This window comes from Polaromonas sp. AER18D-145, assembly GCF_002379095.1.
In the GTDB taxonomy this organism is placed as follows: Bacteria; Pseudomonadota; Gammaproteobacteria; order Burkholderiales; family Burkholderiaceae_C; genus Polaromonas.
The window spans coordinates 109147-166817 of record NZ_NBZV01000002.1 but is presented as its reverse complement, the minus strand read 5'-3'; the positions used below and the strand labels follow the sequence as shown (position 1 = coordinate 166817).

The following is a 57671-nucleotide window of genomic DNA, read 5'->3' as shown; positions in this document are numbered from 1 at the left end:
GTTGCCTTCAATCGCCCCCTTGGGCCGGTTGGCGTTGGACGCCTGCAGGGCGGCGCGCACGTCTTCCATGCTGACGCCGTAGCGGTTCAGCGCAAACGGCAGCAGGTCCACCCGCACGGCCGGCAGCGAGCCGCCGCCGAGCTCGACGTCGCCGACGCCCGGAACCTGGGCGATTTTCTGCTGCACCAGGTTGGAAACTTCGTCGTAGATCTGGCCCGGCGACCGGGTTTTGGAGGTCAGCGCCAGGATGATGACCGGCGCCGCGGCCGGGTTCGCCTTGCGGTAGGTCGGGTTGCTGCGCAGCGTGGCGGGCAGGTCCACGCGCGAGGCGTTGATGGCGGCCTGCACTTCGCGCGCCGCGGCGTCGATCTTGCGGTTCAGGTCGAACTGCAGGCTGATGCGGGTCGAGCCCGTGCCGCTGCTGGACGTCATTTCGTTGACACCCGCAATTGTGCCCAGCCGCCGCTCCAGAGGCGTCGCCACACTGCTGGCCATGGTCGAGGGGCTGGCACCCGGCAGCGACGCGCTGACCGAAATCGTCGGGAAGTCCACCTGCGGCAGTGGCGACACCGGCAGCACGAAGAACGCACCTATGCCGGCCAGGGCCAGGCCTATCGTCAGTAGCACCGTGGCTACCGGGCGGCGGACGAAGGGTTCGGAGAGGTTCACTTGCCGGCTCCCCGTGTTGCCGGCAGGGCGCTTGCGCGTTGAAGCAGTTTTGGTAGTGATGGCAATGTTTGATGGCCGAGGGTTGCCCTTTCAACCGTTCGGGCTGAGCCTGTCGAAGCCGTCTCTTGATTCCACGGGCGGTGGTTCGCCAGCAAGCCGGGGGTTGCCCGGCGGCAAGTAACTTTCTTTTGCGTCGCCAAAAGTAAGTCACCAAAGAAAAGGCGACCCGACAGTCTGGGTCCCTGCGCTTCGCTGCGGGCAACCTGCGGTGCTCGGCAAAAGCGGGGTCTCGCTCGAACTCGCCTTCGGCTCAGACAATCGCGAGCCCTGATCCGCTTTTGCCTGCGCTCCTCGGTCCAGCCTAACGGGTGGGGGAATAAATTCGGGTTCGGGTTCGGGTGCTGGTGCGGGGAGGCGAGGACGCGCTTTGCGCGTCCTCGCCGGAGCCCGATTCCGGTCCCGAATCCGGCTCCGCTTCCGATCCTGTCCCCACGCCCCTTCTGGCTGCGCCGAGGAGCGGAGGTCCAGACGGATAAGGACGGGCGATTGTCTGAGCGAAGCGAGTTCGAGCCCGGCCCCGGCTGGACCGAGCACCGCAGGTTGCCCCGGAGCGTAGCGCAGGGGTCGCAGACAGTAGGGTCGCCTTTTCTTTTGCTTACTTTTCTTTTGGCGGCGCAAAAGAAAAGTGAGTTGCCGCCGGGCAACCCCCGGCTTGCAGGCAAACCACGAACCGCCGAAGCACAGAAGGCTTCAACAAGTCCGGCCCGAACGCAGGAGGGTTTCACACCGAAGCCCTCCGCCCAAACCTCTGCCCCATCCTGTCAAACGCCAGATAAATAACCGGCGTCGTGAACAGCGTGAGCACCTGGCTGACGATGAGCCCGCCGAAGATGGCCAGGCCCAGCGGCCGTCGCAACTCGGCCCCTTCGCCCCAGCCCAGCATCAGCGGTACCGCGGCAAACAGGGCGGCCAGGGTGGTCATGAGAATCGGCCGGAAGCGCAGCAGTGCTGCCTGGTGAATCGCTTCCTGCGGCGACTTGCCTTCGCTGCGCTCGGCGTCGATGGCGAAGTCGATCATCATGATCGCGTTCTTTTTCACGATGCCGATCAGGAGGATGATGCCGATGATGCCGATCACCCCGAGGTCGGAGCCGCTGATCATCAGCATCAGCAGCGCGCCGACGCCGGCCGAAGGCAGGGTCGAGAGAATCGTCAGCGGGTGGATATAACTTTCATACAGCACGCCGAGCACGATGTAGACGCAGATCAGCGCCGCCAGGATCAGCCACAACTGGCTGGACAGCGAGGTCTGGTAGGCACCCGCCGCGCCCAGGAAGGTCAGGGTCACGCTGGCGGGCAGGGCGATGTCCTGCGCTGCCTGTTTGACCTCGCCCACCGCCTTGCCGAGGGACACACCCGGTGCCGTGTCGAAGCCCAGCGTGGTGGCCGGGTACTGGGCCACGCGGGTGATCTGCAGCGGTGCCGGCTGCTCGGTGATGGTGGCGATGCTGGCCAGCGGGGTGGTGACGCCCGAGCCGGTCTTGAGCGGCAGGTTGCCCAGCGAGGCCGCGGTCATCAGGGGGTCGGGCAGGGCCTCGAGGATCACGCGGTACTGGTTGGTCTCGGTGAAAATCGTCGAGACGATACGCTGGCCAAAAGCGCTGTACAACGCGTCGTCGATCGCCGAGGTCGTCACGCCGACGCGCGAGGCGGTGTCGCGGTCCACCGAGATGTAGGCCGAGGTGCCGGTGGCGCCGGCGTCCGAGGCGATGTTGCGCAGCGCCGGCAACGCCTGCATTTGCTGCGCCAGCTTGTTGGCCCACAGCGCCACCGTGGCCGTGTCCGAACCCTCCAGCGAGACGCGGAATTGCGTCGGGCCGGTTTCGGCGTCGATGGTCAGGTCCTGCGTGGGCTGCAGGTACATGGTGACGCCGGCCACCGCGCCGGCCCGGCGTTGCAGCCGGTCCATGGTTTCCTGCTGGCTGGTGCTGCGCGTGCGCTTGAGGTTGATCAGCATGCGGCCGGTGTGCAGCATGGTGTTGTTGGCCGCGTCCACGCCGATGAAGGAACTCAGGGTGTCCACATCGGGGTCTTCCAGGATGGCTTTGGCCGCGGCCTGCTGCAACTCGGCCATGCGCGCATACGAGACGGACTGGGAGGTCTCGATGCGGGCCTGCAACTGGCCCGTGTCCTGCGTCGGGAACAGGCCCTTGGGAATCAACACATACAGCAACACGGTGAGCACCAGAGTGGCCAGTGCCACCAGCAGGGTGGCGCCCTGGTGCCGCAGCACCCAGCTGAGCCAGCCGTCGTAACGCGTGATCACGCCGTCAAAAAATTGCTGCAGTTTCGCGCCGGTCGGGCTGCCGCCGGTGTCCGGTTCATGCTTGAGCCATCTGGCCGACATCATGGGCACCAGCGTTAGCGACACCACCGCCGAGATCAGGATGGTGATGGCCAGCGTGACCGCGAACTCGCGAAACAGCCGGCCGACCACGTCGCCCATGAAGAGCAGCGGGATCAGCACGGCGATCAGCGAAACCGTCAGCGAGATGATGGTGAAGCCGATCTGCTGCGCGCCCTTGAGCGCGGCGGCCATCGGGGCCTCGCCTTTTTCGATGTAGCGCGAGATGTTTTCTATCATGACGATGGCGTCGTCCACCACAAAACCGGTGGCAATGGTGAGTGCCATCAGGCTCAGGTTGTTCAGGCTGTAGCCCAGCAAATACATGGCGCCGCAGGTGCCGATCAGTGAAATCGGCACCGCCAGGCTGGCAATCACGGTGGCGCGGAGGTTGCGCAGAAACGCAAAAATCACCAGCACCACCATGACCACGGCCAGCAGCAGCTCGATCTCGACATGCAGCACCGAGGCGCGTATGCCGGTGGTGCGGTCGCTCAGCACATCGACCTTCATGGCTGTCGGCAGGCCGGCCTGCAGCTCGGGCAGGCGTGCCTTGATGGCGTCCACGGTGGCAATCACGTTGGCGCCGGGTTGGCGCTGCACGTTCAGGATGATGGCCGGTTTCAGGCCCGACCAGGCGCCGAGCTTGACGTTTTCAGCGCTGTCAACCACCTGCGCCACATCGGCAACACGCACCGCCGCGCCGTTGCGAAAGGCGATGACCAGGTTTTTGTACTCGCTTGCTGCCAGCAGCTGGTCGTTGGAGTTGATGGAATACGAACGTGTCGGCCCGTCGATGCTGCCCTTGGCGCCGTTGGCATTGGCCGCCGCAATCGCCGTGCGCAACGAATCGAGCCCGAGACCGTAGGAGGCCAGCGCGCGCGTGTCCGCCTGGATGCGCACGGCGGGCCGCTGGCCGCCGCTGAGCGAGACCAGACCCACGCCGCTGACCTGGCTGATCTTGAGCGCGAGGCGGGTGTTGACGATGTTCTGCACTTCCGTGAGCGGCAGGCTGTCGGAGGTGATCGCCAGCGTGAGCACTGGCGCGTCGGCGGGGTTGACCTTGGCATACACCGGCGGCGCCGGCAGGTCGGCCGGCAGCAGCGAGCCGCCGGCATTGATGGCCGCCTGCACCTGCTGCTCGGCCACGTCCAGGCCCAAGCCCAGACCGAACTGCAAGGTGACGATGGAGACGCCGGCTGCGCTGGTCGAACTCAGGCGCTGCAGCCCGGCCATCTGGCCGAACTGGCGCTCCAGCGGCGCCGTCACGGTCTGCGCCATGACCTCTGGGCTGGCGCCGGGGTACAGCGTCTGGACCTGGATGGTCGGGTAGTCCACCTGCGGCAGGGCCGATAGCGGCAAAAACTTGAAACCGACCAGGCCGGCCAGAACGATGGCCACCATCAGCAGCGCGGTGGCGACCGGCCGCTGGATGAAAGGACTCGACGGGCTCATGCGGGCAGTCGCCTGGGGGCTGTCATTGCGCCGGCGCCTGGGCGCCCTGGCGCCGACGTTCCATGATCTGCTGCCAGCGTGCCAGTGCGGCCGGGTCGCCGCGGTCGATTTGCGCAAGCAGGGCCTGGCGACGGGCCAGCGCCTCCGGGTCGTCCTTCACCTGGTCGAGAAAACGCTGGCGCTGCTGCGCGGAAGGCGGGGTGCCCGCAGCGGCCGCTGCGGCCGGCGTTTGCGCTGCCACAGCGGGAGTGCCTGCCGGTGCAGAGGCGCTGGCTTGCGGCATGGCCGCGCCGGCGGGCGCACTGGCGTCGCCGCGCGGGGCCGACGCCGCGCCCTGGGGCCGGCGCGCACCCGCGGCACGCCCGCCGCCGCCCGGGGCATCGCCCGGCAGCACCACGCGCGCGCCGTCCTTGAGCCGGTCGGCGCCCTCGGTGATGACGCGTTCGCCCACCTGCAGGCCGGAGGCGATCACGATTTTGTCCACCGTGGCCGGTCCGCGTTTGACCGGTCGCAGGCTCACGGTGCGCTCGGCCGCATTGAGCACATACACATAGTCGCCCCTGCTGCCCAGGCGCACGGCGGTGACCGGCACCACCACCGCGTTGTCGATGGTGCGGACCAGCAGCTGCACATTGACGAACTGGCTGGGAAACAGCGTGAGCTGGCTGTTGGCAAAACGCGCCTTGGCCTTGACCGTGCCGGTGGTGGTGTCGATCTGGTTGTCGAGCGAGGCAAACACGCCGGTGTCCAGCGTGCCCGAGCGGGTGCGGTCGAGCGCGGTGACCTTCATTGCGGTGCCGGCGCTGACGGCCTGCTGCAATTCGCCGACCTGGTCCTGCGGAATGGAAAACACCACGTCAATCGGGGTGACCTGGGTGATCAGGGCAATGCCATTGGCATCGCTGGGACTCACCACATTGCCGACGTCCACGGCGCGCAGGCCGACGCGGCCGCTGACCGGCGCGACCACCCGGGTGTAGCTCAGGTTCAGGCGGGCCGCGCCTTCGTTGGCCTTGTCGATCACGACCGTGCCCTCGAGCTGCTTGACCAGCGCGGCCTGGGAGTCAACCTCCTGGCGGGCGATCGAGTCCTGCGCCAGCAGGGTCCTGAAACGCTGCAGCGTGACACGTGCGCTGTCAAGCTGGGCCTCGTCGCGCTGGCGCTGGCCGCTGGCCTGCTGCAGGGCGAGTTCAAACTGGCGCGGGTCGATGGTGGCCATGAGTTCGCCGGCGCGCAGCATCTGGCCTTCCTTGAACAGCACTTTCTGCAGCACGCCGGAGACCTGCGGGCGCACCTTGACCGTGGCTTGCGGTGTGACCGTGCCCAGGGCGTCCAGAAGGATGGGAATGCTGGCCCGTTCGGCGGTGGCGACGCCGACCGTGGTGGGCGGCGGGCCGCGGCGGGCGCCGCCGCCGGGGGCGGTGCTGCTGCTGTCTGCGGCGGGATGGGTCAGGTGCCAGGCGAGCCAGCCGGTGCCGGCCAGCGCGATCACCGCGATGGCGCTGCCAATCAGGATGGCGCGGCGGCTCAGGCGTTTGCGGGGGAGGGTCTCGGGGCCGGCGGTCGGCGCCTCAGATTTCGGGTCCATCAGCTGTCCTTGTTGCCCACCGCACCAGCGGTCTGGCGCGGCACTTTTTTGTGTTTGATGGGTGTTGTCACCAGCGGCGCCCTGGCGCTGCCAGCGTGTATTTTTTCAGCTCGCCAAAGAATTATCACTGCAAGGCTTCGCAGGCAGGTGTAGCGCCGGAAAGGGCTGCGTAAATGTCCGGTAAAGAGCGGCGGCCCGGCGTCCGCCACGGCGCAAAGTCTCGGCGGCGACTGTCTGTCAGCGCACATTGCTCTGTTTTTGATAGCTGTTGGCGATTTGCCTGTCTGGGCTGGAGGCCGTTTTGCTGTGTAACTTCGGAGAGGGCGTTGCGGTCGGGGCGCGGGCCCGCTGCTTAGAATCACCGCATCCACTTTTCCACAGGGCACGTCCCCATGACCAATATCGCCGCTTCCGGCCTGCGCATCAGCCGCGCTGACTACCGCGACCCCGCACATGCCGACGCGCTGGTTTTCCTGCTTGACGCCTACGCGCGGGACCCGGCCGGCGGCGGCCAGCCCCTGAGCGAGTTCGCCAGAACCCACCTGGTGGCGGAACTGGCCGCGCGGCCCCAGGCTTTCAGCGTGCTGGCCTTCGACGGTACCCAGCCGGTCGGGTTGGTCAACTGCATCGAGGGTTTTTCAACCTTCGCCTGCCGCCCGCTGGTCAATGTGCACGACGTGGTGGTGCTGGCCAGCCACCGCGGCCGGCGTGTCGGCGAGTTGATGCTGGCCGAGGTCGAGGCCATCGCGCGTGAACGTGGTGCCTGCAAGCTGACGCTGGAAGTGCTGCAGGGCAATGCGCCCGCCATCCGGCTGTACGAGCGTGTGGGTTTTGCCGGCTACCAACTCGACCCGGCCATGGGTCAGGCGCAGTTTCTGCAGAAGTGGCTGGCCTGAGGGCGCGCTGAATCAGGCGGGCCGGACCTGTGTCCCGCGCGGGCCTTGCAGCAGCATCAGGGCCGCCAGGCCCAGACCGCCCAGCGCGGCGGAGAACCACAGCGCGCCCGCGCCAAAGCGGTCAATCGCCAGGCCAAACAGCCAGGGCGACAGGGCCTGCGCAAAGCGCGCCGGCACCATCAGCAGGCCCTGGCGCGCGCCATAGTCCTTCGCGCCGAACAGCACCAGCGGCAGCGTGCCCTTGGCAATCGTCAGCACACCGTTGCCGGCACCGTGCAGCACGGTGAACACGGCCCCGGCCGGCACACCGACAAACAGGAACACCAGGGCACCCAGCGTGTGCATGGCCCCGGCGACGCGTGCCGAAACCAGCGGGTGGATGTTGCGCAGCAGTCCGTACTCCAGCAGCCGACCGGCCACCTGCGCCGGGCCGACCAGCCCGGCAAACACCAGCGCGGTGGCCAGCGGCACGCCGTGGACCTGCAGCAGGCGCGGCAGGTGTGCAGCCATGGCGGTGCTGATGAACCAGGTCACGGCAAACACAAAGGCCAGCAGCGCCGCCGTGTATGCCGAGCTCTGCGCAGGTTCTCGTTCAGGCGCGGGCGCGGTGGCTGTCGTTGCCCGCACCATCGGCACGGCGTGCGCGGCCGGCGATACCGGCGATAGGGGTGAGGCAGGCGATGCAGGCGTCGAAGGCAACATCCAGTTCAGCGGCAGCGCCACCAGCAGGTGCAGGCCGGCCCACACCCCGCAGGCGACGCGCCAGCCCCATTCGAGTTCCAGCCAGGCCGACAGCGGCCAGCCCACGGTGCTGGCAAAACCGGCCAGCAGCGTGATGCCGGTGATGGCACCGCGCGCGTCCTTGCCGTACAGGTGGACCAGTGTGGCAAAGGCGGCTTCGTACAGGCCGGCGGCCATGGCCACGCCTAGGATGGCCCAAGCCACAAACAGACCGACCGGCCCCTGCGCGAAGGCCAGGGCTGCCAGCCCGGCCGCAAAGATGAAACTCGTGGCGGCCAGCACCGGCCGGCCGCCATACCGGTCAATCGCCTTGCCGGCGAAGGGGCCGAGCAGGGCAGACACCACCAGTGCCAGCGAAAACCCGAGAAACACCGTCGGCGTGCCGACGCCGAGGTCGCGCGCCATCGAGTTCGCCAGCATGGCCGGCAGGTAGTAGCTGGACGCCCAGGCCAGTGTCTGGGCAACGCCCAGGCTGGCGACGGTGAGGGTACGAGAGGGGCGCATCAGCCGCCGGCAGCAGATGCCGAGGGATGCGCCGGGTGTGAAACGGTCATGCGCTCAAACCCAGGCGAAGGGCCAGCGCGGCCAGCGTGAGCAGCAGCACCGGCACGGTCAGCACGATGCCGACCCTGAAGTAGTAGCCCCAGGTGATTTTCATGCCCTTGCGTTCCAGCACATGCAGCCACAGCAGGGTTGCCAATGAGCCGATGGGCGTGATTTTAGGACCGAGGTCGCTGCCGATCACATTGGCATAAATCATCGCGTCCCTGACAACGCCGGTTGCGTGGGTGGCATCGATGGAGAGCGCGCCGACCAGCACCGTCGGCATGTTGTTCATCACCGAGGACAGCAGCGCGGTCAGCAGGCCGGTGCCCAGCGCCGCGCCCCAGATGCCGCCTTCGGCAAAATAATCGAGCAGGCGGGTGATGGAAGCGGTCAGGCCCTGGTTGCGCAAACCGTACACCACCAGGTACATGCCCAGCGAGAACACCACAATCTGCCAGGGCGCCTCGCGCAGCACCTTGCGTGTGCTGATGATGTGGCCGCGCGCCGCCACGCCCAGCAGCAGCAGCGCCCCGGCGGCGGCCGTCGCGCTGACCGGCACGCCCAGCGGCTCCAGGCCGAAGAAGCCGACCAGCAGCAGCGCCAGCACCACCCAGCCCATGCGGAAGGTGGCAGCATCCCGAATCGCCGCATTCGGCTGTTGGAGCTGGGTTGCGTCATAGTGCGCAGGAATGCTCTTGCCAAAGTAAAGCAGCAGCATGGCCAGCGCGGACGCCACCGCGACAACATTTACTGGAATCATCACGGCGGCATAGTCGTTGAAGCCGATGTTGAAGAAGTCGGCCGACACGATGTTGACCAGGTTGGAGACCACCAGCGGCAAGCTGGCCACGTCGGCAATAAAACCGGCCGCCATCACAAAGGCGAGTGTGGCCGCCGGCGTGAAGCCCAGCGCCACCAGCATGGCCATGACGATGGGCGTAAGGATCAGCGCCGCACCGTCGTTGGCAAACAGCGCCGCGACCGCGGCGCCCAGCAGGATGATCAATGCGAACAGCCTCTTGCCGCGGCCGCCGCCCCAGCGCGCCACATGCAGCGCCGCCCATTCAAAAAAACCGGCTTCGTCGAGCAGCAGGCTGATGATGATCACGGCGATGAAGGTGGCGGTCGCGTTCCAGACGATGTGCCAGACCGTCGCGATGTCGGCGAGTTGCACCACACCCGCCAGCAGCGCCGCCACGGCGCCCAGCGAGGCGCTCCAGCCGATGCCGAGGCCGCGCGGCTGCCAGATCACAAGAACAAGGGTGGCGGCAAAGATCAGCAGGGCGACTAGCATGTTGTTTCGCTTTTTTTGTGTGGGGGCTGGGAGGCTTCAGGCAAAGGACTTCAGGAGCGGGACAGGTCCCGCGCTGTTTGCTGCACCATGGCCCGTTCCAGTTTTTCGGGCGGCAGGTTGATCAGCAGATCGATGCGGCGGCGTATGGCCAGCAGGGTCTGGCGGAAGGCCTCGCTTTTTTTGGCCTCATCACCCTCGACCTCCGACGGATCGGCGTAACCCCAGTGCGCGGTGGCCGGCTGGCCGGGCCAGTAGGGGCAGACCTCGCCGGCGGCGTTGTCGCAGACGGTGATCACCAGATCCATGTGCGGTGCATCAGCCGCGGCAAACTCGTCCCAGCTCTTGCTGCGCAGGCCTTCGGTTGAAATGCCTGCGTTCTTGAGCGCCTGCAGGCCCAGCGGGTTGGGCTGCTGGTTGTCGCGTGGGCTGCTGCCTGCCGAGAAAGCCTTGAAGCGCCCCTTGCCGATGTGGTTGAGCGTGGCCTCGGCCAGGATGCTGCGGGCCGAATTGTGGGTGCATAAAAACAGGACGTTGACGGGTCGCTCAGACATGAAGGTTCTCCGGGGCGATGGTGTGGGTTTGGATTTTTGATGAAACGGACCAAAGGGCCAGGCTGCTCAGGTAGGCGCTACAAGTCCGTTCGGGCTGAGCTTGGCCTGTCCTGAGCTTGTCGAAGGGGCGAAGCCTCTTGGCTTTGAGACGCCCCTTCGACAAGCTCAGGGCGAACGGTCAGGCGAACAGTGTTGGGCTCAAGAGGCAGCACCACCACCGGCGAAAAGCCGCCCCCGGCGGTGCGGAAGTTAGTGGTCTGGCCGGTGTAGGTGCGCGCCGCCAGCAGCTGCACCTGGCCGCGGTAGGTGTAGGCGCGTATGTCCAGCTTCAGCCGGGTGGGCACGCCATCGACATCGACCAGGCGTTCACTGGGCGGCACCAGCGACTGGGCGATAAAGCCACCGGCCAGGATGTTGCTCCACACACCACGTGTGAGTTTGTCGCCGCGGTAGGCGGCCTTGGCGCCGTAACCCGCCACCGGTTTGAAGAAGAGCTGGCGGCGGCGCGCCCAGAGGTCGTCGGCATGGTCGGCGCTGACCAGCTCCGTGTGCGGAACCACAGCCTGTAGTAGGCGCCGGTCTTCAGCCGACACGCCCCAGGAGGCCAGCAGCGCATCGTTGCCCAGCGTGATGAGGTTGCGTTTGTCGGCAAACAGTGCGTGCGCGCGCGGGTGCGGCGTCACCACGGCCGCGCCAGCCACATAGGCGCTGCGCAGGGCGGCGTGGCTGGGTTCGGCCAGGCTGAAATCGGTCAGGCGGTTGTAGACCAGGTCCACCGCCAAGCCCGCAGGCAGGGCGGGGTGCCACAGCGCGCCGTCTCTCCATTGCAACTCACGCGCGTCGCCCACGGCGGCCGTGATGCCGTGCGCGAGGAACAACTGCCGTGCAAGCGTGAATTCAGGCGCGAGGTATTGCGCCTCCGGCGCATCGTCGGTGATCAGCACGCTGCGCAGCGGCTGCGCGCCGCGCTGGGCCTGCCACTCGGCGCGGAACATGGCGACAAAGGTTTCATCCAGCCGCGTCAGGTCGCTGGCCGCATCCATCAGTCCCTGCATGGGTTCGCAGCAGTCGCGGTGCGCACGTGCCAGCGCGGCGTTGAGCAGCGCGCCACCGGCGTTGGTGTTGATTTCGATCAGGCGCGGGCCATCGGCGCCCAGGTGAAAGTCATAGGCCATGAACACGCCGGCGGGGCCGAAATCATGGCGGGCAATGTCGGGCGCCTGGGCCAGCGCCGCTTGCTGGTAGGCGGGCAGGGCGATCACGCCTTCGATGGCGGCAATCGCCTGGCCCAGCGTCGCGCGGATGGCCGGGTCCAGAAACACCGCCGTCTCGGAGAACAGGTGCGGGTGGGTGGTGGCTAGAGCGGCCAGCATGCCTTGCAGGCTGGGGTCGGTTTCCAACTGCTGGCGCAGGCGCTCGGGGTTCAGGGTGCGGCACAGGCAACCCAGATTGAGGGTCTCGGCAAGGTTCATGGTCAGCAGTTCACGCCGCAGCTTTCGCCCTGGCAACAGTGTTCGGTCAGGTAGCCCAGCAGGGCTGTCATCTGCTCGAAGTTGGCGCGGTAAATCAGGTTGCGGCCACGCGGCTCGCTGCTGACCAGGCCGGAATGCGCGAGTTCTTTCAGGTGGAAAGACAAGGCGCTGGGTGCAACTTCCAGCAGTTCGGCGATGGCCCCCGGTGTCAGCCCGTCGGGGCCGGCCACCACCAGGGCGCGGAAGGTGCGCAGGCGCTGGGCCTGGGCCAGCGCGGCCAGCGCGCGAACCGCCGCAACTTCGTCAAAGGTTTTTATTTCCATAGTTCAAATATAATTGAACAATTGAATTGAGGCAATCATTGAAGCAATCAAACAAGGAAAAAGGATATGGCCGACATCACGATTTACCACAACCCCCAGTGCGGCACCTCGCGCAACACGCTGGCGCTGATCCGCAACAGCGGGGCCGAACCCGAAGTCATCGAGTACCTCCAGTACCCGCCCAGCCGCGAAACCCTGGTCGCGCTGGTGGCCCGGACCGGGCAGCCGGTGCGTGCGCTGATCCGCAGCAAGGAAAAGCACTACGCCGAACTTCAGCTCGACAACCCGGCGCTGACCGACGAGCAGCTGCTGGACGCCATGTTGGCCCACCCGATCCTGATCAACCGCCCCATCGTTGTGACGCCCCTGGGCACGCGCCTGTGCCGGCCGTCCGAAGCGGTGCTCGACATCCTGCCTGCGCCGCAGCGCGGCGCCTTCACCAAGGAAGACGGCGAACAGCTCATCAATGACAAAGGAGAACGTGTTGCCGGTGCTTGACGACCTGCCCAACCTCGATCCAACCCTGTTCGCGCTGCCCACGACAAGCGCACTGCAGGCGTTTCGGCCGTCCGCGCATGCGCCGCGCATCCTGCTGCTGTATGGCTCGGTGCGCGAGCGCTCCTACAGCCGCCTGCTCAGCGAAGAAGCCGCCTGTCTGCTGCAGGCCATGGGCGCCGAAACCAAAACCTTTGACCCGAGCGGTCTGCCGCTGCCCGACGACGCGCCCGACACTCACCCCAAGGTGCAAGAGCTGCGGCAACTCGCGCAGTGGGCCGAGGGCATGGTCTGGACATCGCCCGAACGGCACGGCGCCATGACCGGCATCATGAAGTCGCAGATCGACTGGATTCCGCTGGCCGACGGCGCGGTGCGGCCGACCCAGGGCAAAACCCTGGCCGTGATGCAGGTCAGCGGCGGCTCGCAGTCTTTCAACGCCGTGAACCAGCTGCGCGTGCTGGGGCGCTGGATGCGCATGCTGACGATTCCGAATCAGTCGTCGGTGGCCAAGGCGTTTCTGGAGTTCGACGAAGCCGGGCGCATGAAGCCCTCGGCGTTTTACGACCGGGTGGTTGATGTGATGGAGGAACTGGTGAAGTTCACCTTGCTGACGCGGGATGTGTCGCCTTATCTGGTGGACCGGTACAGCGAGCGCAAGGAGAGTGCGGAGGCGTTGTCCTTGCGGGTGAATCAGCGGGGCTTGTGAGTTTTACACGCAAGATTGGTTTCTGGCCCTTTGCGGGAGGGCTGCGAGCGCGACATCCCGCCGGCATGGCACGCAGGTCCCGGCATCCCTGGCCTTGCGCCAAGCGGCCGGCTCGGCGGCATTAAACTGAACTGACTGACCAGCCTGAGAGGCAGGCGACAGATCCAGATTTCCAGTCCCTAGGAGAATGCTTTGCGACAACCCACCCCCCGCGGCCTGCTTGCCGGCCTGTGCGCAACGGCAGCCCTGCTGTGCGGCTTGGCCAGCACGCCCGTCATGGCGCAGGCGAAATTCATACAGACGCCTTACCAGAACCCCAAGGCGCTCGTGGACATCTATCTCGACGATCCGGCCAAACTCGCGTCGGCGCTGTACTGGTTGCGCAGCTTGGTCAATCCGCTGACCGAAGCGCCCTACAGCATGTTTTCCGAAGACATGAGCATCATCGTCTTGCTGCACGGCACCGAGATCGTGACGCTGGCGCGAAAGAACGAAGCCAAGTACACCGAGGTGGTGCAACGCATGCGCTACTACGCCGAGATGGGCGTGAAGTTCAAGGTCTGCGGCCTGGCGCTGCAGGACTACCAGTACAGCGCCAGCGACATGCAGGATTTTGTGGAGGTAACGCCGTCGGCCATCACCGAGCTCATGCACTGGCAAAACCGCGGCTACGCCCTGATCACGCCGCAGGTGAACGAGAAAAAGTTTTCCATCGACAGCATTCGTTGAGCGGATGGAGATCTCCAGGCCCTGGACACGGGCATAGCGCCTGATCGGTGCGCGGGCAGGGCTTGCTGCTGCGCATGACGACTGCATGGGTGGTCGATGTGTTGGAAGAGCTGACTCGTGACGTTCACGCTGGTCACATGCGATGTGGCTCCCTACCTGGTGGACAGGTACAGCGAGCGCCGGGAGAGCGCCGAGGCGCTGTCAAAAAGGGTGAATCAGCGGAGCCTGTGAGTTATATGAATCAAATAGGCCTCTGGCCCATTGGGGATGGGCGCATGCTGCTATTGAACTGGTAGCGAATGGCCGCGCACTTTTCTCTGAAGTCTTTGGCTACAGCGACGAGCCGCGGCAATGAGAACTTGTCGATAGTTAGCTGCGATAGCTGCTTTCGGTCATGAACGGTCTTTCGCATGCCCACCTCAAAGCGGACGCTCTCGCGGCGACGCTTCTTGCACGGCGATACCTGGCGGCCAAGCGGTGCCATCGGCTCGGCTCTCGGTTAGTCATCTTCTTCCTCAAGAGCTTCCTTTGACTTGCGCTGACGCGCTATCGCATAGCGAGCGTCCTTGAGCAGTCCGTCGTATAGGTCGAACGCTGGTTCGGCTCGGCTAAGCGACGCCAACATCTGCTCGCAGTGCTGTTCCATCCGGAGGTCCTCCGGGAACGGCTCCCCGGGAGTTCCTCCACGAACTCCGGAGTGTGTTGCCGCGGCGATTGCCGAGCGAATCTCATCCAGAGCTTCCTCGCCAACGAGTTCGGCCGCGTTGAGGATATCCCGGATGAACTTCGAATGTTCATAGATGAGAGCTGGCCGACTATCCTGCAGCACTCTGGCAACCAGCGTGGCATGGGCTTGCGTGCCCGAGGACATCCAATCGAGCAGAAGGTCGAGCAGAGCTTGACCGTAGTCTCCGCAAAGGCCGGAGACTGCCTCGCCAACGCGCCGTGCGCTCGGAATGTCCTTCGACTCTTCGAGGGCCCAGTCGAGGAAGTCCCGCAGTAGCCGTGGCCCGGCCTCGACTTCCATCAGGCCAAGGCCCTCTCCGTTGTGCTCCTTGCTCAGCGGCTCAAAAGACCAATCGTTTCGTCGTTTCGCTTCCACGAGTCTTGCCATAACCAGCGCGACGACCGAGACTGGGTCCTTCTTGATTGATGCTGCGAGGAACGCACGGATCCAGTAGTCGTCTAGCTCCTTCAGCACAACTAGCTTCCTCAGCAACTCGTTCTGCTTGCTCGCGACGTCAGCCTCCGGAATGGCCTTGTCGCCGGAGAGCCACATGAACATGTCGTGAGTTGCGCGCGCGTTGACCTCAAAGTCCGCCAAACAAATGAGCTCGACGGCCAGCGCTGGACTTCTGCTGGCCACCTGGCGAGTAAGGTTCGACGCGACCATCAGAACGGTCGGGTCCTTCGACTCAAAGATGCGCTTGAACAGCTCCACTTCTTGCGGCGTGTAGGGTCGGGAGGACTCGAACCTCAGGTACGCCTCAGCGAGCTGCGCCAACACCTTGGCGGACCCCTCCGAGCGGATGACGTATTCGTTCACGAGACTGGAGTCGCCGGCCTCAACGACCGCGCTCAGTGCCGCGCCTACGTACTGGTCGAGGCGACCGGCTCGGCCCTCGTTGTTCCTCAAGAGAAGTTCGGTAGCAAGGCCCTGTACCGAAGCGAGTAGATGATTCACGAGAAGGAACGACGACCCATATCCGTCGTGTGCGACGGTGGCAGTTTCCTCCAAAGAGGCATGCAGTTCGTCCAACAGGCGGCTTGACTCAGGGAACGCGGCAATGAGGTCTACCGTGAGGAGTTGACGGTCCTTCACGTGTTCTTCGCGTTCGAGAGCCTCGCTTAGCTTCCACGTCTCCGTCCCCCAGCCGTCTACGAGTGCGCGTGTGAGTCGGGTCCGAAGGTCTCTGTTCAACAAGGCCAAGATGGCTTGAGCCTCAACTGAGGTCTCCGGCCAGCCGTGAAACGCATGCCAGGAGATGGACTGCGCGAGCCGAACTAGGACGACGGGCGACACGTGAACTTCGTTCAGAACAACCTTGAGTTCTCGCAATAGTTTTACTTGCTGTCGCTTCCAAGCATGGTCGGGCGTGTCGCCGCGCATAGGCCCCCGCAGGGCCTGGGCCATCGTCTGCGCCGAGAGAAACGCTCGTCGGGGAGGCCCCTCCCGCAAGTACGTGAGCAATGCACCAGTTACGTCGTCCCTGACTTTTTGGGCCCATTCCAACGGCAGTTGGTAGCGGGTAATGGTCATGGTCGAGCGAGAGGAACTCATCGTCTCCATCTCAGTGCGCAGCGCTCCTTCCAGAATGGAGAAGGGCGTATAGGTCGAAGTTAGCGAGGCGGGCCTTTCCAGAAGGGCGAGCGCGAAGCTAACGACCTCGCGCACGTACTCGATTGGCTTGTTCAACTGAAATCCGGCCAGTTCCTTGAGGATTCGGATGCCGTGGCTGGGCTGCTGGTGAAGCGCGCGGGCGTCGTTGCGTCCCGCAGTCCACAGCAACTGACATGCTTCTTGGACGTGGTCATAGGTGTATGCCGCGTAGCGCACCATGTTGCACACAGAAGAGTTGTCCCCATGCCCCTCGGCGATGAGCCGCTTTGCGAAGTCCAGCGCAAATCTGGGCTGGTAGTACGCAACGGCCTCGACTGCCTCCACGTGGGGATTGCTGTACCGCTCACCCCAACGCAGCTTGGGGCCAAGACTGGTCAGTAGCGCGCTGTCATCTGTCTTGCCCTCGCGCAGGCGCCAGTCCAGACGGCCGAGATTGACGAACAAGTTTTTCAGGTGGTCCGCGCCGGCGAGGTCGAAGACTTGGGTGACGCGCTCGTTGGCTACGCCATCCGCGTTGAGGTAGTTCGAGCGAATGATTTCATCGGCCAACAGGTCTGGAGCGAGCCTAGAGCGAAGCCCACGCTTGAACAGGACGCCGGACTCTCCAAGAAGTCGCATCAGGCGACTGGCGTCCGGCTGCTCTATCCCTTCGGTTTTCAACAGGATGTTGAGCAGGCCTGGGTCGTCCGGAATGATGGGTTGAAGAAGTGCGATTACGCGCAGGATTGCCCTCAGCCTTGGAACGTCTTGCCCTGTAACCAAGGCAACGGTGATGACGTCCTGAAGGCTTCTCAGCACATAGGTACGGAACTCCTCTGCATTGCCAAGAAGCGCGAGGGACACACCATTGCGTGCGACCAACTGCGCTGCCAAGACAGTGACAAGCGGCGTGGTGTACGTTGCGCGCGCGATCTCGACAGCCGCTGCTGGAGGCGCCTTGCATTCGGCGAGGACGGATTCGGCCAGTGCTTGAGCTTGCTCCCGAGTCTGCGGACGCATGTCAGCAAATCGGACCGAAGGCCCAGAGAGGCTTACGTCGGCAGCCTGCAGCCGCAGCGCCTCTTTCCCATAGGGGCGAAGCGATAAGAGTAATCGCGTGCGGTTCTCGGGAACGGCCGCATACCTGAGGAGGATGCCAAGGTCTTCGCGTTCGTGCGCATCATCGACGACGAGTAGCGTCACGGCGCCTCGGCTGTCGCGCAGCCTATCTAGATGGTGGGCCTTGACCTCTTCGGTTGGCGACACAAACCGAACATGCAGGGGAGTGCTCTGCGCAAGCCGTTGGATCACTCCACGTAGAACGCGACTCTTGCCAGACCCGGGTGCACCGACGAGACACGTTAGAACGACAGACTCGTCTTGGACGCAGTCAACAACCTGTGAGACTTCCTCGGCGCGACCGACGAGCGCCCAGGAGTGGTTGAAGAAGCGGTCGGAAACCAGAAACGGCTTGAAGAAGTCCTCAGGACTCTGGATAGGGCCGGGCTCCTCAATGCCAAGCAGGTCGAGGCGCTGGCCACTGAAGTAACGGTCGACCAAGTCCAGGCGGTCGACCAACGGCAGGTCGTGAAGCCGTCGGGTGATGTCCTCTCGGTCCCACAACTCCCAGCCAGCGTGCGCTGCCATCGCATCGCGAGAACTTGGGCTAGCAACGCTGGACAACAGAAGCACCTTGAGGTCTGCGGAGTAGGTCTGCTCGGCCACCGCGGTATGGACCTTCTGGGCGCCGAACTCATTGACGCGCTTGCACTGAAACGAGTGGGTGCCGAAGGGGCCGGTGGCGAAGATGTCGATGCCGTGCTGCTTGTGACCTGTGCCCCCATAGCGATGCACCGTGCCTCCGCTGGGCTGGTACATCCGGTGTAAGAGGGCGGCGCAGAAGCTCTCAAACGTCTCCGGCGGCAGGGCAGAAAGCGGCAGAGGCCGGTCATGCGAGGTGGCGGTCTCGGCGCGAGTGGCCGCCGGTGCCGCTTGGTACCCGGCGGCCACTAGGAGTTCGTTGTCCTTGGCCCGCACCAGCCGCTCCAGCGCCGGGATGTCGTTCGACCGCGGGCGCGCAAGTCCCTTCTCCCAACGGCTCACCGACTGCTGGGTGACACCAAGAGCGGTCGCCAGCTCTTGCTGCTTGGTGTACCCCGCGGCAACGCGAAGTCGAATCAGAAGTTCGCCAAAGGCTAGGTAGGGTACGGGCGTACGGGTTGCTTGCATTTTATTGTACCTATTTACATACACATAAAATAGTGTATCATTCTTGCATACTTTTCGGTTCTGTAATCTTCACTTGTCGGAGGCGCCATGGCGCAAAACCCAAGCTCGAACTACGGAAGGGGTGTGCCAAGCCGCGCCTCGGCTGACGACCCGTACTGCGAGTTCAAGGATGACCGCGAGCGCCGCAACGCGCTCGTGTCCCGTGACCTCCGCATCGTGGGTTGCCGGTTGGTCACGGTGGTGGGCCTCGTCACGCTTGCGATTTACACGCCCGCCGGCAGCATGGTCGGATTTATCGCTCGAATGCTTGGGCGCATCTAACACAAGGCATTTACCGCTGGATTGGCGAACGTATGGCAACCATCTTTTTCTCGTACAGCCACAAGGACGAGGTCCTTCGCAACGAACTCGAAGCTCACCTCGCCTTGCTCAAGCACGAGGGTCTGGTCAAAGCATGGCATGACCGTCGGATCTTTGCCGGGGACGAGGTCGATGACGCCATCTTCTGCCAGCTCGAGACGGCGGACATCATCTTGCTGCTCGTGAGTTCGGACTTTATCAACTCGGCCTACTGTTATTCGCGAGAAATGGCACGAGCCATGGAGCGTCATCACGCCGGACAGGCGCGGGTTATCCCGGTCATCTTGCGCCACTGCGACTGGAGCAGGGCTCCCTTCGGCAAGCTCTTGGCCGCCCCTCGCGATGGCAAGCCCGTCGCCTCATGGCCCGACCGTGATGAGGCGCTTGCCGACGTGGCAAGGCAGGTTCGTCAGGCTGTCGAGGCGACGGGAGCAGCGGCCGCGAAGCCTGCAAAGGCCAGCCCCGGTGTGTCGGGGCGGTCCACTGGCGCATCGAGTCTTCCTCGGTCGAGCAACCTGCGCCTCAAGCAGGAGTTTACGGAGAAGGATGCGGACGATTTCTTGCGCTTGGGCTTCGACTTCATCTGCAGGTTCTTCGAGGGCTCGGTCCAGGCCATTGGCGAACGCAATCCAGACGTCACTGGCACGTTCGACCGCATCGACTCTCGCCGCATGGCGACCGTCCTATACCGCAGCGGGAGGAAGATTGCAGAGTGTTCGGTTCGGCTCGATTCGCTCGGGCACAGCAAGGGAGTCGCGTTCTCATACGACTTGTCGGCCTCGCTTGGTTCATACAACGAAATGCTGATCCCAGAGCCCGGTGACCAGTCTCTTCACTTCAAGGCGATGGGGATGGCCTGGGGTGGTGGCCGCGACGACCACCTGTCCCAGGAGGGAGCCGCTGAGTTCCTATGGGAGCTGTTCATCAAGCAGGCGCAGTCCTGAGCATAGGCTGCAGCCACTGTTCTCAGCAGCAAAAAGTCAGTTCAGAACGTCGTTAGAACGGCAGCAGTTGAATCGGCGACCGTAGTTTTCGAATGTCCGGTTTCGCAGTTGGTCGATGGCTGGAAGGGGCCCAAAGCCGGTGCCGGCTGTCATCAAACTGCCATCAAACCGACATGAACACGTCACCACGCGCTTCCAGAATCACCGCATCAGTCAAATACACGATGGAGAGTGGATCATGGGACAGGGTTTCGGCAAGGATTACGAGCAGGGTGAAGGCGTCAACACGACGTCCAATCCCTTCATTCATGAAGTAGACGGCGAGCGCCGCCATGTGCTGCGTTGCACGACGGCCGCGGTGGCGTTGCTGATGGGCTCGCACACCCTCACGGCCAGCGCCGCCACGGTGGCCAAAGGCAAACCGCTGGGTTTTACCGGGGTGCCGGTGTCCAGTGCCGACGCGCTGGTGGTGCCGCCCGAGTACGAAGCCCAGGTGCTTTACCGCTGGGGTGACGCGACCGGCATGGCCGGATCGGCGGCGCCGGCCTTCAGTGCCGATGCGTCCAACAGCTGGCAGGAGCAGTTGCTGCAGTCGGGCATGCACCACGACGGCATGGAGTATTTCCCGCTGGACAGGAACCCGCGCCATGGCCTGCTCGCCATCAACCACGAATACACCGACGACGGCCTGCTGCACAGCGACGGCATGAAGACCTGGACCGCCGAGAAAGTACGCAAGTCGCAGGCGGCGCACGGCGTCAGCGTGATCGAGGTGGTGGAACGCGCCGGCGTGTGGCGCGTGATGCCCAACTCGCGTTATGCGCGCCGCATCACCGGCAACACACCCATGCTGTTCAGCGGCCCGGCCGCCGGACACGCGCTGCTGAAAACATCGGCCGATCCCGAGGGCATGCGGCCGCTGGGCACGCTGAACAATTGCGCCGCCGGCCAGACGCCCTGGGGCACCTTCCTGACCTGCGAGGAAAACTGGAACGGTTACTTCTCGGCGCAGGACAAGCCGAACCCGGACGAGGCGCGTTATGGCCTGCGCGCCAAGGGGTTCGGTTACCGCTGGCACGAGTTTGACGAGCGTTTTGACGCGGCCAAACACCCGAATGAGCCGCATCGCTTTGGCTGGGTGGTGGAAATCGATCCGCAGGACCCGACACAGACCCCGATCAAGCGCACGGCGCTGGGCCGCATCAAACACGAAGGGGCAACGACAACCTTGAGCCGCGACGGCCGCGCGGTGGTTTACATGGGCGACGACGAACGGTTTGAGTACATCTACAAGTTTGTCAGTCGTGACAAGGTCAAACCCGGCGGTTACCGCGCCAACCAGGACATTCTGGACCACGGCACGCTGTATGTGGCACGTTTTGACGAGCAGGGTTATGGCCGCTGGTTGCCGCTGGTGCATGGCGAGGGCGGCCTGAATGCCGCCGCCGGCTTTGCCAGCCAGGCCGACGTGGTGGTGAAGTGCCGCCAGGCGGCAGACGTGGTGGGTGCCACCAAGATGGACCGCCCCGAATGGGTGGCGGTGCACCCCAACACCGGCGAGGTGTTTGTCACGCTGACCAACAACAGCAACCGCGGCAAGGACGGCCGCATGGCCGACGCGGCCAACCCGCGCAATGACAACATCATGGGCCACATCATCCGCTGGCGCGAAGGCAAGAGCCGTCAGGACAGCGCTGTCAGCCGGCTCGACGGCGACGCCAGCGCCACCGAGTTCCGCTGGATGCACTTTGCGCTGGCCGGCGACCCGAATGCCGGCAAGACCGAATACCGCGGCACCATCAAGGGCGACATGTACGGCAGCCCCGACGGCCTGCAGTTCGACGCCGGCGGCCTGCTCTGGATACAGACCGACATTTCGACCTCGGCCATGCACAAGGGCGCCTACCAGGGCATGGGCAACAACATGATGCTGTGCGCCGATCCGGCGACCGGCGAGACCAAACGCTTTTTGACGGGCCCGGCAGGCTGCGAGATCACCGGGGTGAGCTTCACGCCGGACCGCCGCGCGGTGTTCATCAACATCCAGCACCCCGGCGAGACCGCCAGCGAACGCGGCGACCCGGCCCAGCCGAAGGCGGTGAGCCATTGGCCGGACGGCCCGGCGGGCGGGCGGCCGCGCTCGGCCACCGTCGTCATCCGGCGCAAGGATGGCGGCGTCGTCGGTACCTAGTCAGTCAGTTCAAAAGCCCCTGCAACGGGGCTTTTTTGCAGCGTTTGAGCGAATTTTCGGAAGACAACCAGGAGTCCACCATGAAAGAACTGCCCAATCCCACCTTTGCATTGTCGCCAGTCGCAATGCCACGGGGGTCACTTCATCAAAGCTCTCATGCTGCCGATCCGGTCGCTGTTCAAGGGGCTGCGCCGGGGAAAATCCAGGTAGGCTGGGCCAGGCACCAGGACGAGGTCCGGCAGGCGCAGCGGCTGAGGTACCAGGTCTTCGCGCTGGAGATGGGGGCGACGCTGCCAAGCACGGTGCCGGGCCACGACATCGACCTGTTCGACGATTTCTGCGAACACCTGCTGGTGCGCGACGAAGCCAGCCAGGAAGTCATAGGCACTTACCGCGTGCTCACGCCGACCCAGGCCAAACGCGTGGGCAGCACCTACAGCGACACCGAGTTTGACCTGACGCGCCTGCGCGCTCTGCGCGAACGCATGGTCGAGCTGGGGCGCAGCTGTGTGCATGCCGAGCATCGCCACGGCGGTGTGATCCTGGCCTTGTGGGGCGCTCTGGCCGAGTTCATGGCGCGCAACCAGCTCGACACCATGATTGGCTGCGCCAGCATTCCGATGCAGCACAGCGGCCATCCGGAATACGGCAGCGGGCATGCCGCGGCCAGCATCTGGCGCCAGGTGCGGCAAAGCCACCTCGCAGCCATCGAATACCACGTGACGCCGCGCCTGGCCCTGCCGGTCGAGCAGCTCGACGACTCGCTGGACGTCGAGCCGCCCGCGCTGATCAAGGGTTACCTGCGCCTGGGCGCCAGGGTGCTGGGCGCACCGGCCTGGGACCCTGACTTCAATTCGGCCGACCTGCCCATGATGATGCGCATTGCCGACCTGCCGCCGCGGTATCGCAAGCATTTTTCCGCGCGGGGGAACTGATGCGCACGCTGTTCGACAAGCTCGGCTCGCTCAACCCGGGTCTCCCACCGGGTGAGGAGGATGCGCATGACGACGCCGGGCTGCGCAAGCGCTACCGCAGCATCTTCATCTCCGACCTGCACCTGGGCACGCCCGGCTGCCAGGCCGCGGCGCTGCTGGACTTCCTGCGGGCACACCCCAGCGACTACCTCTACCTGGTGGGCGACATCGTGGACGGCTGGCAACTGCGGCGCAAATGGTACTGGCCGCAGTCGCACAACGACGTGGTGCAAAAGCTGCTGCGGCGCGCACGCAAGGGCTGCCGGATTGTCTACGTGCCCGGCAACCACGATGAGTTTGCGCGTGAATTTATCGGCCACCAGTTCGGCGGCATCGAGGTCATGGAAGAAGCGGTCCACGTCACGGCCGATGGCCGCCGCCTGTGGATCGTCCACGGCGACTATTTCGACGCTGTCGTGCAGTGCGCCCGCTGGCTGGCCTATGTGGGCGACAACCTCTATGAATTCACGCTCAAGCTCAACCGCCACCTCAACAGCCTGCGCGCGCGCATGGGCCTGCCGTACTGGTCGCTCTCGGCCTACCTCAAACACAAGGTCAAGAGCGCGTTGAACTACGTCACCGACTTTGAAGTTGCGGTGGCCAACGAGGCGCGCCGGCGCGGCCACCAGGGGGTGGTTTGTGGCCACATCCACCGCGCCGAGATGCGCGACATCAACGGCGTTCTGTATTGCAACGACGGCGACTGGGTCGAAAGCCGCACCGCGCTGGTGGAACACTACGACGGCAAGCTGGAGCTGCTGCACTGGGCGCCTGCCCACGAAACGCAGGGCCGCGGCCATGTGGCGGGCACGGTGGCCGCATGAAGATTGCCCTGGTTACCGACGCCTGGCAGCCGCAGGTCAACGGCGTGGTCACCACGCTGGTGGAGCTGGTGCGTGAACTGCAGGTCCTGGGGCACACGGTGGAAGTCATCCATCCTGGCCTGTTCAGGACGCGGCCCTGCCCGGGTTATGCCGGCATCGACCTGGCCGTGCGTCCGAAAGCCTTGCTGACCGCCCGGCTCGATGCGTTTGCACCCGAAGCCATCCACATCGCCACCGAAGGCCCGCTCGGCTGGGCGGCGCGCAGCTACTGCCTGAAGCGGGGTCAGCGTTTCACCACCGCTTTCCACACCAAGTTTCCGGAAATCCTCCATGCCGCGCTGAAAATACCGCTGTCCTGGGGGTATGCGCTGTTCCGTCATTTTCACAAGGCCTCCTCCGGGGTCATGGTTCCCACCCACGGCGTGTTGCGCATGCTGCAGCAGCGCGGTTTTCGCCAGCTGCGCAGCTGGACGCATGGGGTGGACACCGCCTTGTTCCCGTTTCATCCCGAGGCGCGGCTTTACCCCCGCATGGGCACCTTGGTGCGGCCGGTGTCGCTGTTTGTCGGCCGCGTGTCGTATGAGAAAAACATCGAGGCCTTCCTGGCCCTGGACATTCCGGGGAGCAAGGTGGTCTGCGGCGTCGGGCCGCTGGAGGCATCCCTCAAGGAGCGTTATCCGCAGGTGCGCTGGCTCGGTGTGCTGCCGCGGGACGAACTGGCCCGGGTGTACGCCGCCGCCGATGTGTTTGTTTTCCCCAGCCGGTCGGAAACCTTCGGCCTGGTGATGCTGGAAGCCATGGCCAGCGGCACGCCGGTCGCGGCCTACCCGGTCGACGGCCCGCTGGAGGTGCTGGGCAAGCCAGACGGCAGCCGCCAGGGCGGTGTGCTGGATGAGGACCTGAAGCGCGCCTGTTACAGCGCGATGGCGGTGCCGCGCCATGAAGCCCGTATCCGTTCGCTGGACTTCAGCTGGGCGCATGCCGCCCAGCTGTTCGAAGGGTATCTGGTGCCGGTACGTGGCCAGGTCGCCAGTCCCCAGGTGACGGCGCAAGCCGCAGCCTGAAACATTTGTCATGATGTTGTCACGCTTCTGTCATCAAATCCGCGCACACTGACAAGTCAGATTCATGACAATTACCAGCTCGGACCGAATGTTTCAAAATTCTGCCAATTCGCCCCCGGCTGCGAGCGCATCTGCCGCGGCTGCAGCGGTCCAGTTCCTGGACCGGGATCACAGCATCCTGGCGTTCAACGAGCGGGTGCTGGACTGGGCCAGGCGGCCCGACGTGCCGCTGCTGGAGCGGCTGCGCTTCCTGTGCATTGTTTCGTCCAACCTGGACGAGTTTTTCGAAGTGCGCGCTGCGCTGCATCTGACGGCTGCGCTCAATCAGGAACAGAAGGCCCCTTACTCGACCGAGTCTTTCAAGGCACTGTCTGCCGCCGCCCACGACATGGTGGCGCGCCAGTACGCGCTGTACAACGACGAATTGATGCCCGAGTTCGCGAAGCAGGGCATACGGATTGTTTCCCACGGCGACCGCAGTGCGGCGCAGCGCCGCTGGGTCAAGGCCTACTTCGAGCGTGAGGTTCGGCCGCTGTTGATTCCGGTCGGGCTGGACCCTTCGCACCCGTTTCCCCAGGTGGCCAACAAGTCACTGAATTTCATTGTCCGGCTCGGCGGGCGGGATGCCTTCGGCCGCGAGAACGACATTGCGATCGTCAAGGTGCCGCGGGTATTGCCGCGCCTGATCCACATGCCCGACAAGGGCTCGCAGAAGAAGCTGCTGTTTGTCTCGCTGTCGAGCATCATCCGGGCGCACCTGGCCGACCTGTTTCCGGGCCGCCAAGTCGGGGAGTTTTCGCAGTTTCGCGTGACGCGTCATTCCGACCTGGCGGTGGATGAGGACGACGTGAAAAACCTGCGCACCGCGCTGCGTCTGGGCCTGGAGCAGCGTCATTACGGGCAGGCGGTGCGCCTGGAGGTGTCGGCCGGCTGCTCCAAACACCTGTCGGACTTTCTGCTGGGCCAGTTCAGCCTGCCTGCAGAAGCCTTGTACCGGGTGCATGGCCCGGTCAACCTGGTGCGCCTGACCCAGCTGGTGGACCTGGTCAATGACCCGAAGCTGCTTTTTCCGCCCTACAAGGCCTGTTACCCGACGCAGCTGGTGCCGGGGCAGTCGTTTTTCGAGCGGCTCAAGCAGGGCGACGTGTCCATCCACCAGCCTTTCGAGAGTTTCAACGGTGTGCTCGATTTCCTGCGCGAGGCGGTGAACGACCCGCAGGTGCTGGCCATCCGGCAGACCATTTACCGCACCGGGCCCGACTCCGAACTCATGGTCCTGCTGCGCGAGGCGGTGCGTCGCGGCAAGGAAGTTACGGTGGTGCTCGAGCTCAAGGCGCGCTTTGACGAGGAAGCCAACATCAACTGGGCCGAGATGCTGGAGTCGATCGGGGCGCAGGTGGTCTATGGCGTGGTCGGGCTCAAGACCCACGCCAAGATGCTGCTGGTGACACGGCGTGAAGGTCGGCAACTGGTGCGTTACGCCCATCTTTCCACCGGCAACTACAACCCGACCACCGCGCGCCTGTACACCGATGTGAGTTACCTGACCGGCGACCCGGAACTGACCGCGGAGATCGACAGCGTCTTCGGGCATCTGGCCAGCCAGAGTAAATTGCCCCGGCTGCAGCGCCTGCTGGTGGCGCCGTTTCAGCTGCACCGCAAGCTGATCGAGAAAATCGATGCCCTGGCGGAAGCCGCTGCGCTCGGCAAGGACACGCGCCTGGTGGCCAAGATGAACGCCCTGACCGACGAGAGCCTGATGCTGGCCCTGGTCAAGGCAGGGCAGCGCGGCGTGAAAATTGACCTGGTGGTGCGCGGCGCCTGCATGCTGCCTGCCGGCGTTCCGGGAGTGACGGACAACATCCGCGTGCGTTCCATCATCGGCCGCTTCCTGGAGCATTCACGCGTGTTCTATTTCCGCTGTGACGGGGAGGAAACCCTGTACCTGTCCAGCGCCGACTGGATGAACCGCAACATGCTGCGGCGCGTCGAGCTGGTCTGGTCGGTGACCGATCCCGTGCTGCGCCAGCGCATCATTGACGAGTGCCTGGTCGCCTACCTGCATGACAGCCAGGACGCCTGGGACCTGCAGCCCGATGGAAGTTACCTGCGGGCCGGTGCGTCGCCTCAGGGTGAGCAGAACGGGGCGCAGGCCGCGCTGATGGCCCGCTACTCGGCTGGCGGCGCCGTGTTGGCAGCCTAGCGATGGACCTGATCCTGTGGCGTCATGCAGAGGCTGAAGAGTCGCCTGCCGACGCGCAGAGCGGGAACGACCTCGAACGTTCACTGACGCCCAGAGGCGAGAAGCAGGCAGCCCGCATGGCCGGCTGGCTGGACCGGCAGTTGCCGGAACGGGCGCGTATTCTGGTGAGTCCGGCGCGCCGCTGCGAGCAGACGGCGCTGGCGCTGGGGCGCAAGTACAAGATCCGTGCGGAACTGGGGCCCGACGCGCCGCCGTCGCAGCTTCTCGAACTGGTGCAATGGCCGGTCAACAAGCTGCCAATTTTGGTGATCGGCCATCAGCCGACGCTGGGGCAAACCATTGCCCAGTTGCTGGGCCTGCAGGAAAGCGATTGCGCCGTGAAGAAGGGGGCGCTCTGGTGGCTGCGCACGCGTGAACGCGAAGGGGGGTTGCAGACCGTGCTGGTCACGGTGCAATCGCCGGAACTTCTTTGAACCGGTTAAACCGGCGAAGTACCAGTCCGCGACAATTCTCAAGAGACCCCGTAAAGCATGACAGGCCAACCTCCGTTCGCCCTGAGTCTGTCGAAGGGCCCTTCGTCAAGCGCAGCACAGGCTTCGACCCCTTCGACCGGGCTCAGGACGGGCGGCTCAGCTTGAACGGTGTGGTGTCATGAATGACGAAAAAATCACCAGACGCCCGCCAGCGCCACTGTCCACGGCGTTTTCTGCCAGGCCAGGACCTCTTCGCGCAACAAGTGCGCTGACTGGGGAAAGGCTTCGGCCCAGCCCGGTCGGCAGAGCAGCGAAAACTGGCGTTGGCCTGCGCTGGCGATCTGCATGCCCCTGGCGTCGGGCTCGCGGCGCGCATGGCAGAGAATCACCGCCAGCCGCAGGCAGAGCAGCTGCAGCACGAAAACCTCGTCGTCGAAATCGGCTTCCAGCTTGCGCAGCTTGCCGCGGTGGCCCAGCACCAGCAGGCTCAGGCGGTGCAGTTCCTGCAGGGTAAAACCGGGTGCATCGGCGTTGTCCAGGATGTAGGCGCCGTGCTTGTGGTAGTCGCTGTGCGAGATATGGCTGCCGATTTCATGCAGCAGGGCGGCCCAATCGAGCTTGCGCTGGACACGCCCCAGTTCGGCCGCCGACAGGCCGGTGCTGGCCTGCGCGAAGAGGGCGCGGGCGACCTTGCTGACGCGCTCGGCCTGCGCCGTGTCAACTTCAAATTTTCGCGTCAGTCGCTGCACGGTGGTCGAGCGCAGGTCGGTGGTTTCTTCCTCGCGGTCCAGCAGGTCATACAGCACGCCATGGCGCAGGGCGCCCTGGGCGGTCTGCATCTGGTCAATACCCATCAACTCGAACACGGCGCGCAGCACGCTGACGCCGCCGCCAATCACGGCACGCCGGTCGTCCTTCATGCCCTCGAGCTTGAGGCGTTCTGCGCTTTGGGCCTTGAGCAGCCGGTCCAGCAGCCAGTCCAGCCCTTCGCGTGTGACCAGGCCCGGAGGCCAGCCCGCCGCCACCAGCACGTCGCTGACAGCGCCCACGGTGCCCGACGAGCCGTAGGCCACGTCCCAGCCGCCGCGGTAAAGGTTGATGGCTTCGTCCAGAACCGCCTTGGCCGCCACCTCGGCCGCCTGGAAGGCCCGCGCAGTGAACTGGCCATCGGGGAAATACTTCATGGACCAGCCCACGCTGCCGACACGGTAGGATTCCATGGTCACTGCGTCCAGACCCTTGCCCAGGATCATTTCGGTGGACCGGCCCCCGATGTCCACGACCAGGCGGCGTTCACCGGACTGGGGCAGCAGGTGCGCCACACCCTGGTAGATCAGGCGGGCTTCCTCGCGTCCCGAGATCACGTCGATGGGAAAGCCCAGCACCTTGTGGGCGCGCTGCAGAAAAACGTCGCGGTTGCGGGCTTCGCGCAGGGTCTGGGTGGCGACGGCGCGCACCTCCCCCTTCCTGAAGCCGGCGAGGCGCTCGCCAAACCGCGCAAGGCAGTCCCAGCCGCGCTGCATGGCGTCCGGCGTGAGGTTGCGCTCCTCATCCAGGCCGTTGCCCTGGCGCACGGTTTCCTTGAGGTATTCGGTACGGTGGATCTGGCCGTGATCGAGACGGCCTATTTCGAGGCGATAACTGTTGGACCCAAGGTCCACGGCAGCCAGGCGGGTTCCATTTTGCATGTGTGAGCGTCTGAGAGGAGGCTCAGCATAGCACTCGCGTGGCACCCGCATCGGCGGTGGCGCTCCTAGCCGACCAGACGGCCGTCCGCCGTGGTCATGCTTTGCGTGACATAGGTTGCGCTGCGGCGCTGGGCGTCATAGCTGATGCGGAAACCGCCCACATCGACATCGGCGCGCCGCTGGAACTCGGCCAGTGCGGTCTGGCGCGTCAGCGGGCCATTGACGCTGCTTAAAACATCGTGGGTATAACGGGCCGCGATGAACCCCGCCAGGCTGAGCGGCACCGGCGGCTCGTCGAACAGGCGGCCCAGCGTTTCCCGATAGGTACGCACCACCGGCAGGCTGGCGTTGACCAGGGGCACCACCTGGGTGGCGATGACTGGCGTGGTTTTTGCACCGCCCATTTGCATCATGATCTGGATGTTCACATCGGCCAACGCCACAATATAGCGCTGGCGGGCCTGTTTGCCGAGGCCCTGCGTGAACTGGGCCAGCTCGGGGGTACCGCCCAGAAACAGCAGGACGGCCGGGGTGGTCGGCGTGAGTTTTTGGCCCAGAACGCCCAAGTCACCCGAACCGCGAAAGGACTGCAGCTTGAGCCCCATGCTGCTGGCGATGCGTTCGACGTCAGCGCGATAAACCGTTTGGTCCTGATCGGAGGCATACACGGCGCCGAGATCCTTCAGGCCCATCGACGACAAATTCTTCAGTGCGTGGGCGATTTGCTGCTGGCGGGCCGCGAAAATCGGGAAGGTCTGGTCGTCGATGGCGAGGCTGGAGTTTTGCAGCCAGGGGGCGGCATGGGCGATGGCCAGCTTGTCTTGCGACAGCTGTGCGACAAGCTGACTGGCCACCTGGTCGCCGACGGTGCCGGAGAGCACGACGCAGGAGGGATCGTCCTTGATTTTGTCCAGCGCCGCGCGCACGCTGGCGGCCGTGCCGTCGGTTTCCAGCGTCAGATGCCGCACGGTTTTGCCGCGCAGACCACCGCGGGCGTTGATGTCCTGCCAGGCCGCCCGCGATCCGATCAGGAAATCCTTGGAGACATCCTGCTGAGCCAGCGAGTAGTCAACCACCTGCGCCACGCTGAGGGTGCGGGCGCTGCCCGCTGACTTGCCGGGCTGGGCCAGAGCAGGCACAGCGACCTGCGCCGCCAAGAGGGCGATGCCCTGTAAAATCTGGCGACGCCGGAGCTTTGAGTCGTAATGCATGTTTTTTTTCTCCACGGCGTAGCCTGGTGGCGTCACCGTCTGGTTTGAAATGCTATTGAATGAGTAGCGGCTCACGCCCGCTGGATGGGGGCGCAGACCGAAAATATCGGAATAAAGCAGGAGGTCCGGCGACAGCCGCCGCCGGATCAGGACATGGTTTATTTTTTGACGGGGGGAATCATCACGCGGTCCACGGTGTGGATCACGCCGTTGCTGGCAACGATATTGGCGGTCTGCACCATGGATTCTTCAACGGTCACGAACTCGCCGGCCTTGGCCAGTGCCACGCTGGCGCCGTTGACGGTTTTGACGGAACCGTTCTTGACGTCACCGCTCATCACTTTTCCGGCAAGGACGTGGTAGGTCAGCACATTCCGGAGCATGGCCGGGTCTTTTGCAAGGGCGTCCATGGTTTTGGCAGGCACGGCCTTGAACGCTTCGTTGGTGGGGGCAAACACCGTGAAGGGGCCGGTGCCGTTCAGGGTGGAGGTCAGCCCCGATTTGGCGATCAGGCCGTTGAGCGTGCTCAGTGATGGCGTAGCTGCGATGGTGTCAGCCACTGGCACGGGCGCGGACCGGGTTGCGCAACCGGCCACCATGGCGGCTGCAGCGGCGATCAAAATCAGACGGCGATGAAACATAGTGTTACTCCTGGTTAGAAAACAAGTGTGATGGTAGGGATGTTTCGTGACAATTCCGTGACCTCTCCGCACCGTCCGGGGCTCCCGTGGGTTTGGGCGGCCAGGCTCGGCCGGATGAATGGGGGTTGTCATACAGCTGTCACACAAGCCTCCTACAGTCCTTACATCTTTCATCAACTCAAGAGGTGTACGAATGAATCTGAATTTCAAGGCGACCGTCGCCAGCGTGCTGGCCCTGACCGCTCTTTCTTTTGCCTCCGTGGCAAGTGCCCAGGACGTCACCGGCGCCGGCGCCTCCTTCCCTGCGCCGATTTATGCCAAGTGGGCAGACGCCTACAACAAGGCGACCGGCGTGCGGATCAACTACCAATCCGTGGGCTCCGGTGCCGGCCTTCGCCAGATCCGCGGCAAAACCGTTGACTTCGGTGCTTCCGATGCGCCGCTGACCGATGCTGAATTGGCCAAAGACGGCCTGCTGCAGTTTCCGACCGTGATCGGTGGTGTCGTTCCCGTTGTCAATATCAAGGGTGTCGCCGCCGGCCAGATCAAGCTGACGGGCGCCGTGCTGGGCGATATCTACCTCGGAAAGATCACCAAGTGGAATGATGCTGCCGTCACCGCCTTGAATCCCGGCGTGCCGTTGCCGGACGCCGCGATTGCCGTGGTCCGTCGTGCCGACGGTTCCGGCACCAGCTTCATCTTCACCAACTACCTGTCCAAGGTGAACCCCGAGTGGAAAGCCAAAGTGGGTGAGGGTACCGCGGTGAACTGGCCCACCGGTGCCGGCGGCAAAGGCAACGAGGGCGTCTCCGCTTTTGTGCAGCGTCTGCCCAATTCGATCGGTTATGTCGAGTACGCCTATGCCAAGCAGAACAAGCAAACCCACGTGGCGATGCGCAATGCAGCTGGCAGCTATGTCCAGCCCAGCGACACGGCGTTCAAGGCGGCCGCCGCAGGAGCCGCATGGAGCAAGTCGTTCTACCAGATCCTGACCGAGCAGCCAGGCAAGGACTCCTGGCCCATCACCGGCGCGACATTCATCCTGATGCACGCCAAGCAGGACAAGCCGGCCCAGGCCACCCAGACGCTGAAGTTTTTCGACTGGGCCTACGGCAGCGGTGACAAGATGGCCGATGACCTTGACTACGTTCCGATGCCCGACTCGGTGAAGGCAGTCATTCGCCAGTCCTGGGGCAAGATCACCGATGGTTCCGGAAAGGCCGTTGCGGTCAAGTAAGTACGCTTCGGAGTGGGCGAAGCGACGGGCGTCGCTTCGCCTTTTTTCATATCTGTTTAGGAGTCTGCCGTGGCAGCTACACTTCCTGCAAGTTCATACAGCAGCAGAGAAACGACCATGTCAGTTCCCCCTTCCCCAACCAAGCGCCGATCAAGCCGGACTGCCGATCTGGTCTTTGAATGGATGGCGCGGCTGGCGGCTGTGGTCACCTTGTTGCTTCTGGCAGCCATCATCCTGGCACTCGTCGTGGGCGCCTGGCCGGCCATCAGGGAATACGGCCTGAGTTTCCTGTGGACCTCTGAATGGGACCCGGTCCAGAACAAATACGGCGGCCTGGTAATGATCTACGGCACGCTGATGACCTCGTTTGTCGCGCTGCTGATTGCCGTGCCAGTGAGTTTTGGAATTGCATTGTTTCTGACCGAGCTGTCACCGCGCTGGCTCAGGCGGCCGCTGGGCGTGGCCATCGAACTGTTGGCGGCCGTGCCCTCCATCGTTTATGGCATGTGGGGCCTGCTGGTCTTTGGCCCCATCCTTGCCACCTATGTTCAGGCGCCTTTGCAGGCCGCTTTTGGCGATGTGCCTTATCTGGGCGCGCTGTTCTCCGGTCCGCCTGTCGGCATTGGCATTCTGGCCGCAGGCATCATTCTGGCCATCATGATCATCCCGTTCATTGCTTCGGTCATGCGTGATGTGTTTGAGGTCACCCCGCCCATGCTCAAGGAGTCGGCGTATGCGCTGGGCGCCACCACCTGGGAAGTTGTTTTCAGGATTGTGTTGCCCTATACCAAGGCCGGCGTGATCGGCGGCATCATGCTTGGTCTGGGTCGGGCGCTTGGCGAAACCATGGCGGTGACTTTTGTGATCGGCAATTTCAACCAGCTCGATTCCCTGTCCCTGTTTCAGGCGGCCAACAGCATCACCTCCGCACTGGCTAACGAGTTTGCGGAAGCCAGTGAAGGTCTGCACCAGGCCGCGCTGATTTACCTGGGCCTGGTCCTGTTCTTCATTACCTTCGTGGTCCTGAGTCTGTCCAAGCTGCTGCTGTCACGCCTGCAAAAGGGCGAGGGAGTCCGAACATGAGCAGCGCAGGAACAAACCCCGCCCAGCAGGCCCGGCTGGCCAAGTTTCGCCACCGCAAGACGGTGAACATCGTCGCCATCACGCTCTCGCTGGGGGCCATGGCCTTTGGCCTTTTCTGGCTGATGTGGATTCTTTTCGAAACCTTCCGCCTCGGTCTGGGGGGGCTCAGCATCGCCCTGTTCACCGAAATGACGCCGCCGCCCAATGCTGAAACCGGCGGGCTGGCCAACGCCATCTTCGGCTCGCTCACCATGGTGTTGCTGGCGACCGCGCTGGGCACGCCGATCGGCGTGCTGGCCGGCATCTATCTCGCCGAATATGGCGCCCACACGCGCCTGGGCAAGCTGACCGGTTTTGTGAACGACATCCTGCTGTCGGCTCCGTCCATCGTTGTCGGCCTGTTTGTTTATGCCTTGATTGTTGCCCAGGTCAAAAGCTTTTCAGGTTGGGCCGGTGTGGTTGCCCTGGCGCTGCTGATCATTCCCGTGGTCATTCGGACCACGGACAACATGCTCAAGCTGGTTCCAAACGCGCTGCGGGAAGCCGCCTATGCCCTGGGCAGCCCGAAGTGGAAGGTGATCATGGGCATCACGCTGCGGGCCGCGCAGGCCGGTGTCGTGACCGGTGTGCTGCTGGCAGTGGCTCGCGTGGCCGGTGAAACCGCGCCGCTGCTCTTCACCGCGCTTTCCAACCAGTTCTGGACGAGCGACCTGAGCCAGCCGATGGCCAGCCTGCCTGTGACGATATTCAAGTTCGCCATGAGCCCGTTCGAGAACTGGCAGAAGCTGGCCTGGGCCGGCGTGCTGCTGATCACGCTGGGTGTGCTGGCGCTGAACATCCTGGCACGCGTGCTTTTCAGAAACAAGAATTGAGGAAGAAGCGAGATGCAAACAACTCCCCTGGCGCGCAATGAAACGGTCAAGATGTCGGTGCGCGACCTGAATTTTTACTACGGCAAGTTCCACGCGATCAAGAACGTCAACCTGGACATTCCGGAAAAGAAGGTCACGGCTTTCATCGGCCCCTCGGGCTGCGGGAAATCCACCCTGTTGCGGACCTTCAACCGCATGTATGAGCTTTACCCCGACCAGCGCGCCGAGGGCCAGGTCATGATGGGCGGCGAGAACATGATCACGTCCAAGGAAGACGTCTCGCTGATCCGTGCGCGCATCGGCATGGTGTTCCAGAAACCCACGCCGTTTCCCATGTCCATTTACGACAACATTGCCTATGGTGTGAAGCTGTTCGAAAGCCTGAACGCCAGCGACATGGACGAGCGCGTCGAATGGGCGCTGGGCAAGGCCGCGCTGTGGAATGAGGTCAAGGACAAACTCAACCAGAACGGCGCCAGCCTGTCGGGCGGCCAGCAACAGCGCCTGTGTATCGCGCGCGGCATAGCGATCAAGCCGGAAGTACTGTTGCTCGACGAACCCTGCTCGGCGCTTGATCCGCTGTCGACCGCCAAGATCGAAGAGCTGATTGCCGAACTGAAGGAAGACTACACGGTCGTCATCGTGACACACAACATGCAGCAGGCGGCCCGCTGCAGTGACTACACGGCCTACATGTACCTGGGCGACCTGATCGAGTTTGGTGCGACCGAAGACCTCTTCTTCAAACCCAAGCGCAAGGAAACCGAAGACTACATCACCGGCCGTTTCGGCTGACCAGACACCAGGAGCGCACCATGCCCGAAAAACATTTGTCTACCCAGTTCGACAGCGAACTCAACACCGTATCCTCCCGCGTGATGGAGCTTGGCGGGCTGGTCGAATCCCAGATTCGCCACGCCATTTATGCACTGTCGCAGTTCAGCGCCGAAACCGCCAACAAGGTGATTGAGACCGAGGCCCAGGTCAATGCGATGGAAGTCGACATTGACCGTGATCTGTCGTCCATCATTGCGCGGCGCCAGCCGACCGCACGCGATCTGCGGCTGCTGATTGCGATTTCGAAAACCACGGCGAATCTGGAGCGTGCCGGTGACGAGGCGGAAAAAATCGCCCGCATGGTCAAGTCCATCATTGAAAGCGGTTCTTCGCGGGCCCTGCCTGCTTCAGAACTGAATGTGGCGGCAGAGCTTGCGTCTGCGCTGCTGCGCAAGGCGCTGGATGCGTTTGCCCGTCTCGATACGGCCGCGGCTGTTTCGATCCTGAAGGAAGATGACCTGATTGACCGGGAGTTTGACGGTTTCGTGCGCAAGCTCATCACCTACATGATGGAAGACCCGCGCACCATTTCGCCGAGCCTGGACCTGCTGTTCGTGGCCAAGGCCATCGAGCGCGTCGGCGATCATGCCAAGAACATTGCCGAGTTCATCATTTACATCGTCAAGGGCGCCGACGTCCGGCACACCTCGATGGATCAGATCGAGTCGGCGGTCAAGTAATGGACTTCACCTGCACATGAAACACCAGCCGCGCATACTGATTGTTGAGGACGAACCGGCGATTGCCGAGCTCATCGCAGTGAACCTGACGCACGGCGGCTTCTCCCCGGTGATTGCCGGCGACAGCGTGGCCGCGCAGCGCGAACTCGATGCGGTGCTTCCCGATGCGATTTTGCTGGACTGGATGCTCCCCGGGCAAAGCGGGCTGTCGCTGGCGCGGCACCTGCGCAAACAGGCCCGTACCAAAAGCATTCCGATCCTGATGCTGACCGCCAAGGGAGACGAACCCGACAAAGTCGCCGGGCTGGATGCCGGCGCCGACGACTACATCACCAAGCCCTTTTCCACGCAGGAGTTGCTGGCCCGCATACGCGCGGTGCTGCGCCGGCGTGCGCCGGAGTCGGTCAACGACAGTGTGACGGTCGGCGAGCTGTTGCTCGACGCTGCCACGCACCGCATTTCCTTCCAGGGTCAGGAGCTCAAGCTCGGCCCCACGGAGTTCAAGCTGCTGCACTACCTGATGAAACATGCCGAGCGGGTGCACAGCCGCAGCACGCTGCTGGACAAGGTCTGGGGCGACCACGTGTTCATCGAGGAACGCACGGTGGACGTGCACGTCAAGCGCCTGCGCGAGGCGCTCGGCGCGGCCGGTGCGATGGTGGAAACGGTACGCGGCGCGGGTTACAGGCTGACAGCGCTGGCAACGGTCGGTCAGCCCGCTGCGGCACAATCCGGGACATGATCAATCGCTGGATAACTTTTGCAGCCCTTCTGCTGCTCGGGTCTGGCTTGGGTTGGTGGTTGGGCGGCAAGGATGGCATGGCGCCGGGACTTCTGATTGCCAGCAATGTCTGGCTCTTGATCGATAGCTTGCAGACTACGCGTTTGCTGAAGTGGTTGCGAGCCGAGCAGAACGTTGAAGAACCCGGCCCGTTGCCCAGCGCATCTCCGCCAGCCGGCGGGGTGTGGGGTGAAATCGCCGACCGGACCCGTCGCATGCTGAAGAACCGTGATCGCCATTACCAGGAAAGCCAGACACGCCTCAACGAATTCCTGGCGGCCATGCAGGCTTCGCCGAACGGCGTGGTGCTGCTCGATGCTGACGGGCGGATTGAATGGTGCAACCAGACAGCCGCCCAGCATTTTGGTTTTGACGCTCAACGCGACGTGATGCAGCATATTGCCAACCTCGTGCGTGATCCCGCTTTTACGGCCTACCTGGGCTCGGGCAACTTCTCGCGCGATGTGATGATCCCTGGCGGCCGGTCAACGCCGGCGCGGCCCGTCAGGCTGGCGGTGCATCTGCATGCCTACGGCAGGGACCGCAAGCTGCTTCTGTCGAGGGACGTCACCGCGCTTGAGCTGGCAGAAGCCATGCGCCGCGATTTTGTGGCGAATGTGTCACATGAAATCCGCACGCCGCTGACGGTGTTGTCGGGCTTTATTGAAACGCTGCAGACGCTGCCGCTCAAGGAGCCCGAGCGAGTCAGGTACCTGGGCCTGATGGCGCAGCAGTCGCAGCGCATGCAGACGTTGGTCAACGACCTGCTCACCTTGTCCCGGCTTGAGGGCAGCCCGTTCCCCGATACCGCTGAGTGGGTGACGACCGGTGCCTTGCTGGCGCAATGCGAGCAGGAGGCGCGCTCGCTGTCGGCCATGCTGGCCCCTGCGGGCCACAGGCTGGAGTTTGAACCGGGTCCACCCTGCGAGCTGGCGGGCGTGCAGAACGAACTTCTCAGCGCCATGTCGAACCTCGTGACCAACGCCGTGCGTTACACCCCGCCCGCAGGCCTGATCAAGGTCAGCTGGCGGCTGCTCGACGATGGCCGGGGAGAATTCCAGGTCCAGGACACCGGACCAGGCATCGCTGCGGAACACATTCCGCGCCTGACCGAACGTTTTTACCGGGTGGATCGCAGCCGCTCGCGTGAAACCGGCGGCACCGGGCTGGGCCTGGCGATTGTCAAACATGTGACACAGCGCCACGGTGCCGAGCTTCGCATCGAAAGCCAGCCTGGCCAGGGCTCGCGATTTTCGATTGTCTTTCCCGCTACGCGGGTGCGACCGGTTCAGCCCTGAGCCCGTCCTTCCGGCTGTGTCTGACGGCCTTCCAGAGCAGGGCGGTAAAACACAGGGCAACCAGGGCGATGGCCCCCGTGCTGGCGATCCAGAAACTGCTGGCCGACTGGGTCGGTTCGTGGGTACCCCAGCCTTTGTAGGCCAGCGCGTAACCACCCAGCAGGCCCAGACCCCAGAGCAGGATGCTGTACAGCAACAAGGGCACCAGGGTGACGCGGTAACAGCGCAGCAAAAAGGCGCACACGGCCTGTACCGCATCGGCAAGGTGGTAAACCGCCACCCACAGCAGCAGGCCCGAGCCCAGGCTGACGACCGCCGGATTGCGCGAATACAAACCCGCGAGCACCTGATTTGCTATTAAAAGTATAGCTCCCAAGGCCAGCGCAAAAAAGGTCGCAAGCCCAAAACCTGTCCAGGCCGCGTGCCTGGCCCGTTCCGGCTGGCCGGCGCCGATCCAGAACGACACCCTGGCGCTGCAGGCAATCCCGATCGACAGCGGCATCATGTACAGCACCGACGCCACGCTGGCGGCAATCTGGTGGCTGGCCGAAGCCACGGTCCCCAGCCGGGCAATGAACAGGGCCATCAGGGTAAACGACGTGACTTCGACCAGATAGGCCAGGCCGCCGGGAATGCCCAGCCGCGCAAACTCGGCGATCTGGCGCCAGCGCGGTGCCTCCATCCGCACCCAAAGCCGGTAGGGGTGGTAGATGTCCTGGGTACGCAGCATGATCACGGCCACCACCAGCAGACCGTAGTTGACCACCAGCGTGGCCCAGGCGCAACCCGCCACGCCCAGGGCTGGCACGCCTGCGCCACCTGCCACCAGCCACACGGACAGGGGGATCTTCACCATCAGTGCGCCGACCTGCAACCAGGTGACCAGCAACGGCCTGCCCAGCGACTGGTTGAAGCTGCTGTAGATGCGAAACAGCAGGGACGGCACCAGGGCGGCGGCGAGTATCGCGAGGTAACGCTGCACGTCGTCCTGCATCCCGGCGGGCACCTGCGCCCAGCGCAGCAGGGGTCCCGGAAACAGCAGTGCGGCAATACCCACCGCCGCGATGAAGCCGCACAGGTATAGGCTTTGCCGCAGCGAGCGGCCCAGCGCGGCATGTCGTCGGGCACCGTGGAGCTCGGCCCAGATCGGCAGGAGCGCCTGCACGATGCCGATCAGGCCGACATACACGCTGATGTAGATGGCCGCGCCAACAGACAACGCGGCAAGGGCCTGGTCGCTGTAGCGGCCGGCAATCACCGTGTCGGCGATGCCAAAGGCCATGACCGCCAGTTGGCCGATCAGCACCGTACCGGCATGCCGGCCTATGGCCTTGAGTTCGCTCACGGCCGCTGGCGAGCGGGTCCCGGTGCTGCCGCCGTGTCAGGGGGGGCTTCACTGACCCGCTTGTACAGCGCCACGTTTTCGTTCTTGTCGGTGGGCCGGCGCAAGGTGGCCAGGTAGGCCCAGTCGGGCAGGTTGACGTGTTTGCTCAGCGTGTCCTGCGCATCGGCGTCCACCACCAGGTAGGGACAGGCTGCCCTGGCACCGGCCTGGCGCAGTTCAAGCTGACCGTGGTACTGAAAGGCGGCCACTTGGGCGCTGTTCAGACCGTACACCTCGACGCAGGCACCGGGCTCGACACGCGCCGCGACCTGCCGCGAGAGCGGTGCGTAGCTGCGGGCGTAGTCGAGCAGGGGCAGCCACAGCGTCATCAGCAGCAGCCAGCACAGCGTGGCGCCGCCGGCGGGCAGCACCATGGATTTCCACACCGCCGCGCGCTGGCGGCCGGCCCGCCACTTGACCAGCCAGGCCCAGGCCAGGGTGGCCAGCGTCGCGGCCAGAAAGGCCAGCCACGAAAAGCTGGGCTCAAAGCCAGGCGCCAGCTTGGCGACGTTGGCGGCTGGCTGCCTGGGCATGCCGGTCTGCATCGCAATCCAGATCACCCAGATGATGATGGCGCAGCCGGTGAAGAACAGCAGCGTGAACCAGTCAATCAGCGAGGCCACGCTGCGCTTGAGGGTGGGCAAGGCAAAGGCCGCCAGGGCCGCCAGCGGCGGCAGGCTCAGCAGCAGGCTGCGGTCCGACGCGGTGGTGGTCACCGTGGCGGCCAGCGCCACAAGCGCAAACCACAGCGGCAGGGCCACGTGCCGGCTGGTCAGTTGCCGGCGCCAGCGCCACAGGGTCCAGGCGGCCAGCGGCCAGGTGGGCCAGGTGAACCAGACCAGCAGGCGCGCCATGCTGCGCCATTCCTTGCGGTCAGCCGGGCTTTCCAGGCCGGGAATTTCGATGCGCCAGCGCCAGAGATCCAGCGCCCAGGACAGGGCGGCGACCGTCAGGGTCAGGACGCCGGTCAGCAGCACCCAGCGCCAGGCGTGGGCAGGGTTGTTGTCCGGCCGGGTGTTCTGCGCGCGGCCCAGCGCGACCAGGATGCTGCCGGCGCCCAGGAGGGCTGCCACCGTGGGCGCGCCGCTCAGGGCCAGTCCGGCCAGTCCGACCACCAGTCCGAGGGCCGGCCCCATCACCTTCCAGGCGTTGCGGTAGGCGCTGGCCGCCACGGCATAAAAAACCAGTGCCGTGAAACCGAGCTGCGCCAGGGCGGGGGTGGTTTCATGCGAGAGCTGGGCCAGGCCGAGACTGGCGATCAATGCCAGCAGGGCGGCGTCGGCAATGGCCCGGGCGTAATCAACCGGGCTGGCTTCTCCGCCAAAGGCAAACGCCACGGGCTGGGCCTGCGGGCTGCGCGCCAGGTAATAAACGGCGTACCAGGTGCACAGCAGCGTCAGTGCCAGCAGCAGGCCGAACGGTATCCGCGCTGCAAAAGCGGGGTCAAAAAAGGGCAGCGCCTTGATCGCCAAAGCGCCCAACCAGTAAGGCGCCAGCCCTTCAAACTCGCCGGCCTGTCCCAGCAGTTGCGGATGCAGCCAGCTGGTGTTGCCGGCCGCCAGTTCGCGCATGGTGCCAAAGGCCGCAATGTCGGCATTTTTCCAGGGCCCGCGGCCCAGGAAGCCGGGCAGGATATAGGCCAGGCAGAACAGCAGCAGCGCCAGCCGGGGCAACCGGCGAACTGCAGACTGGGCAATGATGGCTGGCGAGGGTTTGTTCAAGGGAGGTCAGGCGAAGCGGAAGCCCTGATTTTGGGGCAAAAAAAAGCAGCCTGACATTCAGGCTGCTTTTTCGTGTGGCCGAAGCTGTTTCGCAGCTTACTCGGCAGCAGGCGCTGCAGCGTCTTTGGCAGCGGTCTTGCCAAAACGGTTGCGGAATTTCTCGACGCGGCCACCCATGTTGTCCACGGATTTCTGTGTGCCGGTGTAAAACGGATGCGATTCGCTCGACGTATCGAGTTTGTACAGCGGCAGTTCGCGGCCGTCTTCCATCTTCACCATTTCTTTGGTGTTGGCGCAGGAGCGGGTCACAAACTTGAAGTTGTTGGACATGTCCAGGAAACAAACTTCGCGGTAGTTGGGGTGAATGCCTTCTTTCATGATCTTTCCTTGTTCGTTTCGGGAGCCACCCAGACCAGTTCTGGGCACTTTCCGTGAAGCCTCGCATTATGCCATGAAATCAAGCACTTAGCGCGGATTCGAAGGGTTTTATGCCAGCCGGGGCCGCGGAAACGGCTTCGCCGGGCCGCAGGCGCAGCGCCCGTCTGGAGTCTGGGCGGCAGAATGCGTCGAAGCGAAAAGTGGCTCCAGCGAACACAGTTTTTGCCGGATTTGCAGCCGACGTTCCTTCTGCCGCAAAGCTCCTAGAGTGCTTATGCCTTCATCAGGCTAACCATGTGGTTCGATCAATTTCAGTTGTAATTCGTTCTTCTTATTGCCGGGGTCAGCACGGACCACTCGCGGCTCTAATGCTGTCCTGCAGTTGGTGACGTTGATATACACCGGGCTTCCGGCAGTCCACGTCGATCCAGGTGAAATGGGCACAACCGCATTTTTCGGACGATTGAGAAACGAGTACGAGACAACTGCAAATTTAAGCGCAATTTTTTCCGCGGAGCTTAAGGCAAGGCGGCAGTCGCGAAAAGGTGTCTTGGTGACTTGATCAGCGGACCCGACAGAGCGCACCGTGCCAGGACGCCAACCCGCGTCCCATTCATACTTACCTTCATAGATAGTCTGACAACCGGTGAGGATCAATAAGGGCATTGCCAGCAGCAATCTACATACCCTTTGTGAAATCGCTTTGTTAGTCATTTTCCAGTCCCCAAACAAAATGCGCGTCGATAAGCAGACCGTAATAAACCTTCAACGCGTTCGTTTGTACGAGTAATGCGCTATTCATCGCAGCGGTGACCTGCCGGCGCGCGAGCAACAAAGTTTGCAAATCTCCCTCACCGAGCGCGTAAGCGCGTTGCACCAGCTTGGCGTTTTCCTGCACGGCGAGCGCGCCCTCGTTGGCAATCTGCAGGCTTTCATATGTTCCCCGGGCAGTGACTAATGCCGAGGCGATCTCGGTTTCGAGTTCACGTTTCTTGAGGTCAACGGCATTACGGGCCACTTCAACCGCCGCAAGGGCTTTGGCGCTGCGTGAATCGCGCAAGCCGCCAGGCAGAGGAATGCTGATGGTGATGCCGGAAATCCGTTCGCGGCCACCGACCTCAGAGGCTGTGTAAACGCCGAAGGTCGGATCGGGAACCCGGTCAGCCTGCGCACGGTCGGCTTGGGCTTGCGCTATGCGCAACTGGGTCTGCACGACCTTGAACTCGTCGCTTTCGGAAATGATTCGATCACGCCACAGGGCCTCATCCTCAGCAATCAACACCGGGGAAGGCAGAAGCACGCTTTGGCGGTTGATGCCCGGGAAGCGAGCCGACAGTCGAGCCCAAGCAGCCGATGCTTGTGTCCGAGCATCGTTGTCCATACGTTTTTGCTCTGCCAACTCGGCCCCGGCGAGGTTGATATCCAGTTTCGACGCGTCACCAGCGCGGTTGCGCTTGTCTACGGATTTCAGATTTTCCTGCACCGCCTGGAGATTTACTGCAGCCAGTTCGCGCCCACGTTCCGTAGCTAGCCAATCCACCCAAAGTGACACCAGCTCCCGAGCTGATTCATGCAATGCTTCACCATACCGTGCCTCGGACTCCTCGATGGTGGCCTTGCCGATGTTGCGGTCAGCCGAGCCCTTGCCTGGGAGTCTGATGGTCCGCTCAATGCCGACATTCCACTCGCGATAGCGTGGCCCGGTGTCGAGAGACCGCCGCTGCCCCAGCGCTTTGCCAGTCCATTCGTAAGGTGACTTGTCAAGAATGCTGGCCTCTTGCCTTGCAACCTCCAAACCTGCGCGCGCCGCAGCGACACGCGGGTCTTGCTCCAGTAGAGGACGTGCGATCTCTGTAGGCAACAGCCCGGGGACATTCGGTGCTTGTAGTGCGTAGGCAGAACCAGCCACCATGATCAGGGATGCCAAGAGCAGTCGAATCATCATGCTATTTCTCCCGACTCGATGACTGGCGTTATCCAGTAGCGCAGGCCAGCACCAGAAAATTGCTCCTGGATGTCGCCCAGCAGAGCGTGCCGGTCGGCTTCAGGAATAACAACTTGCACTTGGGTCGCAAAAGCGCGGCCAAGCACCTGCTCGGTCTGGTTAAGGCTGCCGAAAGCCAGGCCATGAGCGGCCGTCGGCGCACTTGTAAATACGGCCGCGTTGGGCGACAAAAGGAGCAGGTCGAGCAGTTTTTCCTCGACGGCCGGCGGGCAAAGGATGGTCAAGCAAAGTTCAGACATCGGAAACCTTTCGTTTCGGAAACGCAAAGCGTAAATACAGGATGGGCAACCACATCAAAGTCAGGGCTGTGGCCGTGATCAACCCGCCGATCACGACGATGGCTAACGGGCGTTGTATTTCGGACCCTGGCCCAGTTGCGAACAGCAGCGGGATCAAACCGAAGGCGGTAATGGAGGCTGTCATCAGCACCGGCCGCAGCCGGCGCTTCGCTCCCTGCAAAACGACCTCACTCAGTCTCATTCCCTCGCTTTGCAGCTGATTGAAATAACTCACCAGGACCACCCCATTGAGGACGGTGATGCCCAGCAGAGCGATGAAGCCCACCGATGCCGGCACCGACAGGTATTCGCCGGTTACCCACAAAGCGACGATTCCCCCCACCAGCGCAAACGGGATGATGCTCAAAATGAGCAGGGCCTGGCGCACGGATCGGAAGGTTGAAAACAGCAACACAAAAATCAATCCGAGCGCAACCGGCACAACAACAGTAAGCCGGGCCGCCGCGCGCTGCTGATTCTCAAACTGGCCGCCCCAACTGATACGGTAACCCGTGTCCAGCGGCACCTTCTGGGTCACCAGCGTCCTCGCCTCTTCGACAAACCCCACCAGGTCTCGGCCGGCTACGTTGGCAATGACCACGCTGTAACGGCTCCCCATTTCCCGGTCAATCTTGACCGGGCCCGCTGCTCGTTCTAGTTTTGCGACGCTGGTCAAGGGGACTGTATTGCCATCCTTGGTCGTGATACGCATGGCAGCGAAATCGGCTGGCGATATCCGGACGCTTTCAGCACCACGCAAGACGATGGGCGTGCGGCGGTTACCCTCAATAACAACGCCCGCTCGCTGGCCTTCAATCTGCGTACGCAAGGCGTCTTGGATTTCCTCGACGCTCAAGCCCAGCCGTCCGGCCTGCAAACGATCCACCGCTACCCGCAGGTACTGCACCCCGTCGTTCTGCACCGTGTACACGTCCTGATTTCCAGAAACGGTCTTGAGCAGCGTCTCTACCTGATTCGCATACTGGTTTAGCTTGTCCAGATCGGGGCCGAAAATCTTGACTGCCAGGTCGCCGCGCACGCCGATGATCATTTCCGAAACCCGCATTTCGATAGGTTGCGTGAAGCTGTATTCGATACCGGGCATGGGATCAAGCACCTTGCGCACCTCGTCCATCAGCGCTTCTTTGGATTTCATGCGCCACTCGCCTTGTGGTTTCAGCAGCAAGTAGGTATCGGTCTGGTTCAGCCCCATCGGGTCTAGGCCGATTTCATCGGAGCCGGCACGGGCGACGATGCCATGCACTTCCGGGATGGCCTGCATGATGGCGCGATGGATTTTCAGGTCAAGCGCAGCGCTTTGCTCCAGGCTGACAGAAGGCAGTTTCTCGATGCCGACGATCAAGTCACCTTCGTCCATTGTCGGCATGAAGGTCTTGCCAACCTGGGTGTAAATCAACCCGGCCGCCAACAGCATGACAGCCGCCACCGTCGCAACGACACGCTGCCGTTGCAGGCCCCAGACCAGCGCTGGTTCATAGAGCTTCAGGAGCTTGCGCGGCAGCCACGGGTCTTCGTGTTTGACTTCGCGCAGCAGGTAAGACGCCAACACCGGAATGATGGTCAGCGACAACACCAACGAACCGGCCAAGGCGAAGACGATGGTCAGCGCCACCGGCACAAAGTACTTGCCTTCCAGGCCTTGCAGAGTGAGCAGCGGAAGAAAGACGGTGATGATGATCAAAATCCCGGCCGTGACCGGAACCGCTACTTCACGCACTGCCCGGTAAATGGTGTGTAACCGGGGGAGTTTGCCGGCGGTGGGATCGGTCGCCAGACGCTGCACGATGTTTTCCACAACGACCACGGCGGCATCAACCAGCATGCCGATCGCGATGGCCAGGCCGCCCAGGCTCATCAGGTTGGCCGACATGCCGAAGGCGCGCATCAGGATGAAAGTGATCAGTGCCGCCAGGGGGAGCACCATGGCCACTGTCAGCGCCGCACGGATGTTGCCCAGAAACAAACCGAGCAGCACGATGACCAGCACGGTCGCTTCGATCAGTGCGGCCGAGACGGCGTTAACCGCCTTGGAAACCAGCGAGGCGCGGTCATAGAAGGTCTTGATCTCGACGCCTGCCGGCAAGGTCGGCTGGAGTTCTGCCAGCTTCTTGCGCACACCCTCCACCACCATCTTCGCGTTGGCGCCGGCCAGGCCCAGTACCAGACCTTGCACGGCCTCGCCGCGTCCGCTCTGCGTGACGACACCGTAGCGGGTCACGGTGCCGATCTTGACCTCGGCAAGGTTGCCCAGGCGAACAGGGGAGCCGTCCTTTATGGTTACTACGATGGCGCGCAGATCTTCCAGGCTGGTGATGCTGCCCTCACTGCGGACCAGCAAGACTTCATCGCCTTCACCGAGCCTGCCCGCGCCATCGTTGCGATTGTTCGCCCCGATCGCTTCTTTCAGCTGGGCGATTGTTACGCCACTGGCCGCCATGCTGGCCTGATCGGGCACTACTTCAAAGGCTCTGACAACTCCCCCTAGCGCATTCACGTCTGCAACGCCCGGCACGGTCCTCAGTGCGGGACGGATGACCCAGTCGAGTACGCTGCGCCTTTCCGCCAGTGACAGCGACTCGCCCTCCACCGTGAACATGTACATTTCTCCGAGCGGAGTGGTGACAGGGGCCATACCACCGGAGATGCCGGTCGGCAGGTTTTCTGTCAGGCCGCCCAGGCGTTCGCTCACCTGCTGGCGCGCCCAGTAAATGTCAGTACCGTCCTCGAAGTCAATCGTGACATCGACCAGGCCGTACTTGGTGACCGAGCGCAGAATTTTTGTTTTCGGAATGCCGAGCATCTCGACTTCAATCGGCACCGCGATGCGGCTCTCGACTTCTTCCGGGGTCATCCCGGGCGCTTTCATGATGATTTTGACTTGCGTACTGGATACGTCAGGGAAGGCGTCGATCGGCAAGCCGCGCAAGGCGTACCAACCCGCACCGGCCACCATCAAGGTCGCCATCAGCACAAACAGACGTTGCGCCAGGGAAAATTGAACGAGGCGGGAAAGCATTACTTGCTCCCCTTTTCATTAAGCCATGCGCCTTTGAGTGCCACTACGCCACTGACCGCGACGTCCTCGCCCGCTTTGACCGGACCCTGAATCCGGACCCGCTGACCGGAGCTGGCCGAAACTTTGACGGGTCTCGCTTCAAATCCGTCCGGTGTGCGCACAAACACGTAGGCCTGATCGCCGTCATGCGCTACGGATGACAGGGGAAGATCCCATGCGCCTGCCGTGGCAGCTACCGGCAGTTCGACGGTCAACAACTCGCCGGGGCGTAACTGGCCTGCTTTGCCCTGAACAAGGGCTCGCATCACCACCATCTGACTGCCGGATGCCACCATGGCGCTGCTACTCATGATCTGCGCCGTGATGTCGCGCCCTTGAACTTTCAGCTTGCTGCCTGGTGCCCAACTCGTGCTTTCGGCAACTGGCACCTGGATTTCGAGCCAAAGCGTACCGGTCTGGGCCAGATGCATGAGAGGCGTGGTCGAGTCGACCCGTTGGCCTGGCTTGGCCTTGATCTCCGTCACGATCCCCGCCTGCGTTGCGCCCAGCACCAAACTGTCTTGGGGATTTCCTGAGGCGGCAACCTTGTCGATGGCCGCCATAGACATACCGCTCAGGCGCAATGCTGTTTTGGCCTGTTTCAATGTCGCCTCGGCTTCCTGCAAGGCAGCTTGAGCCTCTTGCACGCGGCGCTGCGCAATCAGGCCCTCGCCAAAGAGATCCTGCTCACGCTTGGCCGCCTGCCTTGCCAGTGTTGCACGTGCGTTCGCCTGTAGCAGTTGTAACTGCAGCTGACCGAGTTCCTGGCTGGCAATGCGAACCAAGGGCGCACCTGCTCGCACCATCTGGTTTGGCTGCACCAGCAACTGAGAGATCAGGCCCGTTACCGGCGAACTGATGACCTGCTCCGCATTTGGTGGGATCACGACCTGCGCTGGAAAACTGGTTCGCACCGACTCTGCCTGGTTTTGCAATGGCGCAGTCCTGATGCCCAATGCCTGCACTTGGCTGCTGGCAACAGCAAATTTCGCCGGCCGATCTGTCGCCTGTGCAGTCAATGCGAAGGAGTACAGCGCCGCGGCGGCACAGGCGCATACGCGCGCCTGGAAGGACGGATTATTTATGTTCATGACTAATCTCAAGTAATGTCTGGAAACGTGCCAGGCATGGCTACGCCGCTCAATGAGCCGGGAGAATAAAAGCGCGTGGGACTCCGCGGCGCAGGCGGAGTTAGATGAAGGCGGAGCTTCGGGGAGGTCGGAAGGGAGGTTCAAGCTCCGCTACTGGCAGACTAGGGGAACTTGAGGCAGGCACCAATATCTGGGCTGAAGCATCCCAGGAAAAACTTGCAGTAGCACTCGCCAGCATGTACAGCGTACTGACAGTGTGAAACAGCTGGTGCTCAAATTCATCGAGCGGTTCTGCCTTTGGCTCTTCGTCAGACTCAAGCGCACTTGTGTGGGCGCTGTCCAGAGTTGCAACGCTTGGTTGACCGTGATGGTCCAAATCGTGGACAAATTCTTTCGAATGGAATCCGCGTGCACCTATGCTCGTCAGCAGGAAGACCAGCATCAACAACGACAGAATGGTTCGAGTAGCTCTGCGCATTTACAGATACTTGGTAATGTCCTTGAACTCCGCAATGGAAGAACGCATTGCGGCAGGACCTGCCCCTGCGACCTCTTCAAGGCAGTAATCCAGGTGGTCGTGAATCACCAACTTCTTTGCCGCACCGATGGCGCGCTCCACCGCGTGAAGTTGTTGGGCAATGTCAATGCACGATCGCTCTTCCTCGATCATGGCAATGACATTTTTCAGATGCCCATGCGCCCGCTTCAGGCGCTTGACCACATCAGGATGAGCCGTATGAAGATGGTTTTCGGACATTTGTAGGTATCCTACCCCCCAGGATAGGTTAAAGTCAAGTCATCACCGTCACAGATGAGGCTCATTTGGCAGGCCATGTCGGCATTTTCGAGCCTTTTGAGGGAACCAAAACATGCTTGAAGTCCTCGCCAACAGAACCTACCGGCACCTGTTCCTCGCGCAGGTCATCGCGCTCTTGGGAACCGGCTTGGCCACCGTCGCCTTGGGCCTGCTGGCTTTCGACCTGGCCGGTGCAAACGCTGGAGCCGTCCTGGGAACCGCACTGGCCATCAAAATGCTGGCCTACATCGGCGTTGCCCCCATTGCATCGGCCCTGGCCGAGCGCCTTCCGCGTCGCGCGGTGCTGGTGGCGCTGGATCTGGTTCGAGCCGCTGTGGCGTTGATCCTGCCCTTTGTGACGCAGATCTGGGAGATCTATGCATTGATCTTTGTACTGCAATCGGCTTCCGCCGCATTTACACCCACCTTCCAGGCAACAATTCCGGACGTTTTGCCCGGAGAGAACGCCTACACCAAGGCCTTGTCCCTGTCGCGACTGGCTTACGACCTCGAAAGCCTGGTCAGCCCGATGCTGGCCGCCTTGCTTTTGACCGTAGTCAGCTATCACAGCCTCTTCGGCGGTACCGTTTTTGGCTTTCTCGCCTCCGCAGCGCTCGTCGTTTCAGCCGTTCTGCCCCGACCCAAGATCCCGCCGAAGCGCAGCATTTATGAGCGAACCACCCGCGGGACACGCATCTACCTTGCCACACCGCGTCTGCGGGGCCTTCTCGCCCTTAACCTCGCGATCGCCTCGGGCAGTGCGATGGTCATTGTAAATACCGTGGTGCTGGTTCAAGCTGGTTTTGGCCTGACGCAGACCGCAACCGCCATCGCTTTGGCCTGCTTCGGAGCGGGTTCGATGCTGATTGCATTGGTGCTGCCCAAAGTGCTCACCCGCGTGCCGGAACGGCGCGCGATGCTGGTGGGTGCTAGCGTGATTGCCATCGGCCTTCTCGTGGGTGCTGCGCTAGCCTCTCGCTACGCCGTGTTGCTGCCGCTGTGGTTTGTGCTGGGCCTCGGCTATTCGCTAGCGCAGACGCCATCGGGGCGGCTTCTCCGCCGCTCTTCTAGCGATACAGACCGTCCGGCACTCTTTGCCGCACAGTTCGCCTTGTCTCATGCTTGCTGGCTGATCACTTACCCCCTGGCAGGGTGGTTGGGCGCCAAATTCGGCTTGACCGCCAGTTTTGTTACGCTGGGGGTAGTCGCCAGTGCGGCGTTGCTGCTCTCGATGCGCCTTTGGCCCGCAGCAGATCCGCTTGCACTCTCGCATCGGCACGACGACCTTGTACCGGAGCATCCCCACCTGGCCGGTGAAGCCGATGCAGCGTCCGCCGACCGCAGACATTCCCATGCCTATGTCATCGATGACGAACACCAGCGCTGGCCTTCCTGACAGGGCCGTCCCCGAAAATTCCGAGCAAGGGTGACGGCTTTAAGCAGTCCTTACAGGACTTGATTGTACCAGCCGTGCGCGGGCCACCCATGGCGCAGCGCGCGTGAAAGACTGATAGATCCAGGCTGTTTAAGGTGTCGTCAATGAATTACGCCAAGTGCCCTTGCGGCAGCGGCAGTCTTGGAGCGCGTTGGGCAACAGTTGCAATTGCGCGGGGTGGGGGGCGAAGTAGCTTTCAGCCATCCATCTGTATCGCCTAACGCCCGCTGCCGGTAGAGCGGTTAAATTGCTTTCCTGGTGCCCAAGCTCCGAGGGGGCAGGGAGCTACATGCAGTGAGCGACCGTGGGGGCAATAGTTGGCGAGACGGCTTTAGCCGCCTCGACGCATCATGTCGAAGAACTCGTGGTTGTTCTTTGTGGCCTTCATGTTTTTGAGCATCAGCTCCATGGACTCGATTTCGTCCATGTTGTACATGAATTGACGCAGGATGCGCGACTTCTGCAGGATTTCCGGGGCCAGCAGCAGCTCTTCCTTGCGGGTGCCGCTGCGGTTCAGGTGAATCGCCGGGAACACGCGTTTTTCGTAGAGGCGGCGGTCCAGGTGGATCTCGCAGTTGCCGGTGCCCTTGAACTCTTCAAAGATCACCTCGTCCATGCGGCTGCCGGTATCAACCAGTGCGGTGCCGATGATGGTCAGGCTGCCGCCTTCCTCGATCTTGCGCGCGGCGCCGAAGAAACGTTTCGGGCGCTGCAGCGCGTTGGCATCGACACCGCCGGTCAGCACCTTGCCCGACGAGGGCAACACGTTGTTGTAGGCGCGGGCCAGGCGGGTGATGGAGTCCAGCAGGATCACGACGTCCTTGCCGAGTTCGACCAGGCGCTTGGCGCGCTCGATCACCATTTCGGCCACGTGCACGTGGCGCGCGGCGGGTTCGTCAAAGGTCGAGGAAATCACTTCGCCGCGCACGCTGCGCTGCATCTCGGTGACCTCTTCGGGGCGCTCGTCGACCAGCAGCACCATCATGACCACTTCGGGGTAGTTGGCGGTGATGGCGTGGGCGATGTTCTGCATCATCACGGTCTTGCCGGACTTGGGCGGCGCCACCAGCAGGGCGCGCTGGCCCTTGCCGATCGGGGCGATGATGTCGATGATGCGGCTGGTCAGGTTTTCCTCGCCCTTGATGTCGCGCTCGAGCTTGAACTGCTCGCGCGGGAACAGCGGCGTCAGGTTCTCGAACATCACCTTGTGCTTGTTCGCTTCCGGTGCGCCGTCGTTGACCTTGTCGAGCTTGTTCAGTGCAAAGTAGCGCTCGCCGTCTTTCGGGGTGCGCACTTCGCCTTCGATCATGTCGCCGGTGTGCAGGTTGAAGCGGCGGATCTGGCTCGGGCTGATGTAGATGTCGTCGGTGGACGCGGTGTAGCTGGAGTCCGGCGCGCGCAGGAAGCCGAAGCCGTCGGGCAGCACTTCGAGCACGCCGTCGGCGACGATGGTTTCACCCGTTTTGGAGCGTTTCTTGATGATCGCGAACATCAGCTCCTGCTTGCGCATGCGGCCGGTGTTTTCGATCTCAAGCTCTTCGGCCTGCTTGAGGACTTCGGACACGTGCAGTGCCTTGAGTTCGTTTAAGTGCATGGGGAAACCTTGCGTGAAGTCAACTCCTCGCGGAGTTCAGATAAAAAAACGGGGGAGGTCTGAAAGGAAGCTAGAGGCGCTTCACAAACCGGGAACTCGAACCGGCCGGCAGCAGCCGGTCAGCGAACAGGGCCATTATGACAGGAAATTCGGGGGATCTATCGGGGCGATGGGGGCGCGGGAGCAGGTCCTGCCGATCCGCTTCATGCCGGATGGCGCACCAGCAGGCTGTGCAGGGACAGCGTGCCGGTGGCTGGGGACAAGGCCGTTCAGGCCAGTTGCTGGTCGATGAAGGCGGTCAGCTGGGCCTTGCTCATGGCGCCGACCTTGGTGGCGGCGAGCTGGCCGTCCTTGAACAGCATCAGCGTCGGGATGCCGCGGATGCCGAACTTGGCGGGAATGTCGCGGTTTTCGTCCACATTCATCTTGGCGATCTGCAGGCGGCCGTCGTAACCGGTGGCGACTTCGTCCAGAATCGGGGCAATCATCTTGCAGGGGCCGCACCATTCGGCCCAGTAGTCGACCAGCACGGGTTTGGAGGCCTGCAACACGTCGGCTTCGAAGGTGGCATCGGTGGTATGTTTGATCAGTTCGCTGGCCATGGCATGTCCTTTGGAAGAGGGTTCAGAAATTTTTATGTCAGGGACTCAAGTTGCAGGCATTGTGGCAGAAACCAAGTCCCCCCGTCGGACGTCCAGTCAGGTGTTCCCTATGAGCGTGATAGTCCATGCCGACGCCCCGGCGGCCGGCCCCGGCGAGTTTTGCTGGCAGCAGGCGACAGCCCGGGTGGCGGCGCTGTTGCGCGAGCGGGACGTGCATCCCGCGCGGGCGTTGGTGCTGCTGCCCTATGCACAGCTGATGCAGCAGGCGAAAACCGCGTGGGCCGCCGCCGCAGGCGACACGCATTTTGTGCCGCGTTTTGAAACCACCATGAACTGGGCTGCCAGCCTGGGCGGCTGGGAGCCGGGCGCCGGGGACATCCGGCTCGATGCCGCCTGTGACGTGCTGACGGCCGCCTCGCTGCTGGCGCGCACCGGCCTGGCCGCGCAGCAGGACCTGCTGGCCCCGCGCCTGGTCGAGGCAGCCGGTTCGCTGGCCCGGCTGGCCGCCGCCGTGCCGCCGGCGCAGCGGCTGGCCTGGGGCGCGCGCATGGGTGCCCTGCTGGGCGCCGGGCTGGAGTCGCCGGTGTTGCAGCTCGAGTCGGCACTGGGCCAGATTGCATTGGCCTGGGTGGTCTCGTCCGCCTACCCGTCGGACGCGCTGTTTCTGGAGCGCGCCGATGTGGACCTGCTGGTGCTGGTCGAGGGTTTCCAGACCGAAGCGCTGACTGCAACCTTCCAGGCCCACTTCGGTGAGCGTGCCGTGACGCTGAACCTCAACCTGCCCGGGGAGCCTTTGCTACCGGCGCTGCATGCAGCGCAGGACACGGAAGACGAGGCCGGGCGCGCTGCCGCCTGTGTGCTGGCGCATCTGGCCCAGGGCCGCAGCCCGGTCGCGCTGATTGCCCAGGACCGCGAGCTGACACGCCGCATCCGCGCCATGCTGGGCGAGCGCGGCGTGGCACTGCGCGACGAAACCGGCTGGAAACTCTCCACCACACGCGCCGCCGCCACGCTGATGGGCCTGCTGCGCGCTCTGGGCTGGAATGCGAGCACCGACGCGGTGCTGGACTGGCTGAAAAATGCCCCGGCTTTTGACGCGGCGACCGTGGCCGCGTCCGAGAAGGAGTTGCGCCAGGCTGGCGTGCGCGAGTGGCGTGCGGTGGGCGATACGCTGCTCGCCAGCAGCGCCATCGCGGCCCGGCTGCAGGCGCTGCGTGATGCGCTGCAGCGCTCGCGGCCGCTGGCCATCTGGCTGCGCGATTTGCGCGGCGCCCTGCAGACCAGCGGGCAATGGGACGGCCTGGTGCGTGACGTGGCCGGGCAGGCCGTGCTCGATGCCTTGCGTCTGCACGAGGGTGCGGAGCTGGAGTTTGCCGATGCCGACGGACGTATGGGCCTCGCCGATTTCAGCAGCTGGGTCAACCAGGCGCTGGAGGCGGCGAGTTTCACGCCGGTGCACCCGCCCGAGGCGCAGGTCATCCTGCTGCCGCTGAGCCAGCTGCTGGGCCGCACGCCGCAGGCGGTGGTGCTGCCGGGCTGTGACGAGCTGCACCTGCCGGTCTCGCCCGAACCTGCCGGCCTGTGGACGCCGGCCCAGCGCGAATTGCTGGGGTTGCCCTCGCGCGAGACCCTGGCGGCCGACCAGCGCGCGGCCTGGCAACACGCCCTGTGTTTCCCGCACCTGGACGTGCTCTGGCGCGAAAGCGAAGGCGGCGAGCGGCTGATGCCCAGCGGTTTTGTGCAGGAGCTGCTGCTTCAGTTTTCGCCGGTCCTGGCGCCCGATCCGCGCGAGCCGCGGCTGCTGGCGGCCCAGCCCACCCCGCACCCGATGCCGACCGGTGAAGCCCTGCCGGTGCAGCGCCTGTCGGCCAGCGCGTATGAGGACTTGCGGCGTTGCCCCTACCGCTTTTTTGCCCTGCGCCAGCTCCGGCTGCAGGAGGCCGACGAGCTCGACACCGAACTCGGCAAGCGCGACTTAGGCAACTGGCTGCACACGCTGCTGAAGATTTTTCATGAAGCGCTGCAACAGGCGCCGACGCCGGAGCTGCCGGCACGCCGGGCCCTGATGGACGCGGCCGCCACGCAGGCGGCCCGGGAACTGGCCCTGAGCGACAGCGAATTTCTGCCCTTTGCCGCGAGCTGGCCGCGCGTGCGCGAAGGCTATCTGGACTGGCTGGCCGGCCACGAGGCCGAGGGCGCGGTGTTCGAGGCGGCCGAAGTGGCGAAAGAGGTGCCGCTCGGAAGCCTGACGCTGATCGGCAAGATAGACCGCATCGACAAACTCGCCGATGGCAGCTCGCTGGTGATGGACTACAAGACGGAAAACCGCACCACCACCGCCGAGCGCCTGAAGCAGCCGCAGGAAGACACCCAGCTGGCGTTTTACGCCGGGCTGCTGGAAGACGACACGCTGGCCGCCGCCTACGTGAACCTCGGCGAAAAGGAAGCCACCAAAACCTACGCCCAGCCCGACATCGTGGCGCTGCGCGACGAGTTGCTGGGCAGCATCCTGACCGACATGGCGCGTGTGGCACGCGGCACACCGCTGCCGGCACTCGGCGAAGGCAAGGCCTGCGACTATTGCGCTGCACGCGGCCTGTGCCGGAAAGACTTCTGGTCATGAACGCCGCTTACGAACACAACGGCCAGCCGGTTTCCGCCGAAGCCTTTTACGCAATCGCCTGCGATCCGCGGCGCAATGTGGCGGTGGAGGCCTGCGCCGGTGCCGGCAAGACCTGGATGCTGGTGTCGCGCATTGTGCGGGCGCTGTTGGCGGGCGCGCAGCCGCACGAGATCCTGGCGATAACCTTCACCAAACGGGCGGCCGGCGAGATGCGCGAACGGCTTTACGAATGGCTGACGCAGTTTGCCCATGCCGACGACGCAACCCTGATGCGCGAGCTGGCGATGCGCGGGTTTGACTACGAAAAAGGCCCGCAGCCACCGCCAGACGGACGTGAGCAGCTATCAAATTTGTACCAGCGCATTCTGGCCACCGGCCGTGCGGTGCAGATACGCACCTTCCACAGCTGGTTTGCCGCCTTGCTGCGCAGCGCACCGCTGGCGGTGTTGCAGCAGCAGGGCCTGCCGCTGAACTACGAGTTGCTTGAAGACGATGCACCGGCCCGGGCGCTGGTCTGGCGGCGGTTTTACGCGGCGCTGCTGAAACTGCCGGAGCTGAAGGCGGACTTCGAGGCGGTGGTGCTCGCGCACGGGCGCTTCCAGACCGACAAGGCCCTGCAGGCCGCCCTCGACAAACGCACCGAGTTTGCACTGGCCGATGCCAGCGGCGTGGTCGATGCGTCGGTGCAGCATTTCACCGTGCAGTTTGCCGGGTTTGAGGGACTGGCCGAACCGGAAGAGCTGCTCACGAGCAACCGCCTGCACCGCCAGACCTTGGCCGACGCCGCCGTGGCGCTGGCGCGGGCAAGTGCACCGACCTTTGTCGCCAAGGGCGTGGAGCTGGAACAGGCGCTGGGCACCGGCAACCTGCAGGCCGTGTTCGGCGCCTTGCTGACCGAGAAAGGCACGCCGCGCAAGTTCGGCGAAAAAATCATCGGCATCGACCAGGTGCGCACCGCGCAGGACCTGGTGGCGCGCGTGCTGGCTGCACGCCAGCAGCATGAGGCTTGGGCCTACCAGCAGCGCATGGCGCGGCTCGCACGCCTGCTGATCGCCGAGTTCACCGCCCTCAAGCGCGAGCGCGGCTGGGTCGACATGAACGACATCGAACGTGTCGCGCTGGTGCTGCTCGGCGACGAGCTGCTCTCGGGCTGGGTGCAGGAGCGGCTGGATGCGCGCATCCGGCATCTGCTGATCGACGAGTTCCAGGACACCAACCCCTTGCAGTGGCAGGCGCTGTGGTCCTGGCTCAGTGCCTACGGCGGCGCCGGCAATGCGCCCAGCGTGTTCATTGTGGGCGACCCCAAGCAGAGCATTTACCGCTTCCGGCGCGCCGAGCCGCAGGTGTTCAAGGCCGCGCAGCAGTTTGTTCGCCAGGGCCTGGACGGCGAGCTGCTCAGCTGCGACCACACGCGGCGCAACGCCCAGGGGGTGATACGCACCGTCAACGCCGTGATGAGCGCGGCGCGCGAGAACGACGGCTACGACGGCTTTCGCGAACACACAACCGGCTCCGGCGAAGAAGGTGCGGTCGGCCGCCTGCCGGCCATCCCGCGCAGGGACGCAGAGACGGACAGCGGCGCGCTGGACGGCTGGCGCGACAGCCTGACCACGCCGCGCGAGATCCCTGAGGAAACCTTGCGCACGCTGGAAGCGCGCCAGGCCGCAGCCTGGATATCGCAGCAAGTGGCGCAAGGCCTGCAGCCCGCCGACATCATGGTGCTCTCGCGCAAACGCGCCGGCCTGCTGCCGCTGCAGGACGAGCTGCGGGCGTTGCACATTCCGGCGCTGGTCGGCGAGAAAACCGCGCTGATCGACTGCTGCGAGGTGCTCGACATCGTGGCGCTGCTCGATGTGCTGGTCTCGCCCGAGCACGACCTGTCGCTGGCCCGCGCCTTGCGTTCGCCGCTGTTCGGCCTCGGTGACGACGCGCTGGTGCAGATCGCGCTGGAGCGCCAGGCGCTGCGCCTGCCGTGGTTCGAGGTGCTACAAAAATCGGACCAGCTGCCGCCCGCCATCAAGGCGCTGGTGCCGGTTTTGCTGCAATACCAGGGGTGGCTGGGCAGCCTGCCGCCGCACGACGCGCTGCAGGCGATTTACCACCACGGCGACGTGCTGGCGCGTTTTGCCGCCGCCGCGCCCGCCGCGCAACGCGCCGGCGTGCTGGCCAATTTGCGCGCGCTGCTGACGGTCGCCCTGCAGCTCGACGGCGGCCGTTATGCCACGCCTTACGCCTTCGTGCGCGCGCTCAAGGCCGGCGGCCTGCAGGCGCCCGCGACGGTGGACAGTGCCGCGGTGCGCCTGCTGACCATCCACGGCGCCAAGGGCCTGGAAGCCGACGCCGTGCTGCTGCTGGACACCGACACCGTGGAGCGCAACGCCGACAGCATGGGCGTGCTGGTGGACTGGCCGGGCGCTGCCGCCGCGCCGCAGAAGTTTGTTTTTCTGGTCAGCGAAAGCCGTCCGCCCGCCTGCGCCGTCGATGCCCTGGCCGCCGAGCAGGAGGCGCGCCAGCGCGAGGAGCTCAACGCGCTGTACGTGGCGCTGACCCGCGCCCGCGGCACGCTGGTGCTGTCATCGATCACGCCGCACCGCGAGGCGCCGGCCAGCTGGTGGCAGCGGCTGGCCGCGCACGTGGGCGAGCTGCCCGCGCCGCTGCCGGCCCCTGTCCTGGATCCGGCCCGGTCCGGGGACGACACCCGTTTTTTATTGCCGGAATTGCCGCAAGCCCCCGTCCTGACTGCGCCGACAGCTATTGAAACGGTAGCAGACGAAGATGCGCTGGTGGCCCGCATCGGCAAGGCCATGCACCGCCTGCTGGAGTGGGGCGGTGTCTCGCCGGCGCGTGTGCGCGCGGTGCAGCGCGAGTTCCGCCTGGACGCGGCGCAGGGGCGGGACGCGGCCGAC

Annotated in this window: 45 protein-coding genes and 1 pseudogene (2 of these 46 only partly in view); 23 read left to right on the top strand and 23 right to left on the bottom strand. The window is 63.8% G+C overall.

The features are described from left to right. The 3 genes from B7G52_RS02275 to B7G52_RS02265 form a co-directional block, all read right to left on the bottom strand. Window positions 1–669, bottom strand: the 5' end (the start) of a protein-coding gene (locus B7G52_RS02275) for an efflux RND transporter permease subunit (protein ID WP_096695916.1). 2577 nt of this gene lie to the left of the window's left edge; the window shows 669 of its 3246 coding nt (coding positions 1–669); its start codon is at window positions 667–669; the stop codon falls past the left edge of the window. A 781-nt stretch (window positions 670–1450) separates the two neighbouring features. Further along, entirely contained in the window at window positions 1451–4528 is a 3078-nt protein-coding gene (locus B7G52_RS02270) for an efflux RND transporter permease subunit (RefSeq protein WP_096695914.1), read from the bottom strand. Between the two features lie 22 nt (window positions 4529–4550). Continuing rightward, complete coding sequence (locus tag B7G52_RS02265) at window positions 4551–6116, bottom strand: efflux RND transporter periplasmic adaptor subunit (protein WP_096695913.1); 1566 nt, start codon at window positions 6114–6116, stop codon at window positions 4551–4553. Window positions 6117–6508: 392 nt separating this feature from the next. On the opposite strand from B7G52_RS02265, the gene B7G52_RS02260 reads away from it, so the two are divergent. Then, window positions 6509–7012: a GNAT family N-acetyltransferase gene (locus B7G52_RS02260; RefSeq protein WP_096695911.1), complete on the top strand. Its 504-nt coding sequence runs from the start codon at window positions 6509–6511 to the stop codon at window positions 7010–7012. Window positions 7013–7024: 12 nt separating this feature from the next. Here the strand turns inward: B7G52_RS02260 and B7G52_RS02255 are convergent, their stop codons facing one another. From B7G52_RS02255 to B7G52_RS02235, 5 genes are all read right to left on the bottom strand, one after another. Further along, a complete protein-coding gene (locus B7G52_RS02255; protein WP_170954656.1) occupies window positions 7025–8257 on the bottom strand; it encodes an MFS transporter in 1233 nt (410 codons plus the stop codon). Window positions 8258–8303: 46 nt separating this feature from the next. After that, the gene (locus B7G52_RS02250) at window positions 8304–9593 is read right to left on the bottom strand and encodes an arsenic transporter (protein WP_096695908.1); all 1290 of its coding nucleotides are present in this window, start codon (window positions 9591–9593) and stop codon (window positions 8304–8306) included. Window positions 9594–9643: 50 nt separating this feature from the next. Continuing rightward, the gene (locus B7G52_RS02245; protein WP_096695907.1) at window positions 9644–10144 is read right to left on the bottom strand and encodes an arsenate reductase ArsC; all 501 of its coding nucleotides are present in this window, start codon (window positions 10142–10144) and stop codon (window positions 9644–9646) included. Between the two features lie 77 nt (window positions 10145–10221). Continuing rightward, window positions 10222–11616, bottom strand: a complete 1395-nt coding sequence (locus tag B7G52_RS02240; protein ID WP_240523288.1) for a hypothetical protein — start codon at window positions 11614–11616, stop codon at window positions 10222–10224. A 2-nt stretch (window positions 11617–11618) separates the two neighbouring features. Continuing rightward, the gene (locus tag B7G52_RS02235; RefSeq protein WP_096695905.1) at window positions 11619–11939 is read right to left on the bottom strand and encodes a helix-turn-helix transcriptional regulator; all 321 of its coding nucleotides are present in this window, start codon (window positions 11937–11939) and stop codon (window positions 11619–11621) included. Window positions 11940–12005: 66 nt separating this feature from the next. On the opposite strand from B7G52_RS02235, the gene arsC reads away from it, so the two are divergent. The 4 genes and pseudogenes from arsC to B7G52_RS23935 form a co-directional block, all read left to right on the top strand. Further along, entirely contained in the window at window positions 12006–12437 is a 432-nt protein-coding gene (arsC, locus tag B7G52_RS02230; RefSeq protein WP_096695903.1) for an arsenate reductase (glutaredoxin), read from the top strand. Then, window positions 12406–13143 (top strand): arsenical resistance protein ArsH, encoded by a 738-nt coding sequence (gene arsH, locus B7G52_RS02225; RefSeq protein WP_141397373.1) that lies wholly within the window; start codon window positions 12406–12408, stop codon window positions 13141–13143. Before arsC ends, arsH begins: the two co-directional genes overlap by 32 nt. A gap of 192 nt (window positions 13144–13335) precedes the next feature. After that, window positions 13336–13872 carry a DsrE family protein gene (locus tag B7G52_RS02220; protein ID WP_205853017.1) on the top strand — a complete coding sequence of 179 codons (537 nt, stop codon included), beginning with the start codon at window positions 13336–13338 and terminating at the stop codon, window positions 13870–13872. A gap of 114 nt (window positions 13873–13986) precedes the next feature. Then, window positions 13987–14103 (top strand): annotated as a pseudogene (locus tag B7G52_RS23935) (arsenical resistance protein ArsH); the annotation flags it as partial. Between the two features lie 268 nt (window positions 14104–14371). Here the strand turns inward: B7G52_RS23935 and B7G52_RS02205 are convergent. Then, on the bottom strand, window positions 14372–18421 hold the full coding sequence (locus tag B7G52_RS02205) for a helix-turn-helix domain-containing protein (protein ID WP_096695897.1): 4050 nt from the start codon (window positions 18419–18421) through the stop codon (window positions 14372–14374). Between the two features lie 87 nt (window positions 18422–18508). Here B7G52_RS02205 and B7G52_RS02200 point away from each other — a divergent pair, with 87 nt between their 5' ends. From B7G52_RS02200 to B7G52_RS02165, 8 genes are all read left to right on the top strand, one after another. Beyond that, window positions 18509–18742: a hypothetical protein gene (locus B7G52_RS02200; protein WP_141397372.1), complete on the top strand. Its 234-nt coding sequence runs from the start codon at window positions 18509–18511 to the stop codon at window positions 18740–18742. Between the two features lie 32 nt (window positions 18743–18774). Further along, on the top strand, window positions 18775–19725 hold the full coding sequence (locus tag B7G52_RS02195) for a toll/interleukin-1 receptor domain-containing protein (protein ID WP_096695893.1): 951 nt from the start codon (window positions 18775–18777) through the stop codon (window positions 19723–19725). Between the two features lie 238 nt (window positions 19726–19963). After that, complete coding sequence (locus tag B7G52_RS02190; protein WP_096695891.1) at window positions 19964–21916, top strand: PhoX family phosphatase; 1953 nt, start codon at window positions 19964–19966, stop codon at window positions 21914–21916. Window positions 21917–21996: 80 nt separating this feature from the next. Beyond that, on the top strand, window positions 21997–22851 hold the full coding sequence (locus B7G52_RS02185; RefSeq protein WP_096696064.1) for a GNAT family N-acetyltransferase: 855 nt from the start codon (window positions 21997–21999) through the stop codon (window positions 22849–22851). Further along, on the top strand, window positions 22851–23714 hold the full coding sequence (locus B7G52_RS02180; protein ID WP_096695889.1) for a UDP-2,3-diacylglucosamine diphosphatase: 864 nt from the start codon (window positions 22851–22853) through the stop codon (window positions 23712–23714). Before B7G52_RS02185 ends, B7G52_RS02180 begins: the two co-directional genes overlap by 1 nt. Then, on the top strand, window positions 23711–24778 hold the full coding sequence (locus tag B7G52_RS02175; RefSeq protein ID WP_096695887.1) for a glycosyltransferase family 1 protein: 1068 nt from the start codon (window positions 23711–23713) through the stop codon (window positions 24776–24778). The genes B7G52_RS02180 and B7G52_RS02175 overlap by 4 nt, the downstream gene beginning before the upstream one ends. An 88-nt stretch (window positions 24779–24866) precedes the next feature. Further along, the gene (ppk1, locus tag B7G52_RS02170; RefSeq protein WP_096695885.1) at window positions 24867–26981 is read left to right on the top strand and encodes a polyphosphate kinase 1; all 2115 of its coding nucleotides are present in this window, start codon (window positions 24867–24869) and stop codon (window positions 26979–26981) included. Window positions 26982–26983: 2 nt separating this feature from the next. Beyond that, window positions 26984–27454, top strand: coding sequence for a histidine phosphatase family protein (locus B7G52_RS02165; RefSeq protein WP_096695883.1), 471 nt, complete (start codon window positions 26984–26986; stop codon window positions 27452–27454). Window positions 27455–27648: 194 nt separating this feature from the next. On the opposite strand, the gene ppx is transcribed toward B7G52_RS02165, so the two are convergent. The 3 genes from ppx to B7G52_RS02150 form a co-directional block, all read right to left on the bottom strand. Next, window positions 27649–29142: an exopolyphosphatase gene (ppx, locus tag B7G52_RS02160; RefSeq protein ID WP_096695881.1), complete on the bottom strand. Its 1494-nt coding sequence runs from the start codon at window positions 29140–29142 to the stop codon at window positions 27649–27651. A gap of 65 nt (window positions 29143–29207) precedes the next feature. Then, entirely contained in the window at window positions 29208–30353 is a 1146-nt protein-coding gene (locus B7G52_RS02155) for an ABC transporter substrate-binding protein (protein ID WP_096696062.1), read from the bottom strand. Window positions 30354–30511: 158 nt separating this feature from the next. After that, the gene (locus B7G52_RS02150) at window positions 30512–30994 is read right to left on the bottom strand and encodes a fasciclin domain-containing protein (protein ID WP_096695879.1); all 483 of its coding nucleotides are present in this window, start codon (window positions 30992–30994) and stop codon (window positions 30512–30514) included. Between the two features lie 193 nt (window positions 30995–31187). Between B7G52_RS02150 and pstS the strand changes: the two genes are divergently transcribed. The 7 genes from pstS to phoR all read left to right on the top strand — a co-directional run bounded on the left by pstS (window position 31188) and on the right by phoR (window position 37782). Then, on the top strand, window positions 31188–32231 hold the full coding sequence (gene pstS / locus B7G52_RS02145) for a phosphate ABC transporter substrate-binding protein PstS (RefSeq protein ID WP_096695877.1): 1044 nt from the start codon (window positions 31188–31190) through the stop codon (window positions 32229–32231). A 117-nt stretch (window positions 32232–32348) separates the two neighbouring features. Further along, window positions 32349–33314 (top strand): phosphate ABC transporter permease PstC, encoded by a 966-nt coding sequence (gene pstC, locus B7G52_RS02140; RefSeq protein ID WP_096695875.1) that lies wholly within the window; start codon window positions 32349–32351, stop codon window positions 33312–33314. Further along, window positions 33311–34186, top strand: a complete 876-nt coding sequence (gene pstA, locus B7G52_RS02135) for a phosphate ABC transporter permease PstA (RefSeq protein ID WP_096695874.1) — start codon at window positions 33311–33313, stop codon at window positions 34184–34186. The genes pstC and pstA overlap by 4 nt, the downstream gene beginning before the upstream one ends. A gap of 12 nt (window positions 34187–34198) precedes the next feature. Further along, window positions 34199–34981, top strand: coding sequence for a phosphate ABC transporter ATP-binding protein PstB (gene pstB / locus B7G52_RS02130; protein ID WP_096662702.1), 783 nt, complete (start codon window positions 34199–34201; stop codon window positions 34979–34981). Window positions 34982–35001: 20 nt separating this feature from the next. Beyond that, window positions 35002–35703, top strand: coding sequence for a phosphate signaling complex protein PhoU (phoU, locus tag B7G52_RS02125; RefSeq protein WP_096695872.1), 702 nt, complete (start codon window positions 35002–35004; stop codon window positions 35701–35703). A 16-nt stretch (window positions 35704–35719) separates the two neighbouring features. Beyond that, a complete protein-coding gene (gene phoB / locus B7G52_RS02120) occupies window positions 35720–36445 on the top strand; it encodes a phosphate regulon transcriptional regulator PhoB (RefSeq protein WP_096695870.1) in 726 nt (241 codons plus the stop codon). Beyond that, the gene (gene phoR / locus B7G52_RS02115; protein ID WP_096695868.1) at window positions 36442–37782 is read left to right on the top strand and encodes a phosphate regulon sensor histidine kinase PhoR; all 1341 of its coding nucleotides are present in this window, start codon (window positions 36442–36444) and stop codon (window positions 37780–37782) included. Before phoB ends, phoR begins: the two co-directional genes overlap by 4 nt. On the opposite strand, the gene B7G52_RS02110 is transcribed toward phoR, so the two are convergent. From B7G52_RS02110 to B7G52_RS02075, 9 genes are all read right to left on the bottom strand, one after another. After that, window positions 37754–39127 carry an MATE family efflux transporter gene (locus tag B7G52_RS02110; RefSeq protein WP_096695866.1) on the bottom strand — a complete coding sequence of 458 codons (1374 nt, stop codon included), beginning with the start codon at window positions 39125–39127 and terminating at the stop codon, window positions 37754–37756. The genes phoR and B7G52_RS02110 overlap by 29 nt on opposite strands. Further along, window positions 39124–40887: a hypothetical protein gene (locus tag B7G52_RS02105; RefSeq protein ID WP_096695865.1), complete on the bottom strand. Its 1764-nt coding sequence runs from the start codon at window positions 40885–40887 to the stop codon at window positions 39124–39126. Before B7G52_RS02105 ends, B7G52_RS02110 begins: the two co-directional genes overlap by 4 nt. A 96-nt stretch (window positions 40888–40983) precedes the next feature. Then, complete coding sequence (locus B7G52_RS02100; RefSeq protein ID WP_096695864.1) at window positions 40984–41265, bottom strand: type B 50S ribosomal protein L31; 282 nt, start codon at window positions 41263–41265, stop codon at window positions 40984–40986. Between the two features lie 288 nt (window positions 41266–41553). Beyond that, the gene (locus tag B7G52_RS23200) at window positions 41554–41979 is read right to left on the bottom strand and encodes a hypothetical protein (RefSeq protein ID WP_141397371.1); all 426 of its coding nucleotides are present in this window, start codon (window positions 41977–41979) and stop codon (window positions 41554–41556) included. After that, window positions 41972–43210, bottom strand: coding sequence for a TolC family protein (locus B7G52_RS02095; RefSeq protein ID WP_205853016.1), 1239 nt, complete (start codon window positions 43208–43210; stop codon window positions 41972–41974). Before B7G52_RS02095 ends, B7G52_RS23200 begins: the two co-directional genes overlap by 8 nt. Beyond that, window positions 43207–43494, bottom strand: a complete 288-nt coding sequence (locus B7G52_RS02090) for a DUF3240 family protein (RefSeq protein WP_240523287.1) — start codon at window positions 43492–43494, stop codon at window positions 43207–43209. Before B7G52_RS02090 ends, B7G52_RS02095 begins: the two co-directional genes overlap by 4 nt. Window positions 43495–43501: 7 nt before the next feature. Continuing rightward, the gene (locus tag B7G52_RS02085; protein WP_096695862.1) at window positions 43502–46585 is read right to left on the bottom strand and encodes an efflux RND transporter permease subunit; all 3084 of its coding nucleotides are present in this window, start codon (window positions 46583–46585) and stop codon (window positions 43502–43504) included. Next, window positions 46585–47715, bottom strand: coding sequence for an efflux RND transporter periplasmic adaptor subunit (locus tag B7G52_RS02080; RefSeq protein ID WP_096695860.1), 1131 nt, complete (start codon window positions 47713–47715; stop codon window positions 46585–46587). Before B7G52_RS02080 ends, B7G52_RS02085 begins: the two co-directional genes overlap by 1 nt. 478 nt (window positions 47716–48193) lie before the next feature. Continuing rightward, window positions 48194–48472 (bottom strand): metal-sensing transcriptional repressor, encoded by a 279-nt coding sequence (locus B7G52_RS02075; RefSeq protein WP_096662347.1) that lies wholly within the window; start codon window positions 48470–48472, stop codon window positions 48194–48196. Window positions 48473–48584: 112 nt separating this feature from the next. Here B7G52_RS02075 and B7G52_RS02070 point away from each other — a divergent pair, with 112 nt between their 5' ends. Further along, window positions 48585–49907 carry an MFS transporter gene (locus tag B7G52_RS02070; RefSeq protein ID WP_096695858.1) on the top strand — a complete coding sequence of 441 codons (1323 nt, stop codon included), beginning with the start codon at window positions 48585–48587 and terminating at the stop codon, window positions 49905–49907. A 370-nt stretch (window positions 49908–50277) separates the two neighbouring features. Here the strand turns inward: B7G52_RS02070 and rho are convergent, their stop codons facing one another. Beyond that, window positions 50278–51540 (bottom strand): transcription termination factor Rho, encoded by a 1263-nt coding sequence (gene rho / locus B7G52_RS02065; RefSeq protein WP_096662678.1) that lies wholly within the window; start codon window positions 51538–51540, stop codon window positions 50278–50280. 269 nt (window positions 51541–51809) lie between these two features. Continuing rightward, window positions 51810–52142 carry a thioredoxin TrxA gene (gene trxA, locus B7G52_RS02060; RefSeq protein WP_077594529.1) on the bottom strand — a complete coding sequence of 111 codons (333 nt, stop codon included), beginning with the start codon at window positions 52140–52142 and terminating at the stop codon, window positions 51810–51812. A gap of 109 nt (window positions 52143–52251) precedes the next feature. On the opposite strand from trxA, the gene B7G52_RS02055 reads away from it, so the two are divergent. Together B7G52_RS02055 and B7G52_RS02050 are read left to right on the top strand one after the other, a co-directional pair. Next, a complete protein-coding gene (locus B7G52_RS02055) occupies window positions 52252–54765 on the top strand; it encodes a PD-(D/E)XK nuclease family protein (protein WP_096695856.1) in 2514 nt (837 codons plus the stop codon). Continuing rightward, window positions 54762–57671 carry the 5' portion of an exodeoxyribonuclease V subunit beta gene (locus tag B7G52_RS02050; RefSeq protein ID WP_096695854.1) on the top strand. Its footprint extends 327 nt past the window's final position, so 2910 of the gene's 3237 nt are visible here — the first part of the coding sequence; the start codon lies at window positions 54762–54764; its stop codon lies off the right edge, out of view. Before B7G52_RS02055 ends, B7G52_RS02050 begins: the two co-directional genes overlap by 4 nt.

Coding starts and splice junctions, on each gene's coding strand:
- B7G52_RS02150 (WP_096695879.1), bottom strand. CDS start 30,994: ATGTTTCATCGCCGTCTGATTTTGATCGCCGCTGCAGCCGCCATGGTG.
- arsC (WP_096695903.1), top strand. CDS start 12,006: ATGGCCGACATCACGATTTACCACAACCCCCAGTGCGGCACCTCGCGC.
- B7G52_RS02175 (WP_096695887.1), top strand. CDS start 23,711: ATGAAGATTGCCCTGGTTACCGACGCCTGGCAGCCGCAGGTCAACGGC.
- phoU (WP_096695872.1), top strand. CDS start 35,002: ATGCCCGAAAAACATTTGTCTACCCAGTTCGACAGCGAACTCAACACC.
- B7G52_RS02070 (WP_096695858.1), top strand. CDS start 48,585: ATGCTTGAAGTCCTCGCCAACAGAACCTACCGGCACCTGTTCCTCGCG.
- rho (WP_096662678.1), bottom strand. CDS start 51,540: ATGCACTTAAACGAACTCAAGGCACTGCACGTGTCCGAAGTCCTCAAG.
- B7G52_RS02200 (WP_141397372.1), top strand. CDS start 18,509: ATGGCGCAAAACCCAAGCTCGAACTACGGAAGGGGTGTGCCAAGCCGC.
- pstC (WP_096695875.1), top strand. CDS start 32,349: ATGTCAGTTCCCCCTTCCCCAACCAAGCGCCGATCAAGCCGGACTGCC.
- trxA (WP_077594529.1), bottom strand. CDS start 52,142: ATGGCCAGCGAACTGATCAAACATACCACCGATGCCACCTTCGAAGCC.
- B7G52_RS02075 (WP_096662347.1), bottom strand. CDS start 48,472: ATGTCCGAAAACCATCTTCATACGGCTCATCCTGATGTGGTCAAGCGC.
- pstS (WP_096695877.1), top strand. CDS start 31,188: ATGAATCTGAATTTCAAGGCGACCGTCGCCAGCGTGCTGGCCCTGACC.
- B7G52_RS02195 (WP_096695893.1), top strand. CDS start 18,775: ATGGCAACCATCTTTTTCTCGTACAGCCACAAGGACGAGGTCCTTCGC.
- B7G52_RS02270 (WP_096695914.1), bottom strand. CDS start 4,528: ATGAGCCCGTCGAGTCCTTTCATCCAGCGGCCGGTCGCCACCGCGCTG.
- ppx (WP_096695881.1), bottom strand. CDS start 29,142: ATGCAAAATGGAACCCGCCTGGCTGCCGTGGACCTTGGGTCCAACAGT.
- arsH (WP_141397373.1), top strand. CDS start 12,406: ATGACAAAGGAGAACGTGTTGCCGGTGCTTGACGACCTGCCCAACCTC.
- B7G52_RS02165 (WP_096695883.1), top strand. CDS start 26,984: ATGGACCTGATCCTGTGGCGTCATGCAGAGGCTGAAGAGTCGCCTGCC.
- B7G52_RS02155 (WP_096696062.1), bottom strand. CDS start 30,353: ATGCATTACGACTCAAAGCTCCGGCGTCGCCAGATTTTACAGGGCATC.
- pstB (WP_096662702.1), top strand. CDS start 34,199: ATGCAAACAACTCCCCTGGCGCGCAATGAAACGGTCAAGATGTCGGTG.
- pstA (WP_096695874.1), top strand. CDS start 33,311: ATGAGCAGCGCAGGAACAAACCCCGCCCAGCAGGCCCGGCTGGCCAAG.
- phoR (WP_096695868.1), top strand. CDS start 36,442: ATGATCAATCGCTGGATAACTTTTGCAGCCCTTCTGCTGCTCGGGTCT.
- phoB (WP_096695870.1), top strand. CDS start 35,720: ATGAAACACCAGCCGCGCATACTGATTGTTGAGGACGAACCGGCGATT.
- B7G52_RS02205 (WP_096695897.1), bottom strand. CDS start 18,421: ATGCAAGCAACCCGTACGCCCGTACCCTACCTAGCCTTTGGCGAACTT.
- B7G52_RS02255 (WP_170954656.1), bottom strand. CDS start 8,257: ATGCGCCCCTCTCGTACCCTCACCGTCGCCAGCCTGGGCGTTGCCCAG.
- ppk1 (WP_096695885.1), top strand. CDS start 24,867: ATGTTTCAAAATTCTGCCAATTCGCCCCCGGCTGCGAGCGCATCTGCC.
- B7G52_RS02245 (WP_096695907.1), bottom strand. CDS start 10,144: ATGTCTGAGCGACCCGTCAACGTCCTGTTTTTATGCACCCACAATTCG.
- B7G52_RS02240 (WP_240523288.1), bottom strand. CDS start 11,616: ATGAACCTTGCCGAGACCCTCAATCTGGGTTGCCTGTGCCGCACCCTG.
- B7G52_RS02080 (WP_096695860.1), bottom strand. CDS start 47,715: ATGAACATAAATAATCCGTCCTTCCAGGCGCGCGTATGCGCCTGTGCC.
- B7G52_RS02250 (WP_096695908.1), bottom strand. CDS start 9,593: ATGCTAGTCGCCCTGCTGATCTTTGCCGCCACCCTTGTTCTTGTGATC.
- B7G52_RS23200 (WP_141397371.1), bottom strand. CDS start 41,979: ATGACTAACAAAGCGATTTCACAAAGGGTATGTAGATTGCTGCTGGCA.
- B7G52_RS02235 (WP_096695905.1), bottom strand. CDS start 11,939: ATGGAAATAAAAACCTTTGACGAAGTTGCGGCGGTTCGCGCGCTGGCC.
- B7G52_RS02265 (WP_096695913.1), bottom strand. CDS start 6,116: ATGGACCCGAAATCTGAGGCGCCGACCGCCGGCCCCGAGACCCTCCCC.
- B7G52_RS02085 (WP_096695862.1), bottom strand. CDS start 46,585: ATGCTTTCCCGCCTCGTTCAATTTTCCCTGGCGCAACGTCTGTTTGTG.
- B7G52_RS02190 (WP_096695891.1), top strand. CDS start 19,964: ATGGGACAGGGTTTCGGCAAGGATTACGAGCAGGGTGAAGGCGTCAAC.
- B7G52_RS02095 (WP_205853016.1), bottom strand. CDS start 43,210: ATGATGATTCGACTGCTCTTGGCATCCCTGATCATGGTGGCTGGTTCT.
- B7G52_RS02260 (WP_096695911.1), top strand. CDS start 6,509: ATGACCAATATCGCCGCTTCCGGCCTGCGCATCAGCCGCGCTGACTAC.
- B7G52_RS02185 (WP_096696064.1), top strand. CDS start 21,997: ATGAAAGAACTGCCCAATCCCACCTTTGCATTGTCGCCAGTCGCAATG.
- B7G52_RS02055 (WP_096695856.1), top strand. CDS start 52,252: ATGAGCGTGATAGTCCATGCCGACGCCCCGGCGGCCGGCCCCGGCGAG.
- B7G52_RS02180 (WP_096695889.1), top strand. CDS start 22,851: ATGCGCACGCTGTTCGACAAGCTCGGCTCGCTCAACCCGGGTCTCCCA.
- B7G52_RS02100 (WP_096695864.1), bottom strand. CDS start 41,265: ATGAAAGAAGGCATTCACCCCAACTACCGCGAAGTTTGTTTCCTGGAC.